Origin of the sequence: Ralstonia sp. AU12-08, from assembly GCF_000442475.1 — a bacterium.
In the GTDB taxonomy this organism is placed as follows: Bacteria; Pseudomonadota; Gammaproteobacteria; order Burkholderiales; family Burkholderiaceae; genus Ralstonia; species Ralstonia insidiosa.
Map to the genome: position 1 here is coordinate 1 of NZ_ASZV01000009.1, position 55,858 is coordinate 55,858.

Genomic DNA, 55,858 nt, shown 5'->3' on the forward strand with positions numbered 1-55,858 from the left:
TGGCTTGTTGTTTCATTTGCGTTCTCCTTGATTGACCAGGTGTCATTGACGGGGGAGGGCGTGATTGCCCTGCCTTTACCGTGCGGCGCGCTGCGGCAATGCGCAAACGCGTTCCGTGCAACTTGGTCGCCGCACTGACAGATTCCTGATACGGAGAACGAAAAAATTTTTCTGAAGGTGAGAAACGGCGTTGCCGTTGAAAAAAGGCGGCCTTGAATCGGCCATCTTATGCGATTGCGCTGACCGCAGCCGGAGGCCGCTCGAGCAATGCGATGTCGTCGACTTGTCTCTTCAGAGGCAAGCGACGACTGAGTACTCCGCATGTCTGGTGGCAGTGAACGCCGTCTCCTACGCATACCGGGCGGCAGGAGTCGCGCTGGACAGGTGCGAGAACATCGCCTGCCGCGCGGCTTCATAGGCATCCCACTCTTCGCGGGGCTGCAATGACGGGATCGTCACCAGTTCACGCTGGTCAAATCCGACCAAGGCGGCGTCGACCATATCAGTTGCCGACATGACGATTTCCTTGGGCAGGTTTTCCAGCGGAAGGCCGCCGATCTGCCAGAAATCGGTGGCGGTGGCACCAGGTAGCACAGCTTGCACCTGCACGCCCTTGTCTGCGAGTTCATGGTGCAACGACTGGCTGAAGGCAAGCACAAACGCTTTGCTGCCGCCGTAGACGCCGTTGAGCTGTTCCGGCCGGATGGCGACGATGGACGCGATATTGATGAGGGCGCCCTTGCCGCGTGCGACAAAGCCTGGCACAGCGGCGTACGTCAGCCGCGTGAGCGCGGTCACGTTCAAGTCGATCATCCGCGTCATTGCATCGACATCGCTGTCGAGCAGCGGCGTGTGCGTCCCCACGCCCGCGTTGTTGACGAGCAGGGTGATGCTTGCGTCTTGCTTGAGCTTGGTCTCGACGGCCGCTAGCGCTGTGCGGTTGTTGAGGTCGGCATCGACAATCTCGACACTGCGCTGCGTGTCATTGGTGATGCGATCGGCCAGTGCGGCCAGGCGGTCGCGGTTGCGTGCGACCAGGATCAGGTCGTAGCCCCGGCGGGCGAGGCGGTCTGCGTAGACGGCACCGATGCCCGACGATGCGCCAGTGATCAGGGCCGTACCTTGATGTGCTTGGGTCATGACGTCACTCCGTTATGAAGCGGGTTGATGAATGCGTGAATGCATTCTGGCTTCGATTGGTCATGGCTGAAATGACGTATATAGTCATGATTCAGGACACGGCTTGACGGAGGACGGATATGCACCGAATCGGCTTTCTGATCAGCGATGGCTTTCAGATCATGGCGCTGGCTAGCCAGTCCGTGTTCGAGTACGCCAACATGACGGCCGGTGAGCCGTTCTATGTACTTGGCAACTTCTCTGTCAGCGGCGCAGAGGTGCGCTCGTCGCTCGGGTTCTCGGTCGGCACGCGAAGTTTGCGCGGCAGGGGCGATGTCGACACGTGGATGGTCGCTGGCGTCAATGACCCGGTCAGTTCACCAGCCCCTGCCGAAGTCGTCTCGTTTCTGCGCAAGGGTGCCAGCCGTGCCAGGCGTATTGCGGGCATTTGCACCGGCGCCTTCGTGCTGGCGGAGGCGGGTTTGCTGGCGCAGCGTCGCGCCACCACGCATTGGGCGTACGGGCGGGAAATGCAGAGGCGTTTTCCAGACATCCACCTTGAGGAAGACCGCATCTACATCGTCGACGGCCCGATCTGGACGTCTGCCGGCATGACGGCTGGCCTGGATCTGGCGCTGGCGATGGTGGAGAAGGATCTGGGCGCGGACATGGCCCGCTCTGTGGCGCACAAGCTGGTCATGCATCAGCGCCGGGCGGGCGGTCAGTCGCAGCATTCTGAAATGCTCGATCTCGCGCCAAAGTCGGATCGGATCCAGAATGCACTGAACTATGCGCGTCGGAATTTGCACCGTTCTCTGACCGTGGAAGAACTGGCCGAGACCGTGCATTTGAGCCCGCGCCAATTCAGTCGCGTGTTTGCGCTGGAAACGGGGCAGTCGCCCGCCAAGGCGATCGAGGGGCTGCGGCTGGAGGCCGCTCGGCTGATGGTCGAGCAAGGCCGGCATCCGCTGGATGTCATTGCCAGGGAAACCGGCTTCCGAGATCGCCGCCATATGCGTGAGGCGTTCATGCGTGGATTTGGCCGTCCACCTCAGGCGGTGCGGCGCGATGCGCGCACGGGGGACTGAGGTCATGTCATCGGCCCGGTCAGTCTGCGCGCCAGACGTTACCGCGCGGACCAGCTACGCAGGCGCTCAATCAGCCAGCGACCCGCAGGCCCAGGCGGCGATGCCGTCGGATAGACCGCCGACATCTCTATGGCAAATCCGCCAGGCGGCACTTCATCAATCTTCACTTCAACTAGGCGACTCGGCTCAAGATCGGCTTGAACGGCGTGCAAGGGCATGCCACCCGAGTCTTTTTGGGTTTGTATCGCCTGACGTTGTTTATTTTCGCGCCAGCGGTATCTGCAGGTTGGTCGGCCGGTTCTGCTCGGTGTCGAACCCGCGTCCGTCAACGTTGCGCGCACCCCAGAACAACAGGCCGTGCGCCAGGTACACCAGGTCGTACTCCATGAAGTGCTTTCCCGCAGCCAACCCAAAAGGCGCGAAGCTCTTGCCGAAGATGCTCTGCGTCTGACCTGACTCCCACTTGGCATAGCCCTGCGCAGCGATCTGGTTGAGCACATCTGCAAAGCCTGGCTGAAGGGGCGTCACCTCGTACGCCTCGTCTGCAATGAAATCCACCTTCTGCGCACCCGGGGCGATCGGGTGCGCCCCCTGCCAGAACATATGCCCCCGGATGAAGATGCGGGCCAGCGGTACCTGACCATACGGATCGACAAAGTTGGTGACGGCCAGCTCGAATCTGTCGCCCGGCAGCACGGTGAAGTCTCGCCGCAGGTAGAACGGTTTGAGCGTGCCGTCCGGGTTCTTCTGCGCGCTTGGGCGTACCTCGGGGGCGATGCTCATCCAGTTGCCGAGCAATGCGCTGCGGATGTCTTCGAGAGTCATGGCGGTTCTTCCTTTCTCAACAGATGGCGTGGCGAATGAAGATGGCATCACGTGGATCTATGACGATTGTCATAGTTGAATTCACTATGATGGTCTTCATAGTCCTTGTCAACCCAGGAAAGAATGGAGGTGCCCGATCATGGCGGGTGAGATGCGAGAGCGCATGGTGGAGGGGGCGATGGGCCTGCTGGCACAACGGGGCCTGCACGCGACGTCGTTCTCGGAAGTACTGGCAGCCACGGGGGCGCCGCGCGGTTCGCTGTACCACCATTTCCCGGGCGGCAAGGACGAGTTGATGGCTGCCGCAGTCGACCGCGCAGGCGCTGTGCTGGTTGACGCGCTGGAAAGCACGGCTGGCATGCCGGTTGACGCCGTGGTCGAGCGCTTTCTCGCCATCTGGCGTTTCGTGCTGACCCAGTCGCAGTGCGAATCGGGGTGCGCCGTGCTGGCCGTGACTGTGGCAACGGATTCCGCCGAGTTGTTGTCGCACGCGACCACGGTTTTCCGCGCCTGGCGTGAGCGCCTGGCGCAGTTGCTGCGGCGGAGTGGGTTACCGGCAGCCGCGGCCAAGCGCTTTGCCACCGTCATGATCGCCTCGGTAGAGGGGGCGGTTGTTCTCAGCCGGGCGGAGCGGAGCCTTGAGCCCTTCGAGATCGTGGCCACGCAGTTGATGGAGCAGGCGCATACCATGGTGGTGGCCAAGTCGAAAGGCTGAGGTGCGGCCTGCGTATCTAGCGTCGGGGCAGTCTATCCAGGCCGTGCACCCGAGCGCGTCTTCTGTCGTAGAACAACCTAACAAGACAAACAGATGACTGTCTTCATTGCAGTGCCCGCACCATCCGGCAACAGACCAGGCATGTCGTCTGGCACGAGGGGCAACGGAGGCATTCGGCGCCAGCGATTCCCGCTACGCAACGCCCTGATGTCGACCGCACTTGCGCTGGGGTTGCTGCAGGCGGCTGGACTGGCCGCTGCCTCGACCGGCCAGGCCACCACCTGCGAAACCTGGGTAGGTGACTTTGCCACCAAGCAGGGAGCCCCCGCATTTTTCCGGATCGAGTACAACGACAAAGGCTTTGTTGCGCACACCAAACAGGCAGACGGCCGTTGGAGTGCAGAGACCGTCGAATTGGTGGACGTGACCCACAAGCCGGAGTTGGAGATCGCCTTTGCTCACGGTTGCGTACTGGCTGGCGCGGGAGCGCTGCTGATCGAAGCCCCGAAGGGCACGGCCTACCAGGCCACGTCGATCACCGGGCGCAACTTCAGCACGTATCACATGGGTACGGATGCGCTGATGCTGGTCATGCAGGGCTTCCAGGTCGACGGGCGCGATCTTTATCGTGTGGCGGCCGAAGGCGCGTCGCCGGCACCGCTGCCGCCACTGCCTAAGGCGATCCCGGGCAAAGAGGCGTCGAGTTTCGTTTGCCCAGGTATGCGCCCGTCGGCCATCACCCAGGCCGCCTTCGATGCTTTGCCTGCCGACTACCGCAAACGCTTCGACGGACTGGAGGCCATTCGGCAAGCCGAGGTGGTCTGCGGCCAGCGCCTCGACAATCTGCTCAGCCTTGACACGTTCACCAGCGTTGATTTGCACGCGGACCGCGCAGCCACGCTCGCGGAGGCGAAGATCCTGCTCAAGGCGGAGGAGGTGCCCCGCGACGAGGCAGGCAAAGACACATGGTGGCCGGCCGCACGCCACTGGTTGATGCGCAACACGCCGCTGTTCGATACCGACCCGCCTGTGCCGCTTCAGGCCGAGTATTTCGCCGCATTCAACGAAGGCATCCTGCCGCGTCTGCCCAAGGCCCCGGCTGACGATGCCCAGAACGTGAAGGATGTGGTTCGGTACACGCTGGCCATGCCGCAGGCGCAGGCGACCTACGCGCTCGCCGGGTTGCAAGCACTGGGCGCGTTGGATGCCCAGGTATCCGGTGGCACGGTTGCCCATGCTGTGTTGCCGTGGGCACTCGAGCCGCAGGTTGCCGACGCCGTATTCGAGACAATTTTCAAGGCCGCCAAGGTGCAGCCGCGCGACGCTGTCACGCTGTTCTTTTCGGTCATCGACACGAAGAACGCGGTGGGTGTGAACCGCCTGCTCAAGCATGGTTTTGATTCGCGTGATGCGAAGGTGCTGTTGCGCGCGCGTGGGCAGCCAGCGCTCTATGCGACCTTGCTGGACGCCGCATTTCAACGTGCCACGCCTGCCGGAGGCAAGCTGCCGGCAGACGTAGTGGATCCGCTGGTTCAAGCTGAACTGCGCAATGGCAAGACGATCGACTGGAACGCCGTCGAGCCGCTGCTCAAGCATGGCGGGGACGTGTCTCGCAGCTTTATCACGGGTGTGGAGCGTGACAATGCGTCGCTTGCCTTCTTTGCCCGCAGTGCACCAGACAAGTTCCTGGACATGCTCAACCACGGCTTGCGCGTTGACTTGCCGTATCCGGTTGGCGGCAATGCGCTGCTGACCCGCTATCTGCGGCTGAACATTGCCTGGATGCCGGAGGGGCCGAGGCCCGATGTGGTTGAAGCCATGCTCAAGCGCTACAACAATGCCGCAACCGGCAAGCCATGTACCGACTGTGCGTACGACCCGCTGGGCATTGCACTCGGTAATCAAGGCCCCAACAGCGTTGCGGTGCTCAAGGTGCTGCTGCGCTATGGTGTCGACCCCAACGTGCTCGACACCAAAGGGTTTCCTGCGTTCACCTACGCGATCATGGATGACCGTGTCGACATGCTCGACGCCATGATGCAGGGCCCCAAGGCGCTCAATCTGAAGCTGACCGATCCCAATGGTTTCAGCTTGCTGGCGCTGGCGCGCTGTTACGACGCCAGCAAAGCGGCGGACTGGCTAAGCCAGCATGGCGCGGGCCAGCCGGATCAGGGCTACGCCGCCTGTCGCGAAGGCCTTGCTGCGCAACGCAAGAAGGGCTGATCGCCGGAATGCAACCCGCTTGGGTTGGCAGAGGTCGGTGCACACGTGCAAGACACCTCTGCCAGCGCGTCTGTACTCAGTTTTTGTGGCTGCCGAATCGACGCCCTTGGTCGAACAGCGTTGCGACAGCAACCATCAGACCAGAGCAGACCAGGATCACAACGACACCACCTGTGGCATGCGTTGTCGATTGGGCAACCATCGACAGCGCCCACAGTGGTGCCAGCCCGCCCGCCAGGGCGGTGCCGATCTCGCGGCCTGAACCGACGCCAGTCGAACGGTTCTGCACGGGAAACTGGCGGCTCAGGAAAGACCCCTGCGGTGCGAACATCATCGGTGCCAGAACGCCGGTGCCAATGACCATGGCCCAGTAGATCGCCGTGCTGGCACCCGTGCCCAGCAGCGAGAGGAAGGGATAGGCAAACAGCGCCGACAGCATGCCGCCCACCATCAGCACCTTCTTGCTGCTGAACTTGTCGCACATCCAGCCGAAGAACGGCACCGTGACAATGGCGACCAAGCTGGCCAACGTCACCGACAGCGATGTCACGCTGGCAGATACGCCCTTGAACTGCGTGAGGTAAGCCAGAGAGAACGTCTTGAAGATGTAGCTGATGGCGTTGTATCCAACGGCGATAAAGAACACCACGCCAAGGCCCTTGAGATGCGAGGTCAGCAGATCGCGAAGGGGCTTTTCCTGACGATTGGTCTCTTCAAAAGAGGCGTATTCCGGGGTTTCGGGCAGGCTCTTGCGCACCCACATCCCGACCAGCACCAGGACAAAGCTCAGGAGGAAAGGAATACGCCATCCACCCGCGAGCAGGAATTGATCGCCAGCCATTGTGAGCAGGTAGACGGTCAGCGACGAAAGCAGCAGGCCCAGATTCAAGCCCAACGCCGGCCACGATCCTTGGCGGCCCTTGCGGTTCTCTGCGGCGTGTTCGTATGAGGTGACGGCGGCGCCGGCCAGCTCGGCTCCGGCGCCCAAGCCCTGAACAATGCGGATCAGCACCAGCAGCAGCGGCGCCCAGAAGCCGATAGAGGCATAGGTTGGAATCAGGCCGATGGCCGTCGTGCACAGTCCCATCAGGCAGAACGTGACGAACAGCATCTTCTTGCGACCGTATTTGTCACCGAAGTAGCCGAAGAACACGCCACCCACCGGCCGGGCGACAAAGCCGATTGCAAAGGTGGCGAATGCTTGCAGCGTGGCGTTTGTCGGGTTGGAGGTATCAAAGAAGATCTTGCTGAAGACGATCGACGCCATCGTGGCGTACAGATAAAAGTCGTACCACTCCAGCATGGAGCCAACGATCGTGGCTGCCGCAACTTTCCTCAGTCGTGTCTTGCTGTCATCAGGAGTTTCAGGGCGCAGTGCTTGCATTGTGTCTCTGTTTTTAGTGTGTGTTTTTATCATTCCGGGCGGAATGGATCTGTCGTTGCCTGTCTTGTCGACGGACAGCCTCAGGGGGCCGCTCAGGCGCGGCGGCGCACGATGTGCTGTGGCCCAAGCTCGGCGCAGCGCGTTACACCCAACATGGCCAGGTTACGGTCGACTTCATCACGCAGCAGGCCGATGGCGTGGGCCACGCCGGCCTCCCCCGCCACGGCAGCGGCGTAGTTGAAAGGGCGGCCCACGAGGACCATGCGTGCACCCAGCGCCAAGGCTTTGAGCACATCTGAGCCGCGCCGGAATCCGCTATCGATGAGCACCGGGTAATCGGGGCCCACGGCGGCCACCACGGCTTCAAGAACGCGCATGGGCGAGGCCGCGCCGTCGAGTTGCCGGCCGCCGTGGTTGGACAGCACGATGCCATCGGCGCCCACGCGTCGGGCTTCCAGTGCATCCTCCACGCTGAGCAGGCCCTTGACCACCAGCGGCCCCTTCCAGCGGCGGCGAATGGCTTCAATGTGGCGCCAGGTCAGATGGTCGCGCGCCGAAAAATCGCGCAGCACGGTGGACGACATGATGGGCGCCCCGCGTGTGGCGAACGAGTTCTCGAAATGCGGCATGCCGTGGCGCAGCAGCGTGCGCAGGAAGGTGCCTGCCACCCAGCCCGGCCGCACCATGCCGTCCCAGGCCAGGCGAAGGCTCGGGCGCAGCGGGGTGGAAAAGCCGGTGCGGATGTTGTTCTCCCGGTTGGCCGAGATGGGGATGTCCACCGTCACCATCAGCGTGCTGAAGCCGGCGCGCTCCACGCGGTCGATCAGCGCGTCGATACGCGCCTGGTCGCCCGGTATGTAAGCCTGGAACCAGGTGGCCGGGCTTTCGCGCGCCACCTCTTCCATGGGGATCAACGATGTCCCGCTCATGATCGACACGATGCCCGCCCGTTGCGCCGCGCGTGCCAGGACCAGATCGCCGCGGTAGGTCGTGAGCGCATTGATACCCATTGGCGCAATGCCGAACGGGCTGCTGTAGCACTGGCCGAACAGCTCCACCGCCTGCGAGCGCTTCGAGACATCGCGCAGCACCCGGGTCGAGAACGCGTAGTCGTCAAACACCGCCCGGTTGTCGCGCAGCGAGGCGTTGTCCTCGGCGGCGCCGGCGATATAGCCAAAGATGGGCCGGGGCAGGCGCCGACGCGCTGCAGCTTCGAAGTCGTGCAGCGACAGCATGTTGCGCAGCGCGGCGGGCAGGGTGACGGATGAGGGTTCAGCGTAGGAAGCCATGGGGGAATGCGGTTCACTCCAAGAAGCTGCGACACTGTAGGGCGATGGTTTTGCGAATTAAAGCGAAATATTTAGAATGACTATGTTCGCTTTTATGAAACGAAATCACGATGCCTCAACCGTCGATCAAGCAGCTCGAAGCCTTCTGGTGGGCCGCAACCTGCGCCAATTTCGCCACGGCGGCCGAGCGCGTGCACCTGTCGGTGTCATCGCTGTCCAAGCGCATTGCTGAACTTGAAGCCACGCTGGGCCAGTCGCTGTTCGACCGCAGCGGCCACCGCGCTGCACTCACCGAGGCGGGCGAGCGCCTGCTGCCCGCCGCGCTGGGTGTGCTCAATGCCATGGCGGCACTCGGCCAGACGCTGGATGCACGGGCCGAACTCACGGGTCACTGCCGCTTTGGGGTGGGTGATCTTTCAGCGCTGACCTGGTTGCCCGCCTTTGTGGCGGCAGCGCGGCAGGCACATCCGCAACTGGGGTTGGAGCCCTATGTGGACGTGGGAGGCGTGTTGGAGCGCCGCCTGGCCGACGGCGAACTGGACTTTGCGGTGATTGCGGGCCGATCCTCGCGCAGTGAACTGCTGTCGCAGCCCGTGGGCGCTGCGCACTTTGCCTGGGCCGCCGCGCCCAGCCTGCCGGGCGCGGGCCGCCTGGGTGCGGTGGCGCTTCTGCAACGCCACCCGCTGGTCACGCTGCCTGCCGGAGCGGGCACCACACGGCTGCTGGATGATTGGTTGCTGGCCAACTGTGCGACGGTGCAAGAGCGCATCGTATGCAACAGCTGGGGCGCTGTGGCGGGCATGCTGCGGCAAGGCGTGGGGGTGGGTTTTCTGCCTGCGTACTGGGTGCGTGCGCTGAACTTGCGCGCGGTGGGTGCACGCACGCCGCTGGCACCGTTGCATTACGCCTTCCAGTGGCGGCGCGGAGACGCCCGCGCGCTGATCGCGGCCATGCAGCCATTGGCACAGGCCCAGGTGGATTTTTCCGTTGCCCCCGCATTTGCTGGGGCGATGAGCCTGTGACGCGCTAAAGGCGCCTGCAACTTGCCAGCGCAAGCGCTATCCACGCCCAGGTGCATACGCTTAAAGCGATGCCCGCTCCAGAAACTTCCTGATCTCACGAGAGTAAGCGCCAGGATGCGAGAACCGGAACATGTGGCCGGTGCGCGGCATGACGACTTCCTGCGCGCCCTTGATGCCGTTCAGGAGGAGCCCCGCGGCTTCTTTGCCGATCAGCTTGTCTTCCTCGGGCGTCAGGATCAGCGTGGGGACGTTGATCTTCTTCAACTGGGCCGTATAGTCCGCTGTCTCGATCGAGCGGATGCGGTTGACGTAGGCTTTGTGGGGCGTCTCCTTGATGAAGAAGGCGCGACTCTTTCCAGTAGACCAAGGAATCTCCCCCTCCTTGTCAAAGGTCGAAGCCAACTGCGCTGCATGGAACCGAAGGGTCGTCTGCCGGTAAAACGGCCCGGGAAAGAAGGGTGCAAGCCCCGCCAGCGTCTTGAGCAAGGGCGATGTGATCGGGCTCTTGGCAAAACCACCGGAGATCACCAGGCCCTGAAGGCCTTTCGGCTGCCGCGTCGCCACCGCGATTGAGGAGACCGCGCCGTATGAGTCGCCAACCAGCACGTAGCGCTCGAGGTCCTTCACCTGGTCAAGGATGAAGTCGGCCAATCTTTCCAGTTCGCGCACGTCGTCCGGCAAACGTAAGGTGCGCATGGCGCGACCCTGCAAGCCGCTCAACTGGTCAAGCTGCCACGGGGCCCCGGCAAAGCAAGGGATCATGACCAAGGTGGGCTCTGCTTTCATGGGGGGACTCCTGGTGGGGCTGAATCAACGATGCCCCAACTCTAGGAGGACCGCGGCAATCGATCCAATGGCATCGACACAGCATGTCGATGCACGAGATGCATGGTCCGTCGCCCCCGCCCGCAGCAAGCCCCTGCCGATGTTCAGCCCGCGATCATCATGTTCGTCAACCACGCAACGGCGGGCTCGTTGGCGCGCCCTCGGGCTCGAATCACGAGTACCTCCCAGGTGGGGAGTGCCAAGGGCAATTCAAAAAGGCTCAGCTGCGCGGTCTCCTGCATTTGCAATGCGATTCGCTCGGCAACCACGGCAATCGACTGTGAGGCGCCGACCATGAACGGAACCGCCAGAAAGCTCGGGCAGGTGACGGTCACCTTGCGGCTACGGCCGAGACTCTCCAGCGCATCGTCGACGGCGCCCCGTGTATCGCCGCGCGGCGACACCAGAATGTGGGGCAGTCGAGCGAAGTCATCCAGATCCATGTGCAGCTTCTTGCCGCGCTTGATCAGAGCCGGGTGGCCCTTGCGCGCGATGCCGATGAAGCGTTCCTTATGGACCAGCTGGCAATCAAAGCGCTGTGGGATCTCGGCGAAGGAGCCCGACCCCAGCACGATGTCGAGTTCGCCGGCGTCCAGCATGCGCAGCGCGGATTCGCTATCGGCTGGCCTGAGCTTCAGCACGGCGTCTGGCGCGGCGGCCTGGATCTTGGCCAGAGCAGGGGCGATGACGGTCAGTACGGCGTGATCGGTGGCTGCCACCGAGAGCGTCGCCTGCAAACGGCCTGGATCGAACGGGCCGCGCGGGCTGGCCACGAGCCTGATCGACTCCAGCACCGCCGCCACTCTCGGCATCAACTCCACGGTCAGCGGCGTCGGCTCGATCCCGCGGGGGTTACGAATGAAAAGCGGATCATCAAAGGCTGTGCGCAGCCGCGATAGGGCGTGGCTGGTTGCGGATTGGGACAAATGCAATCTTTCTGCCGCGCGGCCGACGTGCCTTTCGGCCCAAAGCGCCTCAAGCACGACCAGCAGGTTGAGATCGAAACGCGTCAGATCCAGGGGCTTCATGCTGTGTTCGCCTCGTTGTTCATCACTTGAAGCACGGAGCGTTTGTGCGGCCTTTTTTTGGGCATCAAAGTCATCGGGATCTTGGAGGGGGGATCGGCGGCACCCGGCGTAACCGGCGTCACGATAGCTGGAGCACCTCGCAACGCGCAGCACAGATCCGAAAAATTCAGTCTGTCAGACAGGGGGCTTATAACTTATTGATTTATAAGGGATCGTTTTGCTCAGGGAAAGCGCGATAAGTCTGTCGGGCCCCAGCAGTTGGGCTCCGCGGCACCTCCAGATGCGGTGTCTTTTGGCCCCTTGAAATTTCCGCGTGCCTCCCTATTTTAGGTTTCGTCAATGCAGTCGCGGTTCTCGCGCTGCGTGTTTCGATTTGTTTGTCAGTGGCCTGCCACGGATGGATGAACTGGAGCGCGTAGTTCGGTTCAGTCTCCGTGCAGGCTCGCCTTTAGGAGCCAGCTATGAGCGATCTGTTTTTTGGCACCGATCTGCTGGGCGAATTTGACCGCCTGCAACGGCAGATGGCCAGCCTCTTTGCGGGGGGACCCGCAAGCCTGCGCGCAACGCGCATCGGCACCTTCCCTCCTGTCAACATTGGCAGCACCGACGACGCCGTCGTCATCGTCGCATTTGCTCCGGGGCTCGATCCCGCGCAAATCGATGTCTCGATCGACAAGGGGCTGCTGAGCATCAGTGGTGAGCGCAAGCGGCCCGATATCGAGCTTACGGAGGACACGCGCGTCTACGCCGACGAGCGCTTCGTGGGCCCCTTCCGCCGCGTGATCGAACTGCCACAGGACGTCGACCCGGAGAAAGTCAATGCTCGTTATGTCAACGGCTGTCTAACGATCACTGTCGGCAAGTCTGAGGCGTCAAAGCCTCGCCAGATCACCGTGCAAGGCTGAGCCACGCCTTGCAGACCAAAGACGGAGCACATCATGAATGAGACAACCCAATTGACCACGCAATCGCAGCCGGGCAATGCGGCTGCTTCACGGCGGCAGGCGGAACAGGGCGCTACGAGGCAGACACCGCTGGCGCCACCAGTCGACATCTTTGAGAACAAGCAGGGGATTCTTGTGTATGCCGATCTGCCAGGCGTACCGCGCGAGAAGCTGGATATTCGGGTACAAGACGGCACGCTCACGATCGATGCGGAACTGATGGTGCCCACACCGCCCGGTCTGCGTTTGCAGCATGGCGAAGTCCGGCACCCGCATTTCTCGCGCACCTTTGTGCTCAGCCCCGACTTTGATGCGTCGCGCATCGATGCTCAACTGCGCGACGGTGTGCTCAAGCTGACGATTCCGCGCCGCGACGAAGCCAAGCCACGGCGGATCGAGGTCCACGTCGGCTGAGCCGATCACGCGCCGTGGTTTTTTTTTCAGAAGCGGGCGCGTTCGCGCCTGCTCTTGATTCCATGCGCCGGTTATGCCGGTGTTGCTGGGGGAGCACCCCTGGTGGCCAGTGCGTCACCTGGGCGGGCCGCGCAAGGCAGTCAGCGCGTGCTGCGTCATGATCAGCAATGCAATGGCAACGGTGTTGCGCGGCCAGAACGCACGTGCCGCAACTGGTCATTGGTCCTGCGAAATAACAACTCAAATCTGACTCAACTGCACTGAGTCACCGCGTTTTGCGCTTCATTTCGTTGACGATATCGGTTGTACAGCGTTTCATAGTGAGTACACGGCACTGCTAGGAGATGAGTGTGCAGCACGAAGACAACGCAACGCCCCGGTATCGCAGCGGAACCGCCGCCCGCATGGCCAAGATGCCTGTATCCACGCTCCGCGTGTGGGAACAGCGCTACGGCGTGATCTCGCCGGCTAAGTCGGAGTCCGGACAGCGGTTGTATTCCGGGGAGGACGTCAAACGGCTCACGCTCCTGAGGTCTCTTGTGAATCAGGGGCACGCCATCGGTGCGATCGCGCATGCTGCCAGCGCCGAGCTTGAGCAACTGCTCGAAACATCCAGCGCGGCTGAAGCGCCTCAGCCACCCCAAGCCCACGCAGTCATTTCGCTTGCCGTCTGCGGCTCACTATTGGCGGAGCGCGTGCGGCGCAGGAAAGGCACCCTTGCGTCGCTGGGTCTCGATCCGATTACCGAGCTGCCAGCCATCGACGGACAGACGCCGCTGGAGCCACCGCCGCACACAGACGCATTGATTGTGGAAGCCGCGTCGTTGCAGCCCGAAACGGCCGAAGCCATACTGGCTGCGGCACGCAGCTCGGGCGCCAGCGCCGTTGGCGTGATCTATAGCTTCGGCACGGTGCGCTCCACCGACATGCTTCGTGCTGCAGGCGTGCGGCTGTATCGAGAGCCAAACGCACATAGCGAACTCGATCAGATCCTGCAGGAACTCTCGCAACTGGTGCGTGTGGACGCGGTCTACGCAAAGCTGCAGCCCTTGCGGCGTAACGCGCGCCGCTTTACGGACCGCCAGCTAGAGATTTTTGCCAACGCGTCGCAGACAATCGCTTGCGAATGCCCGCGCCACCTTGTTGCGCTGATCCGCCAGCTCGATGCATTCGAGCGCTTCAGCGATGGCTGCGCGGTGCGGTCTTCGCTCGACGAACAACTCCATCGGCACCTCGGCGATGTCGCCAACCGCGCCCGGCTGATGCTTGAAGACGCGATGGAGTTCGCCATTCGCGCGGAAACGATGCATCCACCTGCGAGTTAGCTACGTATACGTTGCTCAGGAGCCCACCTGAGCCGCCATGGGTGGTAAGTGCGCCGCCCACTTTCGGAGGCAATTCAATGAAGCTCACTTTAGACCCGCCCGGACTTGCCGGGGCGGTAGGTAGCGTGCCGCTCTCTGTCCGGATCCGGGAGCGATTGATGAGCGCCGGCCATCGCTTTCATGCGAACGACAACATCGCCGCCTACCTGCGCGATGGCGAGCTCGATCTTCTCCAGGCAGAAGTTGAGGAGCGTCTGCAAGCAGTGCTGCGCGCGCTCGTCATCGACGTGGAGCAGGACCACAACACCCGGGAAACCGCTCGCCGTGTGGCCAAGATGTTCGTGCGAGAGGTCTTTGCGGGGCGCTATGTCGCGGCGCCTGAGGTGACGGCGTTCCCGAATGTGGAGCGGCTCAATGAACTGATGGTTGTGGGGCCGCTGCGGGTGCGCAGCGCATGCTCGCACCATCTGTGTCCGGTGATGGGGCGCGCGTGGGTCGGCGTCATGCCCAGTCAAGATTCGCAGCTGATCGGGCTGTCCAAGTACGCACGGCTGATCGACTGGGTCATGAGCCGCCCGCAGATCCAGGAAGAGGCCATCAAACAGATTGCCGACTTGCTGGAAGAGCGGATGGCGCCCGATGGTCTGGCTGTGGTTCTGGAGGCAGAACACTACTGCATGCACTGGCGCGGCACGAAAGACGACCAATCGCGCATGGTCAGCAGCGTGATGCGCGGCGTGTTTCTGACAGACCCGAACCTGCGGCGCGAATTTCTTGCGCTGCTGCCCGGCCGTAGCCAGGGGTGAGTATTCAACGACGCAAAGAGGCTCCCTTGAAGATTCACCCTTTTCCTGCGCAGCCCCTTGCGGTCATTGGCCGCATCCATTGGCGGGCCCGTCGCCCGCGGATCAAGGGCGTGCCGTTCTTGCGCCGCGATGCTCGCGACAAGTCGTCTCTGGAGAACTTCCGATGACCGCCACGCAGTCCCTTGCCTGGGTACCGTCCCATGTTCCCGCCGCAGGGCGTCTTTTCGTGGCGCTGGCCGGTCGGTTGCGGCACGGCTTCTTCCACCTTGTCACGCCCGACGGCGAGATGCACATCGGTAACGCCGGCTCGCCGCTGGTCGCCGATCTGCGCATCCTGGACTGGCGTGCCTGTGCACGCATCTTGCGAAGCGGCGATGTGGGTTTTGCCGAGGCCTATCGCGACGGATGGATCGATTCGGGCAACCTGACGAGTCTGCTGCGTTTAGCGATCGTCAACGCCGCCACGCTAGACCAAGCAATCTTCGGGAATGCGCTTGCGCGCTCGCTCCTGCGCCTGCGCCACCTCCTGCGCAGGAACAGCCGCCGTGGCAGTCGCCGCAATATCCACTTGCATTACGACCTGGGTAACGATTTCTATCGGCTCTGGCTGGACGAGGGCATGGCGTACTCGTCGGCGTGGTTCAACGGCAACGTACACGGCAGTCTGGCCGATGCGCAGACTGCCAAGTATCAGCGCGCATGCGATCTGCTGAGGGTCGGGCCGGGTATGGATGTGCTTGAGATCGGTTGCGGCTGGGGCGGTCTCATGGAGATGGCCTGTGGGCGGGGCGCGCGTGTGCATGGCATCACGCTGTCAGAAGAGCAGCGCCGCTACACGGCAGCGCGCCTTGCTGGTGAGCCGCAGGCCCGCGTCGAGCTGCGCGATTACCGTGATCTTGATGCCGCGTACGACGCCATCGCCTCGATCGAGATGTTCGAGGCGGTGGGCGAGTCCTACTGGGCAACCTATTTTCAGACGCTGGCGCGCTGTCTACGCCATGGCGGTCGGGCCTTGGTACAGAGCATCACCATTGATGCGGCGCATTTCGAGCGCTACCGCTCCGGCACCGATTTCATTCAGCAGTTCATCTTCCCGGGTGGCATGTTGCCCAGTCGCGAGCGCTTTATCCGCCTGGCGGAGCAGCACGGCATGCGTGTGATTGACCGGCTCGACTTTGGCGGCGATTACGCCGAGACGCTGCGCCGCTGGAGCCAACGTTTCGAAGCGCGTCTTGATGCCGTACGCTCGCTCGGCTTTGACGACGCCTTCATCCGCATCTGGCGGCTGTACTTTGCCTATTGCGAGGCCGGCTTCGAAGAGGGGCGGATCGGCGTGTCGCAGTTCCTGCTCGAACGGGGGTGAGCATGTCGGTATTTGGTGTTGCCATCATTGCGCTGTTGTTTCTGATGGCCGTGTTCAGTGCCGTGTGGGCGTGGCAGTTGCCCAACGAGAACGCCGGCATGATCGACCCGGTGTGGGCATTTTCGCTCGGCGTGGTGGCATTGCTCTATGCGTGGCTCGGCACGGGCGCTGAACAGGCGCGCGTGCTGGTCGGCGTGGGCGGTGCGGTATGGGGATGCCGACTCGGTTGGCACTTGTGGCGCCGCAATTTCGGTAAGCCGGAAGACGCGCGCTATCGCAAGCTACGTGAGGAATGGGGCGCAGCGGCACCGAGGAAGATGTTTGGCTTCTTCCAGCTGCAGGCCGCGGTGTCGATGTTCCTCTCGATTGCGTTTGCCGTGCCGAGCTACCGGCCCGAATCGCCAAGCATGTTCGCCATGGCAGCTGCGGTGATGCTGTGGGGGATCGCGGTGGTCGGGGAAGCACTGGCCGACAGGCAGTTACGCAGGTTTTCCGCCGATCCGGCCCACCGTGGCAAGACGTGCCGAGTGGGGCTGTGGCGCTACTCACGGCATCCGAACTACTTTTTTGAATGCGTGCATTGGCTGGCGTATGTGCCGTTGGCGATTGGCGCGCCGGGAGCGTGGCTGACGCTGCTGCCACCGGTGGCGATGGCGTGGCTGCTCGTGAAGGTCTCGGGCGTCCCCATGCTGGAAGCCCACATGCGCGCCACGCGCGACGACTACGCCGAGTACGCGCGTACCACGAGCGTTCTGATCCCCTGGCCGCCACGCCATTGATGTGCAGACCCAAGGAGACCCCACATGACTGCGCTGTCGACACCCACCATCCCCCCGCGGGCCGCGGCCGAGCCGAGTGACGGCTGGCTCATCCAATGCTGCGAGCGCGGCTGGCTGCCCGATGGGCTGGTGTGCGCGGGCATGCGTGCGCTCATGCGCCAGCGCCTGCGCGACGAGGGTATTCATGACGGCGAGCTTCGATCACGGCGCTTCAACGCCCTGCTCGACGAACTGCAAAGCAGCCCTATCGCAATCGAGACTGATGCTGCAAACACGCAGCACTATGAACTGCCGCCGGCATTTTTCGAGGCGCATCTCGGGCCGGAACTGAAGTACTCATGCGCGCTGTACCCCACCGGCGGTGAAACGCTGGCCGAGGCAGAAGAGGCCATGTTCGCGTGCTATGCCAAACGGGCGGGTTTGGCAGATGGCCAGTGCATTCTCGATCTGGGCTGCGGCTGGGGCTCGCTGTCGCTGTGGATGGCCAAGTGCTATCCCAATGCGCGCATCGTGGCGCTGTCCAACTCGCAGGGCCAGCGCAATTGGATCGAAGCGCGCGCTGCGGAGCGTGGCCTGACCAACCTGAGCGTGCACACCGGAAACATCGTCGATTTCGAGTTTGCGGACATGCCAAAAGGTGGCCGATTTGACCGCGTCGTGTCGATCGAGATGTTCGAGCATATGAAAAACTACGGGCTGTTGCTTGGCAAGATTGCGCGCTGGATGCGCCCGGACGCCGTGCTGTTCGTGCACATCTTTGCGCACCGCACGCTGGCCTATCACTTCCAGGTGCAGGACGGCTCCGACTGGATGTCGAAGTATTTCTTCACCGGCGGGACCATGCCGTCGGAGGCGCTGCTGCTGCTCTTTCAGGATGACCTGCGTGTCACGAGGCAATGGTGGGTCAGCGGCACGCACTATGCGCGCACGGCAAACCATTGGCTGGCCAACCTCGATGCTGCCCGCAGCCGTTTGATGCCGGTGTTCGCACAGACCTATGGCGAGCGTGAAGCGGCGGTGTGGTTCCAGCGGTGGCGCATGTTCTACCTGGCGGTGTCGACGCTGTTTGGCTATGCCGGCGGCAACGAGTGGGGTGTCGCGCATTACCGGTTCGCCAAGCGTTAGGCGTTCATGGCAACTGGCCGGTTCCGTCGCTGCGCTGGCCTATCCATACCAGCACAGGCACCCACAGCGCCCAGCCGGCGGCCAGCACTGCCAAGGTGAGCGCCACATCCGGCATCTGTGCCGCCCCGAGGGCCGCGCCGGCGCGAAACGACAAGGGGCCGGCAACGGCGCCCAACACTGTTGCCAGCCACCACCGGCCACGCAACCAACGAAAGAGGACATTCAATTGGATCGCGAACAACACCCAAAGCGAAAGCAGCCATGGTGGCGCGAACCCGGCCCACAGCGTGCCGTGGGGATAGTCGATCAGTCCGGCGCGTATCAGCAACGTCTCCCAAGGCGCCGCAGCCACGACCACCCATAGCACCAACCGTAACTCTCTATTCGGCTCGCGGGCTAGCCACAGATGAAGCCCCAGCAGTATCGCGACGAAGGCGACGCCAACCCACGCGGCATCGCGCGCGGCGCTGAGCACGCAGACAAACCAGCCGGCTTGTCCGGCAATTGCATAAAGGAGGGCACGATGGGAACGCATGGTCAAAGTCAGGGCTCGCGCGTCCTGTTACGTTGGGCGGGCCACTTTTCGGTGGCCGCACTGCTGATTGCCTGTGCGGCGTGCTCGGGGCCTCCGCCGAATCCCAATCCGCGAGCCGCGGTGCCGCTGCAGACGGTGCCGGTTGATCTCCAGCGCTACATGGGCCGCTGGTATGTCATCGCGAATATCCCGTACTTTGGCGAGCGCGGCAACGTCGGCAGCTACGCCGAGTGGGCACTGCGGCCCGACGGCCGTATCGACGATGCCTATGTCTACCGCCCCGGCGGTTTCGATGCGCCCTTCAAGCGCATGCAGTTTGTGGATTCGGTGGTAGCGGGCAGCGGCGGTGGCGAGTGGCGCGTGCGATTGTTCTGGCCGATCTACGTTTCGCAACAGACGCTGTATGTCGACCCGGAATACCGGGTGACGCTCTTGGGCTATCCGGACAAGAGCCTCGGCTGGGTGTTCTCGCGTGACCCCGACATGAGCGATGCCGACTATCGCGCGGCACTCAACCGCTTCGAGGCGATGGGCTACGACACGTCGCGCTTCCGGCGCGTGCCGCAATTCCCGAGTCAGATTGGGCAACCAGGCTTTCAGTCGCCGGGGGACGACAACTAGCCGTATGCGCATCACTGTGACTCGCCCAGCAGATGGTGGCGCAGGGCAGGTGCCCGGGTGCCGGGGGCGAGCCAGATATCGAAGAAGGCGCGGGCAAAGGCGGGGTCGTTAACCTCGGTCGTCAGCTGCCCGTTGGCATAGAAGCGCGCACCGCGGTCCGGCAGGTAGACGCCGCACAGTGTGTCGCCGGGCTTCACGTCCACGAACGCGGGCATCATCGCCTCCTGCCATCGCGCCAAAGTGGCATCGGATGGCGGAGGCACCTGAATCCGCCGAATCTCATCAATGGCCGTTTTGATCAGGCGGGTCCTGGTGACAGGGCGTCGGTACGTGACTTCCAACGCGAAAGCGGCATCATAGCCAGCCGGAATTTTTGCACTCCAGAGCTGTGCGTCGTAGAAGCAGAATCCGAAGATGCAGAGTTCGCCCTTGCCCGAAAGTTCGGCTGGCGCCAGGGTGTCACGGCAAGCCGCAAAGGCATGAAAGCTTGTGGCTGCGCAGAGCGTGGCGACCACGGTTCTGATGGTCAGATGGCGTTTGGCAAACATATCGCAAAGGTGCATGCAATGAGTGGGTAGAGCGTCAAGCTGCTGCATTCTCGAGCGTGTTAGCGCGATCAACGTCTGACTTCACGTTTGCAGCGTTCAAAGGTCAAACCTTGCACTTGCATCCAGCTTGCCTGCGGATAGCAGGCATGTGTCTGGGCATGCAGACGCAGTTGCAGATGAATCTGATGCTGAGCGATGACTTCGTACTCTATTCAGTACTCAACGCGCGCGAGACATCTGCCGCGCAATTTTTCTGACGCAAAGCCATTTCAATCCAGCACAACCAGCGTTTGCGTTGCTGCGCGATCAAGCGATGCATCCACCGGCGAGTTCCTCACGTATATAGGTTGCTTCCACGTTGCGAAGCGCCACGATTGAGGTCAACAATGAAAAAGCATCAATTGACTGGGTTGTCTGGTGTTCTGCTTTCTCTCGCAATCTTGTCTGGCGGCTATGCTGCCGTAGCAGCGGCCGCCATGGGTGACGGCGAAGCGACCGTGATGGTGGGCGGGGCGCCGATGTATCCGTCCAAGAACATCGTTCAGAACGCTGTGAATTCGAAGGATCACACGACGCTCGTGGCCGCCGTGAAGGCGGGCGGGCTGGTCGATACGCTGTCCGGGCCGGGGCCGTTCACCGTGTTTGCACCAACCAACGAAGCGTTCGCGGCGCTGCCTGCCGGCACGGTCGACAACCTGCTGAAGCCCGAGAGCAAGTCGACCTTGGTCAAAGTGCTGACCTATCACGTCGTACCTGGCCGGCTCTCTGCGCAGGACCTCATGAAGGCAGTCTCGGATGGCGGTGGCAAAGCCACCCTCAAGACCGTTGAGGGGGATGCACTCACCGTCATGCAGAAGGGTAATAACCTGTTTGTCACTGACGACAAGGGCGGTGTCGCCACTGTGACGATCGGCAATGTGTACCAATCGAACGGCGTGATTCACGTTGTGGACAAGGTGCTCCTGCCGTAATCGGTCTCGTACAACGCGGGGGCATGTGCCCTCGCGCGTGTTCGAATGGTGATGAGAGGAACGGCATGCCATCCACACTTCGCTATGCTCAGGGCGTTCGTTGCGCGAGTGATGCGGTTGGTATACCTTTGTCGCATCCTGTTGCGGGCAACCGAGGCACGCGAAATCTTATGCACGTTGTCGGAGCATCTTTGCTCGAGTCCGAGGACTCAATATCTGCGCGCCAGAATGGTGGTCGGGAACATTTAGTTCAACTCCTCAAGCAGACCGCAGAAGGCAGCCGCCCAGCCTTTGCCGAGCTTTACACCCTCACGTCGCCCAAACTCTATTCGCTCGCGTACGGCATTCTTCGCAGCTCGGGGGAAGCGGAGGACGTGCTCCAGGAAATCTATGTCGCCATCTGGCAACGCGCCGATCAATTTGATCCTGGCCGAGGAACGGCTATGACGTGGCTGATTTCGCTGGCGAGAAACAAGGCGATCGATCGCCTTCGTCAGGCTCGCGAGACAGCAGGAGAAGAGACTGACTGGACGCACATCATCGACGAGCAAGCAACGCCGCCGGAGGCGGCGGGCATGACTCAGGAGCGCCGGCGTCTGGAGGGTTGTATTCAAAAGCTTGAAGCGCGGCAACGAGGCGTGATCGTCGAAGCGTTTTATACGGGCGCGAGCTACCCAGATCTCGCAGCGCGACTGAGCGTGCCAATCGGTACGATGAAGAGTTGGGTGCGGCGCAGTCTGCTGCAGTTGAAGACGTGCCTGGAGCAACAGCCATGACGCTCGATCGCGATCTGGATTGCGCCGAGTACGTTCTTGGGCTGTTGGACAGCCAGGAACGCAAGGCGCTTGAGCGTGCGCTGGATCGGGATGCTGCCTTGCGGGACTCTGTCAGTGCCTGGGAGTCGCGCCTGTCTCCCCTCGGAGAAGACGCCGTAGACATGGTGCCGCCTGCGCGCGTATGGAAGCGGATCCAGGCCGATCTAGGCCACGTTGATCACGCAGCAGCGCCCGCACCTGAGCCGCTGGTGCGGCGGATCTGGAACAGTATTGGGCTCTGGCGCACTGTGGCGCTCGCAACGAGCTTGGCGACGGTCACGGCTGTTGCGCTGAACCTTTCTCTGTTTTCATCGACCGCGACAGCGCCTGACGCGAAGCCGGCCTACATTGCAGCGGCCATCACCGACGAGAATGGCTTGCCACATTGGACAATGACGATCGACACGGCAAAGCGGGAGATTGTCGTGGTGCCGGCCGTTGCATTGCGGGTTGCCGAGAGCGCCTCGACGGAGCTCTGGTTGATTCCTGAGAATAGCAAGCCGATATCGTTGGGCGTGTTCGCGTCTGACCGATCGACGTCGATTCCGCTGTCGAGGGAAAACGCTGCAAAGCTCAATGCGCGTGCGATTCTCGCCGTCTCGCTGGAGCCGAAAGGCGGGTCTCCGACAGGGCAGGCCACCGGTCCCATCGTGGGCAAGGGCGCAATGCATGACACATAACGTGACTGGCATTGTCCCAGCAGCGATCGGATGAAGTCAGCGAAAGTGAAGGCCGGCAAATTTGCCGGCCTTTGCGTTATTGGCGGCAAAAAAACCTCCGACCCTTAGGACGGAGGTGTAACGCGAAGCCCCGGCGCGTTCAATGGAAATCAAAGGCGAGACGACATGTACTGCTCCCTGACTGCCAGCCCGGCGTATGGCAGGTTGCTGGCTGTGACGATCGCCAGGTAATCGGCGAATCGATACTGCAAACGTGCCGTTTGCAGAGGTGATGCGCTCAATACCGCCGGTGATGCATTACCCACTGTCGAGGTTGGTGCGCCGAGCGCGCTGCGCAGCGCATGAGTCGCGCCGTCCCAGGCGGCGGCGGTGTCGTTGGCGCTCATCCCGCGCCGGTAGACGTCTACACCGATGAGATGGCCACTTGGACCGAAGCTGAGCCACAACTCGCTGACGGGCGGGCCGGCAAGACCGAGCTTAGAGGCGTCAACGCCGCGGCAGCGAAGATACTGATAGCCGTGCGTGACGGCATCGCAGGCGATGCCCTTATCGTGTGCCCAGCGAGCGGCCTCATCCGCAGTCGTGCCATCCAGCACGAACCCGCCCGGGAGTGGTCGTGCAGGTGCCAACTGGTCTGCCCGCATATGCGCCAATCCGCTGGCACGTAGCGCGCTGACTTGCTCGGCCGTGGTGTCGTTGACGGGGCAGGGGACGCCAAGCATGGCGAGCACAGGGCGAGCTGCCTTCAAGTGCATTGCTCCAACGAGACCGATCGCGACCGTAAGCGCTGCAACGCTGAGCAAGGTGTACCGTTGCAGCGGGCGTCGCGGATTCATTGGCAGTTCTGGGCGGTATTCGGGCCCAGGTACTTAGGCATGGACGACACGATGGCCGATTTGAGACCCGTGAGGACGGGGGCCACACGGGAGATGTAGCCATCCGGAACGCCATCGGTCTTCATGACAGCGGCAGCATCGGTGATGAACTGGTCGAACACGCAGCCGGGAACGCCGACATCAGAATGCGCCGTGGCCATGTCGTCACACATGACCGTGGCACCGTCCGCGGCGACTTGTCCCGGATAGCTGAAGGGGCCACCAAACAGCGCCTTGAACTGGAGGTTGAGGCAAGCCTTGAGACGCCCCACCGTATCGTGTCCGGGCTGACCGAGGTTGGCGAAATACGGTGCTTCTTTGGGGTCTGCAAGCAACCCGGACACCGCGTCGTCGACCACCTTGGCAATGGCGGCCGGTGCGCTGGCGTCTCCGCCAAGTCCCGACCACATGTCGGCGTTCTGGGGGAATTGTGCTGTTGACGCCGTCGATGCCATCGATGCCATCGGCGTGGGTGTGTCGTCGCCACCTCCGCATGCACTCAGTGTTGCGGTCGTCAACGTTAGAACCAATAGCAGTGCTCGCTTCATGGATCAATCTCCTTTGGTCGGGTATCGATTGCGCACTGCGCGGCTTGCTTCCATCGCTACACAGCGCTGATCGCATATACGTCTGCCATGCGAGACTGGATGCAAAATAAATCGCGCACCTGAGAAGCGCTGGGTGGACGACGGTGCACGCGCAGGCGCGGTTGCATCCAACCACGCAGGCGGACCGTATATGCCAGACGACACAACGATTCCACGCGTACTTTCATGGTGATCCTGCTCAATTTCCGCCGTGCTGACTGGCCACGGCCTGACACCGGCGCACGTCTGAATGGGCGCAATACGCGCTGTCATGCCCTGGCATTGGAGCGCGCATGTCGATGACCCGCCTGACCCGTCGAGCATGGCTGGCTGCGGCACTATCAAGCCTGACCGGCTGCTCTGGCTTGGATGTTCTGAATGCGGTATCCAGGTCAGGCGCCAGTATTCCGACGCTGGGGTTGGCGTATGGCGATAACCCACGACAGAAGCTGGATGTCTACCGACCTGTTCAACCAGTGGTGGGGCCCACGCGTGCGATCGTGTTTTTTTACGGCGGGTCTTGGCGAGATGGCACACGCACGGACTACGCCTTTGTCGGCGAGGCGCTGGCGGCGATCGGTGCGATTGCTATGGTGGCCGACTATCGGCTGTATCCGGAAGTCAGCTATCCAGGCTTCCTGGAGGACTGTGCTGCTGCTACGGCCTTCGCGCGGCGCTGGCTCGCGCAGCAGGGCTACGCAGATGCACGCCTGTTCGTCGCAGGCCATAGCGCGGGTGCCTACAACGCGGCCATGCTGGCTACGGATTCGCGCTGGCTGGGGGCACAGGGGATCCGTACCGATTCGCTTTCTGGCTGGATCGGAATGGCAGGCCCGTATAACTTCTTACCGATCCAGACGGCTGACATACTGCCCGTGTTCAATCATCCGCACGAAACGCAAGACAGCCAGCCGTTGTTTCATGTGGATCAGCGTTGGCAGCCACCCGCGCTTTTACTTACCGGAGAGCATGATGCCTATGTTGACGTGCGACGCAACACGCTCTCCCTGGCCGAACGATTGATGAAGTATCGGCATCCGGTTGCGCTCAAGGTCTACCCGCGCCTGGATCACAAGACGCTGGTGGCAGCCCTCGCACCGCCTCTGCAATTTCTTGGGCCGGTACTGTCCGACGTGGCGGACTTCATCTCCAAAGCCTAACGCTTGGTGCGGGCGGCCCAGCGCGCTCATGATTTCTGCGGCACGAGCAACCTTCCCTGGCCGCCGTCCACGCCGATCTGCTGGCCAGTGATCCAGGAGGCGGCGGCGCTGAGCAGGAATTCCGCAAGCGCCGCAGTGTCGTCGCCTTGCCCGAGTCGGCCCAGTGGGTTGGCATTTGCAAGTCGCTCTGCAACTGTTGGGGAGCCGGTCAGGCGAGCTGACATGGCTGACGTGGTCAGCCCCGGATGAATGCAGTTGACGCGGATACCACGGTCCGCGTACGTCGCGGCCGCAGACTGCGCAAGCGCACCGACCGCTGCCTTTGCACTGGCAATGGCTTCATGGTTCGGAAAACCGGCCGTCGCGGCGACGGAACCAATCAACACCGCGCTCGCCCACGTCTTGTGAGCGATGACCTGCTGCACGAACAGGCGCAGCACATTCCACGCCGAGATGAAGTTGGTATCGAGTGCGTGCTGGAGTTCGTCATCCGACGTCAGGTGGAGCGGCCTGATGACTATGGACCCGACACAGTGCGCCAGTCCCTCGGGCGCACCGAACCGTGCAATACCGGCCTCGAGGGCAAGCTGTGTGCTATTCCGGTCGAGTGTGTCAGCGGGGCAAACCAAGACCTCCGGCGACGCAAGCGAAGCGGCAAGCGTCTCCAGTCTCTCCCGATTTCGCGCCGTCAGGACCAGTGGTGTTCCTGCGTGGTTCAATCGTCTCGCGAGGGCATTGCCGACAGCGCCGCTGGCGCCTGTAATCCACACAAATCCCATGGATGCTTCCTCACGCGTTCCGACCTCGATTCCCTCAAACCGCTTGCGACAGCGCGCGGTTCACCAGTCCTTCCTGACGCACAATTTCTGCCAGCGCGGTCTCGAGCAGTTGCACCGCGCGATTCGCGACGGTGCCAAGGCGGTGATGCAGCAGGGCATCAGCAGGCGACTGCGATCTGCACTCATCGCTGTAGCGTTGAAACGCGCTGAGTTGCAGTACAAGCTCGGCAAGATGCCGTGGGCATTCGCACTGAATGGCTGACGAAATATCTGCGAGAGTGGCAAGGGCTTTGTCGTCGAACCGGCGCATCGCGCGCGGCCCGGTGCCGGCATTCAGCATGTCTGCCTGTCGATGTGCTGTCGCCCAGTCAGCGAGTTCGGCGATCAGTTGTGCGGGCCTAGCCTGCGTGTCGGCTTGGCCGATGGCGCGCACTCCCGCAAGGCCCGCCAGTTCAATTGCGCGACGGGTGCCAAATGCGTAGACCACGCTAACCGCTTTTGCATGTAAGCCTTCTGCCAGTGCCACGATGCGTGCGACCGTCTCGACATGCAGGGAAGTGACGGAGGCAAACAGCGCATCCGCTGTCTTCCCGGTATCGGCGTATTGGGACGCTTCCTCGATGGAACCGGCACGCATGCAGATGCGCATGCTGCCAAACGCCGATCCTGCGCTCGGCATGTCTGCGGGGCCAACGACCAGGAGAGAGAGCGTCTCGGGCAACTCCGGCGGTGTGCTTTCCCGTGACAGCATGAGTGCTTTCAGTGCCTCCCAGTCGAGGCCGGCGATTGCGCTGATGGGGTGCCCTTGATCCACGAGGGTTTTGATCAACCGCAGCCGCTGCAAGTCGTCGTCTGAGTAGAGACGTTGACCTGAAGGGGTCTTTGGGGGGGAGACCACTGCGTATCGGCGTTCCCAGATCCGCAACGTGGCGGCGGGCATCCGTGCCAGACGTGCGGCTTCACCGCTTCGATAGCGACGTGGCTCCATTGAGGTGTTGTGCTTTCCCACGATCTCTCCTGATCACAGCATGAGGCTAGTGGCTGAATGCATCAGAAGACAAAACCTTTTGGCGCGATGAAATGTGTGGCTGGCACGTGAGTCGAGAATGCGTTGATATTGGTGGCCGAATTCTCGACCAGCAGGGCGCAGCAAACCCCTTGCTTCCCTATACTCCACGGCATCGTCACAGCAATGCCGAGCGTTGATGCCATCGGCCGAGTTCGTTTCATGAATCTGGGTGTCGCAATTCAAGGCGGCTGGCGCGGCCACGCATGCCCTCCTGGTGCCGAGGCGCAGGTGGCAGAGCCGTCCAGCAGACAAGGCAAAAGGTGAGATACATGCACGACGATCGCACCGCTTCTTGGATCAACCATCTGTTCAAACGCATGTGGTGTCTGTGGTGTCTGCGGAAACACCTGCCGCCGTCGACAGGGGTAACGCGAGGGCGCCGAGGGCGCTTGCAACTGCTGGGCGTGATGATGGCTTGCGCAGTCTTGGTGGCGGCCTGCGCTCCGATCAGTCCTCCTCAGGGCATCTACCCAGTCGCACCGTTCGATCTCCAGCGCTATGAGGGCCGATGGTACGAGCAGGCGCGGCTGGATCACGCGTTCGAGCGCGGCTTGACGGATGTTTCGGCAACGTACGAGTCGCAGCCTGACGGAAGCGTGCGCGTGGTGAACCGCGGCTTTGATCCCACCACCGGAATGTGGCGGCAAGCGATCGGCAGGGCCTTGTTCACCGGGGATCACGGCACCGGCTCTTTAAAGGTCTCGTTCTTCGGGCCCTTCTACGGCGGCTATCACGTGGCGGCACTCGATCCCGACTACCGTTGGGCGCTCGTGGTGGGGCCGGATCGCAGCTACTGCTGGATCCTGGCGCGCGACAAGCATCTTGATCCGGTGCAGCGCGAGTCAGTTGTTGCGCGGGCGCGCGGGCTCGGCATCGACACCGCGGCGCTGATCTGGGTGTCGCACGAACGTCAGGACCCAGTCCCAGCCAGATAAGTGGGTGTGCTGCGATGACGTTCACCGTGGTCTGGTTCAAGCGTGATCTGCGGGGGCATGACCATGCCGCGTTGCTCTATGCCCCAGCAGAAAAGTTTCGATGTCTGACCTCACGCATGCACAAGAAGCAGAACCTGCCGAGCAAACAGTGCCCTCAATGTGGTTTGCCCTTTGTCTGGCGCAAGAAGTGGGCGAAGACCTGGGACGGGGTCAAGTACTGTTCAGCACGATGCCGTCAGGCGCGCAGACGGGTTGCCGGTGAAGAGGGGGCGGCTTGAGTACGGTGCTGTTCTGGTTTCGCAGCGATCTGCGTCTGCACGATCAGCCTGCACTGCGTGCCGCATGCACGAGTGGCGCCCGGTACGTCGTGCCGGTGTACTGCCATGCGGACTACGATGAGCCGACCCCGTGGGGGTTCACTCGCGTCGGTCATCATCGCCGTGCAGTGCTGGCGGCGGCCCTGCGCGACGTGGATGGTCAGCTTGCCCGCCTGGGGAGCCGCTTGCTTCAATGCAGGGGGGCGGCCTCCACCACGCTTCCTGCGCTGGCACGCGCTGTAGGTGCCACCGCCGTGGTGTGCGAGGAGATCGCCGCCCCGCAAGAGCAGGCCGAGGTCGAGGCGGTGCGCAACGCCGGTTTGCGGGTCCATACCCTGTGGCAGAGCAGCCTGCTTGAGCCAGGTGACTTGCCGTGGGCCGTGCACGCCTTGCCAGGTACCTTCACACCCTTTCGCCAGGAGGTGGAGCGCTTAGGGGTTAAACCGCCTGTGCCCCTCAAGCTGCCAGCACGAATCCCGCCATGGCCTCCGGGCGTCGACGTCCCACCCAGCCTGTGTTGCAGTTTGGCCGCGGACAGCGTCAAGCGCAGCCCCCAGGATATGCGTTCGTCATTCCCTTACGGCACCCCTGCGTTTGACGGTGGTGAAACAGCCGGTCTGGCCCATCTGACGCAGTATTTGGCGCGCAAACTGCCGCACAGCTACAAGCGCACCAGAAACGCGCTGACCGGTGTCGACTACTCGAGCAAATGGTCACCGTGGCTTGCCACCGGCGCGTTGTCCGCGCGCAGGATCATGGCCGAGCTCCGGCAGTTCGAGGCAACGCATGGCGCCAACGAAGGCAGCTACTGGTTGTGGTTCGAGCTGCTGTGGCGGGACTACTTTCGCTTCCTGCATCTGCAGCACGGGCGTCGGCTGTACCGGGCACGTGGGCTGGTGGAGCACCCTAAGGTGCGACATAACGCCAAGGCGTTCGAGCGTTGGTGCCAGGCGTGCACGGGCGAACCACTGGTGGATGCTGCAATGCGTGAGCTACAGACGACGGGATACCTCAGCAACCGGCTGCGGCAAGTTGTGGCCAGTTATCTGGTTCACGAACTCGGGGGCGACTGGCGCGCGGGCGCGGCCTGGTTCGAAGCGCAACTGGTGGACTATGACGTCTACAACAACCAGGGCAACTGGCTGTACATCGCGGGTCGGGGGACTGATCCGCGGGGAGGGCGGCGCTTCAATATCCAGAAGCAGTTATCGCAATACGATGCAGAGGGGCAGTACCTTCGCCTCTGGGGGACACCGTGATGGATGGCGCCAAGACTGTGAGGCTGGTGCTTGGTGACCAGCTCAACCCACAGCACTCGTGGTTTGCTGAGGTGGATCGCGATGTGGTCTATGTGCTCATGGAGGTGCGTCAGGAAACGGACTACGTGCTGCACCATGCGCAAAAAATCCTCGCCATCTTTGCGGCCATGCGCGACTTCGCTCGTCACCTTCAGGCGCAAGGCCATCGGGTGCACTACCTGTCCATCGACGACGCGAGCAATACACAGTCGGTGACGGGCAACCTCGCTGCGTTAGCCCAGATATATGAAGCCATACGCGTGGAATGGCAGTCCGCCGACGAATGGCGGCTCGATGCTCAACTGCGCGCCTGGGCGGCCAATCAGAGCCTGACCACGCATGAAGCGGACACAGAACACTTCATGACGGGGCGGCATGATTTGGCAACGATGTTTGCGGGCCGCAAACAGTGGCTCATGGAACGATTTTATCGGGATATGCGCCGGCGCCATCATGTCTTGCTGGACGACAACGGCAATCCGGAAGGGGGACAGTGGAACTTCGATCACGACAATCGCAAGCCGTGGCGCGGCACGCCTAGCGAACCCGTTGACGCGCGTCCTAGCCATGACCACCGCGATTTGTGGGCCACGCTGGAGCGCAGTGGCGTGAAGAGCTTTGGCGACCCACAGGCCGCGCAGTTCCGCTGGCCCTTGAATCGCGCGGAGGCGCTGGCATGCCTGGAGGCGTTTGTCGTACAGACGCTGCCGCATTTTGGCGATTTTGAAGACGCGATGAGCAGCACCAGCCCGAGGCTGTTCCATTCGCTCCTGTCGTTCGCCTTGAACGTGAAGATGCTCAGTCCGCGCGAGGTGATCGTTCGGGTGGAAGCCGCGTATCGGGAAGGTAGAGCACCGCTATCTGCTGTCGAGGGTTTCATACGCCAGATCCTTGGCTGGCGCGAATACGTGCGCGGTATCTACTGGGCGCACATGCCCGGATATGAATCCTGCAACGCGCTTGATCATCAGGCGCCGTTGCCATCGTGGTTCTGGAGCGGTAATACGCAGATGCGTTGCCTGCAGCTGGCAATCGGTCAGTCTTTGCAAACGGCGCATGCGCATCACATTCAGCGCCTCATGGTGATTGGCAACTTCGCGTTGCTGGCAGGCATCGCGCCTGCCGAGGTGCACCGCTGGTACCTCGGTGTCTACATCGATGCCTTTGAGTGGGTGGAGCTGCCGAACACGGTTGGCATGAGCCAATGGGCCGACGGTGGACGCATCGCCACCAAGCCGTATGTGAGCAGTGCGGCCTATCTCTCGCGCATGAGCGATTACTGCAAGGGGTGCCACTACGACAGCAAGCAGCGCGTTGGTGAGCGAGCCTGCCCGTACAACGCTTTGTACTGGGATTTCTTCATGCGTCATGCAGCGGTATTCGACCGCAACCCGCGTCTTGCGATGGTGTATCGCCAACTCGCCAACATGCCGGCAGAGGCGCACGATGCACTGCGCACGCATGCCGCTAGCGTGCGCGCGCGGCTGGAAACGTTATAGAGCAACGCGCCAAGCCGGCTGACCCGATCCTCCCCTCAACATGACCCCTGAACAACCGTGCGTATATTGCTGACCGGCGGCACCGGCTTGATTGGGCAAGCGCTTTGCCATGATTGGAAGATGCAGGGCCATGAGCTCGTTGTCTGGAGCCGTACTCCGCAACGCGTGCCAGCGCTGTGCGCCGGCGCAAAGGGTGTTGCCGCGCTGCGTGAGCTGGATGGCGCCGAGCCGTTCGATGCGGTAATCAACCTGGCCGGCACACCCATTGCCGACCGCCCGTGGACCGCGCAGAGACGCAGGGTCCTATGGCGCAGCCGTATCGACCTTACACGTGAACTCGTGGATTGGCTTGGCCAGCGTGTGCGGCGGCCTCGCGTGTTGCTCTCGGCTTCCGCCATTGGCTGGTATGGAGACCGCGGGAACGCGCCCCTGGATGAGGACAGCCGCCCGGGCGAAGGTGACTTTGGCAGTCAGCTTTGCGTGGCGTGGGAGCAAGAAGCCCAGCGCGCCGAGCAGTTCGGCATGCGAGTCGTCCTACTGCGCACAGCCCCGGTGCTTGCCCGTCATGGCGGCATGCTGCCGAGGCTACGTCTGCCGTTCAGCATGGGGCTTGGCGGTCGCCTTGGTAGCGGCCGGCAATGGATGCCGTGGATTCATCTCGACGACGAGGTTGGCCTGATCGACTTCCTATTGCAGCGAGAAGACTGCCGGGGCGCATTCAACGCGTGTGCGCCGCACCTCGTCTGCAATACGGAGTTCGCTCAGACGCTGGCGCGGGCAATGAACCGCCCGATGCTCTTGTCCGTTCCCGCATGGGCGTTGCGAATCCTGCTGGGGGACATGTCGATCCTGTTTCTTGGGAGTCAGCGCGTTAAGCCCAGGCGAGCAATGGAAGCGGGCTACCGATTCCGCTTTCCCTACCTTGAAGGTGCACTGACTGACCTGTTTACGGTCATGAAAAGCGGCGGTGTCGGCGTGTCAGACGACGCTTCTCAATAGCGCGTGCGCCGCAATCTCTACCGCACACCGCAGGTTGCGTTTGTGCGGTGGTAACCCTGTTCGCGTGGGGCCGTGTACTCTTGCAGCCGGTGGCTCGCAGCCGCAGTACACGGGCCCGCGCCCACCTACCTCACCCCACCGAGCTCTCGTTCCGGGACGTGACGGCAACCGTGGTCGGCGAATCTGCGAGTGGCACAAAGCGGCGTGTTGTGCCGTCGAGCGCATCGATGCTGCCAGTTTCGATGTCATATACCCAGCCGTGCAGATTCATTCGGCCTTGCGCAAGCGCCAATGCAACCGAAGGATGTGTGCGCAGGTTTGCTAGCTGTGCGATGACGTTCTCGCGTACGAGTCCGTCAAGTTTGGCGCGAGGCGAGTCGAATTCATGCGCGGCGTTGATCGCCTTTGCGGCATCGGAATGCCTTAGCCAGTTGGCCACTGCTGGCAGATGATCGAGACAGGTGCAGCGCGAGATGGCCCCCATCGCACCGCAATCCGAATGGCCGCAAATGACGATGTCGCGCACACCGAGTACAGCGACCGCATACTCGACCGTAGCCGAAACCCCCCCTGGCTCCGGACCGTACGATGGCACGATGTTGCCGGCATTTCGGATCACGAAAAGCTCGCCCGGTTCGCGCTGCGTAAGCAGCTCAGGGACGACGCGGCTGTCAGAGCATGTCACGAACAGCGCCTTGGGGCTTTGTGATGTCGCCAGTTGCTTAAAAAGTTCGATGCGCTGCGGAAAAACGTCGCGCTGAAAGCGCAGGAAACCGTCAATAATGTCACGCATGGCGTTCTCCGAGTTTGGTGGTGAGATGCCGACATGACCATCGAGGACGTGTCACACCGGCGCAGCCGATATTGTCATTGATATTGCGTGGCGAGCCAATGCCATTGGCTGTGTGTGCCTTTAGCTCGATAGGCGCCAGACACGTCCCTCGGCGGTGACATATAGCGTTTCATCCGGTGTGGGAGGCGCTGTCCACAAGCCCGTGAATTCACCGAACGCTGGCAGTAGTGCGCAGCCCAACCCAAAGCGAAAGCACGGCAGTCGCAGCCGATCCCGCCCGCGGCCACTGATGACAACGCCCGGATGCACGTGTCCGGCGATCACGTAGTGGCCAGGCACCGCTTGCGGTTCGTGGCACAGCGCGAACGGCCCGACGATCCAGGGTTCTTCCACCACGTCGATGCGAAGGCTGGCTGGTGGGTCGCCCGCATGCCTATCGTGATTGCCGCGGACCAGCGTGCAGACAACGTCGGCATGCCGCTCACGCCAGTCGACCAGAGAGCCCACTGCAGCATGCGCTTCGCGCGCGTGCAGCAGATCGCCCAGCCACGCAATATGCATCACTGGCAGTCGTTCCAATATGGCGTCCAACCGTGCAATGGCCTGCGCCGTAGTGCCGGCGGGAACAGGCACACCGCGTGCGCGAAACGTCGCCGCTTTGCCGAAATGCGCATCCGCCACCATCAGCATGCGCTGCGCAGGCCACCACAGCGCACGCTCCGGCAGGAGCCACACGGTGTCACCTCCACACTGAATGACGAGATCCTGGCGCCCGGTCATAGCAACGGAAGCGGTTTGGATGCCTTGCGCGGTCGGCGGGTATGTCGCCGGCTGCGCTTGCCGGCATCATCCGCAGACGCGGTCATTCGTAGCGCGGCCTGCACGTCGGTGTCGATCACCGGCCGCTCTGCCGCGTCCGGATCGGTCGGCTCGGGTCCGGCGGCATGTTCGGCATCGGCCAGCATGCGGGCGAGGCGATCGGCCAGTTTCTCGGTGGATAGCTGCTCCCGAAAGCGCTCCACCATCAACGGAAAGGCAAATGGGGAAGGGTGCTTCAGCTCGCACACCTGCAGGCGCAGGCCGTGCATACGCACGAGGGTGGCTTCGATGCGATCGAGATCCAGCTCCTGGCGCAGCACTTCGGTTTCCGCCTGCGTGAGCAGGAGGTTGCCCGGGTCATGGCGCCGGAATACCTCATAGAACAGGCCGGAAGACGCCTGCAACTGGCGAGTGCTCTTGTGCGCGCCAGGGTACCCCTGAAACACCAGGCCGGAAACACGCGCAATCTCGCGAAAGCGACGTTGGACAAGCTCACCGGCATTGAGGCTGGCGAACACGTCCTGCATGAGCGTGTGCGTAGCAAACAGGTCACCGTTGGCGAGCAGCGCGGGCCAGTCAATGCGCGTGGCCGACAGGAGCTCGAGACCGTAGTCATTGAACGCTACGGAGAACGTGCTGGGCGCGCGGTTGGCCGCCCGCCAGGCAAGCAAGCTCGCCAGCCCCAGATGTGCATGCCGCCCGGCAAATGGATACAGGAAGAGGTGCCAGCCTTCGCGCGAATGCAGGGTTTCGGCCACGAGCGTGGCTGTGCTGGGCAGCGCAGACCAGCGCGCCTGCAGTTCGAGCAGCGGGCGCGCGGCTTCCATCTCGGGGCTCTCGAAGCGCCCGTGCGCGGCTGCATCCAATTGTGCGACCACGGCGTGCGCCAGCTCGGTAGAAAGCGGCATGCGGCCGCCGTTCCAGCGCGGCACCGCTGCGCGTTTGCCGCTGGCACGGCGCACATAGGCAGTCATGTCCTGCACGCGCACCAGTTCCAGCAGCCGGCCGGCGAACAGGAAGTTGTCGCCCGGGCGCAGTCGCGCGATGAACCCTTCCTCGATCGACCCCAACGCACTGCCACCGGCAGCGCGCCACCAGCGCACGTTCATGGTGGCATCGCTGACAATGGTGCCGATGCTCATCCGATGGCGCCGCGCGAGCCGCGCATCGGGCACGCGCCAGACGCCGTGCCCATCGGGGGTGACGCGGTGGTAGTCCGGATACGCCGTGAGCGAGTGGCCGCCCTGGCGTACGAAGTCGAGCGTCCATTGCCATTCGTCATCGCGCAGATCGCGGTAAGCCCATGCGCGGCGCACTTCCTGAAGCAACGCATCGGGCGCGAAGCCGCCGCCCAGCGCCACTGTCACCAGGTGCTGGACGAGCACGTCCAGTGGCTTGTGAGGCGACGTGCGGGCTTCAACACGGCCGGACATGGCCGCCGCGCGCGCGGCAGCTCCCTCCACGAGTTCCAGGCTATGCGTGGGTACCACGGTCACGCGCGAATGCCTGCCTGGCGCGTGGCCCGATCGTCCCGCCCGCTGCATCAGCCGCGCTACGCCCTTGGGGGAGCCGATCTGCAGCACGCGTTCAACGGGGAGGAAATCCACGCCCAAGTCCAGGCTCGATGTGCAGAACACGGCCTTGAGCAAGCCCTGCTTGAGCCCGGTCTCGACCCAGTCCCGCGTCGCACGATCCAATGAGCCATGATGCAGCGCGATCAACCCTGCCCATTCCGGTCGGGCATTGATGACTGCCTGATACCAAAGCTCTGCTTGCGACCGCGTGTTGAGAAACACCAATGCGGTGCGAGCGCTTTCCAACTCTTGGACCACATGCGGCAGCATTGCCATGCCCAGGTGGCCCGCCCAAGGAAACCGTCCCACGCCGTCAGGCAGCAACGTGTCGATTTCCATGCGCTTGGGCAGGTGGCCCTGAACCAGCGTGCCGGTGGAGGGCGCGCGGGCATCGCTCAGTGCATCCATGGCTTGTGCCAGATTGCCGAGCGTGGCCGACAGGCCCCACACGACCAGCTCGGGCGACCACGTTCGTAGGCGGGCCAGTGCAAGCTGCACCTGCACGCCGCGCTTGTTGCCCACCAGTTCGTGCCATTCATCGACGACCACCACGCGTACCGAGCCCAACGCATCACGCGCATCGGCACGCGTGAGCAGCAATGAGAGGCTTTCTGGCGTGGTGACCAGCGCGGTGGGCAAGCGACGCGACTGGGCCGCACGCTCGGCGCTGCTGGTGTCGCCGGTGCGCAGGCCCAATGTCCAGTGGGGTGCCAGTGCCTGTGCCGCATCCGTCAGTGCGCGCGTGGTGTCAGCGGCCAGCGCGCGCATGGGCGTGAGCCATAGCACCGACAGCGGCGGTGCCCCGCCACGCCCGCGCACCTGTGCCAGCCGCTGCAGCGTCCCCAACCAGACGGCATAGGTTTTGCCCGCGCCGGTGGTCGCGTGCAGCAGACCCGATTCACCGCGCGCCATGGCAGACCATACCTGGCGCTGGAACGGCATCGGCGTCCAGCCGCGCGCGGCAAACCACGCATCGAGGTCGGGCAGGGCGGGCTCGCTCATGGCGGGGGCAGCAGGCTTTCCAGCGTTTGCAGCGTATCCGCTTCTGCGACCGGCTTGTCGTGCCGCCAGCGCAGCATGCGCGGAAACCGCACCGCAATGCCGCTCTTGTGGCGGGCGCTGCGGGCAATGCCTTCAAAGCCGAGTTCGAATACCAGCGTCGGGGCCACACTGCGCACGGGGCCGAAGCTCTCCACCGTGGTTTTGCGGATGAGGGCGTCGACCTGACGGATCTCCGCATCGCTCAAGCCCGAGTACGCCTTGGCAAAGGGCACCAGTTTTCGCTCGGGCGCTTCAGGCGGGGCATCCCATACGGCAAAGGTGTAGTCGGTGAACAGACTGGCACGGCGCCCGTGGCCGCGCTGCGCGTAGATCAGCACCGCATCGACCGAGAACGGATCGATTTTCCACTTCCACCACACGCCCACGTCTTTGGTGCGGCCTACGCCGTAGCGTGCGTCGCGCCGTTTGAGCATCAGCCCCTCTACACCGAGATCACGCGAGGCTTCACGCTGGCGCGCAAGGTGCAACCAATCGTCCCCCTGCAGCAGTGGCGAGAGTTTCAGCGCCGGGTGGGCAAACTCGGCAATCACGCGTTCAAGTTGCGCGCGCCGCTCGCCTTGCGTCCGCTCACGCCAGTCCTGCCCCTGCCATTCGAGGAGGTCATAGGCCAGCAGTACGGCAGGCGCATCGCGCAACACCCGCGCGTTCAGCGTTTTTCGGCCGATGCGTTGCTGGAGCAGTGCAAACGGCTGCACGCGGCCTTCGCGCCAGACCACGATTTCGCCGTCGAGTACCGTACCCGCAGGCAAGGTGTCCGCCATGGTCGCCAGTTCCGGAAAGCGGTCCGTGATGAGCTCTTCGCCACGCGACCATACCCAGGTGTTGCTGGCGCGACGCACGAGTTGCGCGCGGATGCCATCCCATTTCCATTCGACCTGCCATTCGCTGGGCGGACCGAGCAGCGCGTCGAACGCCTCCAACGCCGCCTGCAACGGGTGCGCAAGAAAAAACGGGTACGGATGCCCGGCGTCGAGCGTATGGCCGTCGACGCTCGCATCGGCCAACAAGGCGCGGTAACGCTCGGCAGTGGGCGGCTGGCCGATGTCGGTATAGCCCATCAACCGCTGCGCCACATGCTTCGGGTCGGTGTCGCCAACTTCCGCCAACGCCCGTGTCACCAGCAGTTTCGATACACCCACCCGGAATGCACCGGTGATGAGCTTCATGAGCACCAGTCGGGCATGCAATGGCAGGCCCCGGCACAATGCGGCCAGGCGTGGGAGCACCAGTTCGGGCGCCTGGCCGCGCAGTGGCAGCAGTCTGGTTTCTACCCATTCGGCCAGGCTGGCGTCGTCTTCATGGTTGGGCTCCGGAAGCACCAGGGCGATGGTTTCAGCCAGATCGCCCACCGCTTGATAGCACTCGTCGAACAACCATGCTGGCAAGCCCGACGCAGTTTGGGCGAAGCTGGCCAGCACACGCACGGGCACAAGCTGTCGAGGTTTGCCTCCTGCCAAGAAGTACACCGCCCATGCGGCGTCAGCGTCCGGGGCAGTGCGCAGATACTTCATCAGTGCGGCGAGTTTGGCGTTGCTCGATGTGGTTGCATCGAGCTGCGCATAGAGATCGGCAAACGCTTTCATGGCCGAGGGTGTTCCAGCGGTTCTGATGACGCGGTAGCGTCGCGCGCTTCAGCTGCATCGTCCTCGTCGCCATATTCGGTGGCGAAGGCGCGGGCGTCCCGTCCGCCTTCACACAACCAGCGCACCATCGGCGCAACCTGCCCATGCGTAACGTAGACACGTCCGGCACCCGTGGCTTCAATGGCTTGCAGCAAGCCAGGCCAGTCAGCATGGTCCGACAGCACAATGCCCCGGTCGACACCGCGCCGCCGCCGTGCGCCGCGAAGCTGCATCCAGCCACTGGCAAAGGCATCTGCGTAGTCGCCAAACCTGCGCATCCACGGCGTGCGCTGCGCAGATGGTGGCGCCAGCACCAGGGCCCGACGCAGATCAGTACGATCCACCTCGGTCGCAAGCTGCGTCTGGGGTAGCGCAACGCCGGCTTCCCGATACGCCGCATCGATTTGCAGCATGGCACCGTGCGAAACAATCGGCCCGATACCGGCATCGAGTCCAGCAAGAATGCGTTGTGCCTTGCCAAACGCGTAGCAAAACACGACGCTGGTGCGGCCCGCCTCAGCATTGCTGTGCCACCAGGCATTGAGTTGCGCAAAGATTTCGGCCTGAGGCCGCCAGTGATAGATCGGCAGTCCGAAGGTGGATTCAGTGATAAAGGTGTCGCAGCGCACCGGTTCGAACGGTGCGCAGGTGCGATCTGCCTCGACTTTGTAGTCACCGGAAACCACCCAGACCGCATTGCCGTATTCCAGCCGGACCTGTGCTGACCCAAGAACATGCCCCGCCGGATGAAAGCTCACCCGGACACCGTTGTGGACGATGGACTCGCCATACGGCAGGGTTTGTAGAGGGAGATCGTCGCCCAGGCGAGCGCGCAGTACACCCGCGCCGGGTGCGGCGGCAAGATAGTGCTGATGGCCGATGCGGGCGTGGTCGCTATGCGCGTGCGTGATGATCGCGCGATCTACTGGTCTCCATGGGTCGATAAAGACATCACCTTGCGGACAGTACAAACCTTTAGATGTTGAGATGATCAAATCTGACGGGTGCATTTGCGCCGCAATGTGATGGCCCAGTGAGAGATGAATCTTCTGCGATTGCCCTGCGCAGTGGAGCAGGCGTGGTTCTATGGAACCGGTCGGCGCGCGTTCTTAATGAATGCACCAACGCATGGGGCCAGCTGAAACAGGACAGCGACGTCGGCGTCGCAACAACGACGTTCCCGGTAGGGTGGCTACCTGTTCTAGGTTACCGTGCCAACAATCGCCAAAACGTTCTCTGTTGCAGATTTTCTGACGCAAAACCAATACGCGTGAAACATGTGCATCGGTCATGAGGCGCTTATGGATCCTTTCGAGAGCTTGCGGTTCTTTCGTATGATCGTCGAGGTCAGAAGCTTCAGTTGGGCGGGGCACATGTTGGGGGGATTGCCGGCCGCCCTTGATCCAGTTGAGCCGTCCTGCCGCGCGGAGCAGGGCCTGGCGTTCGAGATGCAGCGGCTTTGCGGCAAGAGGCCACAAGCACCGCTGCCCTGGCTGGTGGCCTTCGTCTGCAGAATTGGCTGGCGTACGCGCGCTTTACGGTGTTCGGGTGCCACGTAGCGCACCTCGACAGACTTTCGTTGACGCGGTCCTCAGAACTTGTGGCGCATGCCGACAGCCACACCCACCATGCTGGTCTGGCCAGCACCCGGGTAGTAGCCGTTGACGAAGCCCACCGCTGAAGTATCGAAATTCAACCCGGCATTTCTGACATAGGCGGTCGTCAGGTAGACATCGGTGCGCTTCGAGAGGTTGTAGTCAGCGATGAAACTGATTTGCCAAGGGTTGGATTGACTCAATGGTTTTCCGGCCTTCGTCAGTTGCAGGCTCTTGACCTGGTCGTAGTCGTACTCCACCGTGAGCATGAGCGCAGACGTCACCTGGTAGTTGATGCCGGCCCACCACAAATCGTCCCGAATGAGCGTGGCGCTATTGGAGAAATCGGTCCGTCCCCAGCGGTACCCGGCAATCAACTTGGCTGGACCCACGAGGTAGCTCGCAGCGGCAGCAAGCTTCTTCGAGCTGCCGTAGCCGGTGTCCCCGAACGGTGCGAGCGATGGGTTGTAGGCGTCGTAGGCCAGCGCAGCACCGAACGCATTGCCTGCGTAATTCAGCCCCGCACCGTAACCGCTGTCGCGCTTGAACTGCCCTGGCACCTCACCCGCACCAAAGACGCCGTTGCCGAAAGACCAGTGGGCAATCGCGGTGACGCTACCAAACGTGCCGGTGTACTTGGCTGTGTTGTCTGACCGGAAGTTCAGCCCAGTCATGGCCACGACGGGCTCGTACTGGGTGGCATAGGCGGTTGGCGAAAAGTTGGCCAGCGTATCGAAGATCGCGGTGTACTGCCGACCGAAGGTGAACTTGCCGAACCCGGTGTCCAGGCCGACAAACGCTTGCCGGCCGAAGAGCCGACCGCCCTGCTGGAGCTTGCCGTCATCGACGCCGAAACCACTCTCCAGCACAAAGAGGGCTTTGTTTCCGCCGCTGAGATCGTCTTCTCCGCGCAACCCCCAGCGCGATCCGGAGAGCGCACCCGAACTCAACGCCACTCGGCTGGCAGCTGGCCCAGGATACCCCGCGCTCCCCGGTGCAATTGACGACATCTTGTTGACATACTCAATGTTGGTGTCGAGCACGCCGTAGAGCGTGACACTGGATTGCGCGAGCGCGGCACCTGCGCAGGTCGCCAGCGACACGGCGGCGATGGTTTTCAATTTCATGCTGTGTTGTCTCCTCGTTTTTTTAGGTGGCCGTTCTAAAGCAACTACTGGGTTTGCCTTCCGGTGACATCAAGAAAATGCCGATGCCACTGGCCCGGCCAGGAGCTCACTGAGCGTGGCGGAGTCCTCAAGGCTCTCCAGCTCCAGCAGACAAGTCTCGATGGCGCGCTGACGCGGTGCTGGCAGCAGGCCGTCCGTGAGCCGGCGGTATTTCGTTACCACCTGGTCACGGCGCATTGGCTGCAACGCAGACTTCGGTGCCGGTTGCTCGGCCTGCAGCGCGGTGCCGTCACGCAGATGGATACGCAGGCGGGTTCGGCCGCGACCCAGCGGGCCGGCGCTGTCGAACGCGCTGTCGTGGTGGGCGCGAATCCGTGGAATGAGCGCCCAGACATCGTCACGATCAATGCGCTCCGGAGCGAACTGCCGGACCATGGCTTCGCCATCGAGGAGGGCAACCGCAAGCGCATAGGCAATGTTCATCTGCGCCGCAATGGGCGTAATCGGCCGCTCGAGCTCCCACCAGCCGTGGTGATAGACGGCGTGAGACAGATCGACATCGATGCTGTCGATCTGATCGGGACGTAGCTGATGCTTGGCGATGAGATCAAACAGCGCATCGAGCCCCGAGTGCAATCCGCCCATGGCAGCGTGGGCCTTGAGCACGATGGTCGGCGTTTCCCAGTGTTCGCCAAGACCATGGGCGATCTGCGTGGCATCGGGCGCGTGCCCCTCACCAAAGGTTGAGAGGAAGCCGCCGTAATCACGCTCGAACACGCGCTGGATGCCGGTGTACCCGCTCGCCGCCAGGTGCGCTGCGTAGAGCCCGTTGCGTGCGGCAAAGCCGTGGTGCATGCGCTTGGACATCGCTTCGTATTGCGCCGCCATCAACCCCGCGGACTGCGTTGCGGCCAGTCCAAGCGCATCCTCAAATGCTGCGGCGTCCAGTTGGAGCAACACGCCGCTGGCGGCCGCGGACGCATGCGTGCCAAAGACAGCCCCCGAATGCCAGCCGCGCGAAAGCATCTGGCCGCCATGCAGCGCCAGGCCCACACGTGGCCCCACCTCGAATCCGGCAATCGCGGCGGCCAGCAGGCGCTCACCACTCACACCGCCCAGCTTTTCCGCCGTGGCCAGCAACGAGGGCAACACCAGGGATGCGCTGTGCAACGGTGCGAGCGGGTGGAAGTCATCCAGCTCGAAACCCTGGATGAAGGTGCCATTCAGCAACGCTGCGACAGGCGCCGTGGTCTTGCGGCCCCAGCCGATGACATTGCATGGCCCTTCGGCTTCCAGCCCAAGGACGGACTCGACGGCAATGCGCGACCACGGCAACTGTGCGCCGACCAGCGCGCAGCCGACGCCGTCCAGCAGCAGCAACCGTGCACGTTCGAGCACGGCCTCGGGCACCGTGCTCAGTGTGAAGTTGGCCAGCCATGTGGCGAGTTGCCCGGTCGGCCCTGTCGGGTCGCTGGCTTGGCGTGGAGCATGTTCGTTCATCTTGTTTTCCATGTGGTTCAAAACCGTTCGAAGACACCATTCAGGCGGCCTCGTGCCAGCACCGCCCCATCCAGGCGGTCGAGCACGTCCCGCAGCCGCGGCGGCTCGGAAAACAGCAGTGCTCGGTTCAGGGCCAGCAGTTGAAAGCTGTATCGATGTGGGCCGTGTCCGGGCAGGGCTCGCGGGCCCGCGTAGATCGCCTTGCCAAAGCTGTTGCGCCCCAGCGATGCGTAGGTGTTCGTTGCGGCATTCAGTGCGCTCTCAGGCAGCCCAACCGATGTCGGCCGGATGCCAGTGGCGACCAGGTGCACAAACGGCCGGGGCAGAGGCGCGTCGGCATCCTCGACGATCAGGATCAGTTCCTGGGTGCCGGGCGGGACGTTGTGCCATGAAAGGCCGGGCGATCGGTTTGCACCCACACCGTGGCCGGCATGCGCGATGGGAATCGACTGTCCTTCGCTGAAGCTCTCGCTGCGCAACTCCAGCAGCGCTGGTGCCGATGAGACGGCTGGGTGATACCAGGCCAGGCGGTCTTCACCGGCCCGCCGCCCTTTGAGCAAACGCCCCAAGACGCGGCCTAGCATGACTTGCCTCGCCCGTCGAACTGGACTCCCGAGAGATTCCACACCCACGGCCGACGCTCCCGATCTGCTGCCTGCCATGCGCGAATCAAGTCGTCTTCCAGCAGGGTGCCGCCCACTTCGTCCAGCCCTTGCAGGAGCATGTCTCTGCGCAACGCGTCGATCGCGAAGGTCCAGCTCCGGCCGTCGACCTCGATGACCTGGCGTTCAAGGTCGACTGTGAATGATTTGGCTTGACGCGCAAGCGTTGTCAGCTCGTTGACTTGTGCTTCGTCCAGCGTGAGCGGCAGGACGCCGTTCTGAAAGCAGTTGTTGTAGAAGATGCTCCCGAAGCTCGGGGCGATCACGCAGCGATACCCCATGGAGAGCAGGGCCCAGACGGCGCTTTCGCGCGAGGAGCCGCAACCGAAATTGGCGCCGCTGACAAGAATGGACGCGCCGTTGAATTCGGGTCGCGCCGGAAGAAACTCCGGATCAGGGGTGCCGTCGGCGAGGTACCGGATTGCCTCAAAGGCATACTGGCCCAGCTCGTTTTGGGGCACCGTGGTCAACCGTTCGATGCGGATGATGACGTCGGTGTCCAGGTTGGCGCGTGGCAACGGCGCCGCCAAACCGACGAGCGTTTTGAAGGGTTGCATGGTCAGAGGCTCCGGATATCGATCAGGGTGCCGGCGATGGCAGCGGCGGCGGCCATCGCAGGGCTTGCCAGGTGGGTGCGCGCGCCCGGCCCTTGGCGGCCAACGAAATTGCGGTTGGACGTAGAGACGGCTCGGGCACCGGGTGGAACGCGTTCGCCATTGGCGGCAACGCACATGCTGCAGCCCGGTTCACGCCATTCGAACCCGGCGTTCTTGAACACCACGTCGAGCCCTTCGGCCTCGGCAGCGCGTTTGACCAGCTCTGAGCCCGGGACCACCCAGGCCGTCACGCCGGGCGCCACCTTCTTGCCCCGGACCACACTGGCCGCATCACGCAGATCCGATAGGCGCGAATTGGCGCAGGACCCGATGAAGACCCAATCCACTGGCGTGCCCGCCAATGGCTGGCCTGCGTCCAACCCCATGTACTCCAGCGCAGTGCGCCACGCTTCTGCGCGCGCTGCGTCCCCAGCCGTTTCCGGGTCTGGGATGCGGGCATCGATCGACATGGCTTGATCTGGGCTTGTGCCCCACGTCACGGTTGGAGGCACCTCCTTTGCATCGCACTGCACTTCGCAATCGAACACGGCATCGGCATCGCTGGACAACGCGCGCCAGTCCTCCACGGCACGCTCGAACAACTCGCCTTGCGGTGCGAAGGGCCGATCGCGCAAGTAGGCGAACGTCGTGTCGTCCGGCGCGATCTGCGCGTATTTGGCACCCAGCTCGACGGCCAGATTGCACAGCGTCAGACGGCCTTCGATAGACATGTCCTCAATGGTCTGCCCCGCGAACTCCACGGCATACCCGACGCCCGCCGACGCGCCGAGCTTGGCGATCAGGTGCAGCGCGAGGTCCTTGGGTGTCACGCCCACCGGCAATTGGCCATCAACGCGCACGCGCATGCGTAGCGGCTTCTGCTGGCGCAACGTCTGGGTAGCGAGCACGTGCACGATCTCGGACGAGCCGATACCGAATGCCAGCGCACCCAGGCCGCCGTTGGTGCAGGTATGGCTATCACCGCACACCAGCGTGGTGCCGGGCAGGGCGATCCCCAGTTCGGGCGCCATGACGTGAACGATGCCCTGGCCGGGCTGCCCCAGATCGAACAAGCGGATGTGTCCGTTCTGGCTTCCCTGCTTCAGGCCGGCCCAGAGCATGCCGCCGAGGGGGTAGGTCTTCTCGGTGCGGCCCGGCGCGCTGGAGACCACGTGGTCCGGCGTTGCAAAGCACAGCTCCGGGCTATGCGGCGGCAGCGTTCGCTTGGCCAGCTCGCCGAGTGCGGGTGCCCCCGAAAGATCGTGCAGCAGGTGCCGATCGATATGCAGCAGAGCCCATCCGTCGCCCAGGTCCTTGATGACATGGGCATCCCATACTTTGTCGAAAAGCGTACGTCCCATGGCTCACCCTTGATGGTTTTGTTGGAAGCGTTGCCGCAGTGCGCTCCATTCGTCCGAGCCAAAGCGGCGGAAGAACTCAGCGACGCTCGCGTCGATCTTGAGCGGTGGCATCTGGCCGCTTTGGCGGACATCTCGCAGAACGGCATCACCCGCTTCCATGGTTGCCTTCAACAGCAGGCCAGGAAGGATGACCATGCGGTAGCCCAAGTCCTGCGCCTGGGCAAACGGCAGCAGCGGCGTGCGCCCCGCGGGCACCAGGTTGAGCAGGCAGGGACCCTTCACCTCGCGCGGAATGACCGCGACTTCCTCCAGCGTGCGAGGCGCTTCGACAAACGCCATATCCGCGCCCGCTTCAATGGCCAGATTGGCGCGCTCGATGGCCTCGTCGAGGCTGACGACGGCGCGTGCGTCGGTGCGGGCGATGATCGTGAAATCCGGATTGCGCCGCGCGGCGACAGCCGCCCGGATCTTGGCGATGTATTCATCGCGCTCGACGATCTCCTTGCCATCCAGATGGCCGCAGCGCTTGGAGAAAACCTGGTCTTCCAGATGGATGGCTGCAACGTTGCGCGCTTCGAACTCACGTACGGTGCGCGTGACATTCAGTTCATTGCCGTAGCCGGTGTCCGCATCGGCGATAAGGGGAATGTCTACCGAGCGCGCGATCACGGCGGCGTTGTCGACCATCTCACTCATGCCGAGCAGGCCGAAGTCGGGGAACCCGCGCGCTGCGGCGGTACCGGCGCCGGTCATGTAGACGGCAGCGAATCCTGCCTGCTGGATCAGGCGTGCGGTCAGTCCATCGTAAGCTCCTGGGGCGACCACGATTTCTGGCCGAGCGAGCAGTTGGCGTAATTGGGTTGCAGCGTTCATGGATAACTCCTGGCGTGGTTCTTGGAAGGCGGGCACTGGAAGTCCGCGCAGATGGTCGGGCCGGGTCGCATTACCGGCTGATGTCTTCGAGCGAGCGTCCTGCGGTACGGGGGCCGAGCAAGCCAATGCTCAAGGCGACGATCAGCATGCAGCCGACGATCAGTCCGACCGCACCGGGCACTCCGGCGTACTTCAGACAAGCGGCGATGAGGAACCCGCTCAACGCGCCAGAGACACGGCTGATCGAGTAGACAAAGCCGATCGCCATTGCCCGGCTGCGTGTCGGGTACAACTCGGCCTGGTACGCATGGAAACCCAGCGAGATCAAGGTTCCGCAGAGCGTCAGCAAAGCACCCGTGATGAGAATGGCGAGTCCGCTGTCGAGATTGATGAACATCACGCCGGCAACGGACATCACCAACGCTGCGGCCACAATCAGCCACTTGCGCTCGACACGGTCGGCAAAGCTCACCGCCAGCAGCGGGCCGAGCGGCGCCACAAACGAGACCATCAGCCCGTATTCCAGACTCGATGACAGCCCCACGCCGCGGTGCACCAGGAAGGTCGGCATCCAGTTTGAGAAGCCATAGAGGCCAATCGCCTGGGCGGCGTGGAAGATGACCAGCATCACGGTTCTGCGTCGGTACGGTGTTTGCCAGATCTCGCGGAAGGAGGCTCGCTCGCCCACCGCAACCGCACGCGGTGGCTGAGGAATCGGCAGGGAGCGGCCGCTCTGTTCAAGCGCTTTTGCCTCCATGCGTTCCACCACGGCGGTTGCTTGCTCCAATTGGCCATGGCTGGCCAACCAGCGCGGGCTTTCCGGCAGCCCCAGCCGCAGCAGCCAAACCAGCAATGCTCCGGCGCCGCCAAGCAGGATCACAACGCGCCAGCCTTCCAGGCCAAGTAGGTTGCGCGGCACGAGCAGCCATGCGACCAGTGCAACGGAAGGCACCGCGAGATAGGAGATCACCGTGCTCACCGCAAATGCCCGGCCGCGGATGCGCGCGGGCACCAGCTCACTCAGGTAGGCATCGATCGTGACGAGTTCGACGCCAAGGCCAATGCCGGTCATCAGCCGCCAGAAGTTGAGCCCCACCGCTTCGTGCTGGAACGCCATGCACACGGCCGACACCGAGTACCAGAGCAGCGCGACCGTGAACACGGAACGTCGCCCAAGCCGGTCAGCGACGGAGCCGAAGGCCAGCACGCCGATCAACAAGCCAAGAAATGTCGCCGCGATATAGCTCGCTGCGCCGTTGAAGGCAAAGAACCCCTCGGTGGTGGCGCTCAGCACGCCGCTCTTGATGATCCCTGGCAGCACATAGGCCGTGGAGAAGAGTTCGTAGAACTCAAAGTAGGCACCCAACGACAACAACAACACCAAGCTCCAGATGCTGCGCGTCGCCGGAAGGCGGTCGATGCGTGCGGCCAACTCGCCGGCAGTGAGGCGGGCGCTGGAGACCTGCGTCTCCCGCATTGCCGACAGCGTCTGATGGGTCATGGTGTCTCCGTGTATCGATGTGGCTATCCGGGTTGGGCCGTCACCACAGTTTATGTTGTCATGTCATTATGATGTGATACACATAACACCGCAAGGGAAAGTTCGGCTAAGCTCCGGCCGTCAAGGGAGATGCGCTAAAGATGACCTCAAATGTGAATTCAACTGCACTGAAACGTAGCCCGGGCACGTCTTTGCATCGCCAGATGTTCACCGTGCTGCGTGATCAGATCGTCCGCGGTCAGTACCGCTCGGGAACGATGCTTCCGAAGGAAGAAGAGCTGTGCGCGCTGTTTGACGTATCGCGCATCACAGTGCGGCGCGCGTTGGCCGATCTGGAAGCCGAAGGGCTGGTGGAAAAGCGGCAGGGGAAAGGCACGTTCGTCCGGCTTGAGCTACCCGCAATGCGCCCGATGGCAACGCTGGGGTTCATCGAATCGCTGCGACAGATTTCTGGCGATACCCAGGTGGAAGTGCTCAGCCTGGAGCACCCCGTGGCCGGTGGCGACATCGCGCAACTTCTGAACGTCGATGACGATTCGCGCCTGTTGCATGTCACGCGTTTGCGGCGAAAGGCTGCGGTGCCCGTGATGATCACGGAGGCCTGGGTGCCGGAGGCCTATATAGGCGAAGTCAATCAGGCTGACCTGGAAGCGCAACCGCTCTTTGAGTTGCTGATGCAGCGCGGTGTTCGGTTCGACCGCGTGGTGCAGGAATACACAGCCATCGCCGCGTCGCCGCTACAGGCCCGATTGCTCCAGGTGCCGCCGGGGCAGCCGCTCATGCGCATCAACCGATTGATCTATGACGAGCAGAAGCGGCCCGTTCAGTACCTGGCCGTCGTGATGTCGCCGGAGCGCAGCCGAATCCTCATGGATTTCGAGATCGGCGCTATGAATACGCTCGCGGCCGGAACCATCGTGCATGACGTAGCCACGTGATGACGCACCATTGCCCCATGTTCGGGCTTCGACCACCCGGACAAACACGTTCGTTGCGGCAAGGCGGTCCATGTTATGTGACTCCAATGCCTGGTCGTGCGAGAACAGGCATCGTCCAGCTTCAGTGAGCGTCGGCCGAAGGTGCGGCGGGCGGCACTACCTTGCGCATCAGCAATACCATCGGGGTGGCAATGGCGAAGCAGACGAGTATCACAAGGAATGCGTCGGAGAAGGTCAGCGTGTGTGCCTCTCTCATGACCAATGCCGACAATTGCTTGAGGGCTGCGGCGTCGGCGCCACTCATGTCATTGCCAAGCGCGACCGCGTTGGCGCTGATTGTCTGCAGCAGCGAAGCCATCGACTCGTTGCGAATATTCAGGTGCTCGGCCAGGCGCAGGAAGTGCAGGTTGGTGCGGTCATTGAGGATCGTGGCGCAAGCCGCGATACCGATGGCGCCACCGAGGTTGCGCATCAGATTGAACAGCCCTGAGGCGAGCTTCAATTTGGCGGGCGGCAAGCTGCCCAATGTGAGCGTGACGGTCGGGGCGACGGCGAATTGCTGCGCCATGCCGCGCAACGCTTGAGGCAGCATGAGCTCAGCGGCCCCCCAGTCATGCGTGATTGGCGCGAAATTCCACATCGAAACGGCAAACAGGCTGAGCCCAATCATTAGCAGCCAACGCAAATCCACGCGGTTTGCCAGGAACGCATAGAGCGGAATGGATGCCACCTGGAACAGGCCCGTCGAAAAGATCGCAAGCCCGATTTGCAAGGCGCTCAAGCCGCGCACCTGGCCCAGAAAGAGGGGCGTCAGGTAGATCGTTGCAAAGATGCCGATGCCGGTAACGAAGGAGAAGAAGCATCCCAGGGCGAAATTGCGGTCTTTGAGCGCGTGTAGATCGACGACCGGATTGGCATAGGTGAGCGATCGCCAGAGGAAAGCGATCCCTGCGAGGCCTGAAATCCATGCCGTCGCCAGGATGGTGTCGTCGCCGAACCAATCCCAGCGCGGGCCTTCTTCCAGCGTGTACTCCAGGCAGCCGAGAAATAGCGCCATGAGCACCATGCCCACATAGTCAGCGCCACGCAGCAGGGACCAGTCGGGTTTATCCACCTTCACCAGCATCGGCACCGCGATCGTGATGAAGATTCCAGGCACAAGGTTGATGAAGAACAACCAGTGCCACGAGAAGTTGTCGGTGATCCAGCCGCCGATGGTGGGGCCAAGGGTCGGAGCGAGGGAGGCGAGTCCGCCGATGATTGCCGCAGCCAATACACGCTGGCGCCCTGCGAAAAAGGCGAACGCCGTGGTGAACACCATCGGGATCATGGAGCCGCCCAGAAAGCCCTGCGCGGCCCGGAACGCAATCATGCTCTGAATGTTCCACGCGATGCCGCAGAGCAGGCTCGTAGCCGTAAAGCCCGCCGCCGACACCGCAAACAGCCAGCGCGTTGACATGACCCGAGCCAGCCAGCCGGACAGCGGGATGACGATGATCTCTGCGATGAGATAGGCGGTCTGCACCCAAACCGTTTCGTCGGCCCCGGCAGAGAGGCCGCCGCCAATGTCACGCAGCGATGCCGAAACGATCTGTATGTCGAGCAGGGCAATGAACATCCCCACGCACATCGTCGCGAACGCGAAGACCTTGGTCGACATTGGCAATTCGCTGGGCAACACAAGGGCCGACGGGGGCGCACCCGTGGCGGTAGAGGCCGGGACGGTGGCTGCGGCGGCACTCATGATTTCACCTGTTCAACCGCATGCGTATCGATTTCAGCTTCTACGGACAGGCCAGGGCGAAGAACGCCGAGCTTGGCGTCTTCCGCGTCGAGGACGATGCGGACTGGCACGCGCTGAACAATCTTGGTGAAATTGCCGGTCGCGTTTTCCGGCGGCAGCACACTGAACTGCGCGCCAGTGGCGGGGGAAAGACTGTCAACGCGACCATGGAAGACCTTGCCCGGCAATACGTCGGCGACGATGGTGGCCCGCATCCCGGGCTTCATTTTTGCCAGTTGGCCTTCCTTGAAGTTCGCGTCGATCCAGAGGCCTTTGGAGGGCACGATCGACAGCAGTTGGCCGCCACCTGTGGCAAATGCGCCAACGCGTGCCCGCCGGTTCCCAATGGTGCCGTCAACCGGAGCCACGAGTTCCGTGTGGCCGAGGTTGATGCTGGCGAGGTCCCGCTCGGCAATGGCCTGGGCCAACGCGGCCCGGGCTTGCTGCTTTTGCGTGGCAATGACGTCCAGTTGGCGCTCGGCAGCCAGCACACCAGCCTTGGCCCTTTCACCATTGGCCACCGATTGCTTGTAGTCGGCATCGGCCTTCTGCGAACTCTGGATCGACACGGCCGATTTGGCGACCAGGTTGGCGTAACGCACTTGATCGTCGTGAGCTCGCACCGTATCTGCGTTGACCGCCGCTGCGGCAGCCTTGGCTTCCGCAATCGTTGCTAGCTGCAGACTCTGGCGCGCGTCCAGATTGGCGAGCAGTGCCTGCTGGGCCGCCACGGCCCCCTCTGCCTTCGCCAGTGCGGCGCGATAGTCGCGGTTGTCGATGCGTACCAACACATCGCCGGCATGGACTTGCTGGTTGTCGGTCACGGCAACCTCGGTGATATAGCCGGGTACTTTCGCGGCAATCAACGTCACGTCGCCGCCCACATAGGCGTCGTCAGTGCTCTGGACGAATCGCGCATCGGTCCACCAGTGATAGCCATAACCCAGAGCGACAAGCGCCGCTAGGGCAATGCCTCCGCGGATGAGCAGTGGTTTCCTGGCGCGCTTCGGTTTGACGGCCGGGGGCTCGGACGTGACGCGTTCGGCGGTTGCGGTGCTGGTCATGACATCTCTCCTGAGTCAAAGGTCTTCCGTCGCCGAAAGGGCGAGTTCGGTTGGGTGGGCATCTTCCGAATGCCGTTCAAGCTGAATGCGGAGTGCTTCGCTGGCGGCCGGTCCGGGTGCGAGACGGTGGTCGTCAATGGTGATGGGCTCGCGGGTGAGCGCATCGACGACGAGGGGCTGAACAACGCGTCCGGATGCGCGCTCCACGAGTTGGACCATCGCGCCCTCCGGCGAGAAATGCTGGTTGCCCCACGCAATCAGCATCAGCAGGACAGGCCGGAATTCACGACCGAGGTCGGTGAGGATGTATTCGGAGCGCGGAGGGTGATTGTTGTATTGGCGGCGGGCGAGCATGCCGTCGTGCACGAGCCTGTGCAAACGCTGAGCCAGCATGTTGGGCGCAATGCCCAGCCGCTTTTGGAAGTCGTCAAAGCGCGTTGTGCCGTAGAAGGCCTCTCTCAGGATCAGCACGGTCCAACTGTCACCAACGTGTCCCATGCCTCGTGCGATGGGGCAAAGCGTTCTTTTGTGTGATGTCCGGCGCATATATCGGTCCCAACCAAAAACAAGTTGCTATCACGATGAAAGTTAGTCTAGAGTAGTAACTATCATCATGCAAGCAAATAAGCGCGATGCCACTTTCATCGAAGGGACTCGTCATGGATCAGGAATCGTTTCCAACCTGGGGCACGCGCGTTATCGCTCGGCGTGCCGTTTCTTTCGCGGCGCTGGTGTTCATTGCGAGCGGTCTTGCCGCCTGCGCGGCGGGGCCGGATTACCGCAAGCCGGAGAGTGCAATGCCGGTTGCTTATCCGCATGCCGCGGCGCTGGAAACGTTGAACGCTTCGCGGCAACCGGTTTCGCTCGATACGTGGTGGGATGGCTTCAAGGATCCGGCGCTCACGAGGATCATCCAGCGTGCTCTGGATCAGAACCTTGACCTCGCCGCCTCGATTGCACGGGTCGACCAGGCACGCGCCGCCGCAGCGCACGCGGGGGCACAGTTGCTGCCCGAAGGCAGTGTGGGTGCCAACGTAAGCAAGCAGCGCCAGTCCACGCAAAGCGCGCTGGGCCGTCTTGCAAGCGCGCTACCGGGATACGACCGAGATAAGACGTCGTATTCGGTAGGGGGCAGTGCAAGTTGGGAGATCGACATTGCAGGCGGACTGAGGCGCGGTGCAGAAGCCGCCGATGCGGAACTGGAGGCGGCGGAAGCCGGCCACGTTGGCGTGCGGATCCTCGTTGCCGCCGAGGCTGCGGACGCCTATTTTCGTGTGCGTGGCGCTCAGGACCGGATCGCGATTGCACGCCAGCAGGAAACCACCAGCCGGCAACTTCTTGAATTGGTCCGTCTGCGCCTTGCAGATGGCATTGGCGCGGAACGTGAACGAGCGGAGGCGGAGGCCCAACTGGCCCAGACGCGCGTAACCATCCCGCCGCTCCAGATCGAATTGGAAACCCAACTCAACCGGCTCGACGTACTGATGGGGGCCCAGCCGGGGACGTACTCTGCGGAGCTCGATCAACCCGCCAATTCCATCGTTGTCCCGCAGATTGCTTTGGCGCAGGGGCCAGCCAATCTGCTGCAGCGTCGTCCAGACGTGATTGCCGCGGAGCGCAAGCTCGCCGCGTCTAACGCCAGAATCGGCGTCGCGACCGCTGAGTACTACCCGAAGTTGTCGCTCTCCGCGTTGCTCGGCTTCGAAAGTTTGTCCGCCGGCAAGCTGTTCACCGCACAGGCCTTCCAGCCGACAGGCGTGGCTGGCTTGCGTTGGAGGCTATTTGACTTCGGGCGTGTGGATGCCGAAGTGGCGCATGCCAGGGGCGCTTACGCAGAAGCGTTGGCCGACTATCGCAAGTCCATGCTGCGCGCTACCCAGGATGTCGAAGACGCGTTGATCTCACTCGCCCAGCTGGATGTACAAAGCCGCGAGCTCGCTACCGAGATCGACGCACATGCGCGTGCGCGGAACGCGTCTGAAGAGGCATACAAGGGCGGGGCGGTCAGCCTATATGAAGTGCTGGAACAGGATCGCCAGTTACTGGCTGCTCGCGATCAGCAAGCACGTGTGCGTACCGACAATGCCCGCGCCGCGGTGGCCGCCTTCCGTTCACTTGGTGGCGGATGGTCTTGATCCAGCAGGCCGCCGGTTGCGATGACTGTGCCGGCAAGGCGCTGCAAGCGCACTAGAGATCATGATGACGATCGAATCGACGACGTGGCGCGATCCGTCGGTGCAGACGGCACCTTCGCATGCAGACCGCGAGATATTGCTCTTAACGAATCGCTTGAAGAAAGCCTTGTGGCGCACGCTGGAGCTCGAACTGGAAAGAGAAAGCCTGAGCGTGCCGCAATGGCTGGTTCTGTCGGGACTGGCGCAGAACGAGGGTGGGACGTTGACCCATTTCTCGCGGTCGCTCGGTTATGACGCAGGTTCGCTGTCGCGTGTCATCCACCAACTCAGGCTTCGAAAGTTGGTCATGACCGACAGGGCTTCTCAAGACCGACGCAACGCGCTGCTGCAACTCAGCGATGCGGGCTTCGCGCTTTACCAAACGGTCGAATCCAGAACGGGTGGTCTGCCGCCGGTGCTGACCACGGCTTTGGGGCGCCGACGAATGATGGTCCTCGGAGGCTTGATGGAGCGGGCGATTGCCTTGCTGGAAGTCGATGCCATTCCATCGAAATCCGAGGTGCTTTCACCATGACCCGTTCATGTGCCGACGGTGGGGCGAACCTGGGTTCATCTAAACGCAATTCTTACGGCTTCAGCTAGGAGGACAGAAATCATGAACACGAGAGAAGTTGTGTTGTGCCATCCGGTCCGTACGGCCATCGGCGCATTCAATGGCGCACTGAAAGGCACGGCGGCAGTAGACCTGGGCGCTGTGGTGATCGCTGAATCGTTGCGGCGTTCAGGTGTTGATGCCGGCCTGATCGGCAGTGTCGTATTCGGTAACGTCATCCAAGCCGGCAACAAGATGAATCCGGCGCGCCAGGCGGCCATCGGAGCGGGCTTGCCGGTATCGGTACCCGCCATGACCGTCAATCGGGTGTGCGGATCCGGTGCCCAGGCCATCGCGACAGCCGCTGATGAAATCAGGCTCGGCTATTTTGACGCGGCCATCGCCGGGGGCATGGAGAACATGGACCGTGCGCCCTACCTGTTGCCATCCGGTCGTTGGGGCAATCGGATGGGGGATGCCGCACTCCACGACAGCGTGCTGCTGGACGGCTTGCTGGATGCATTCTCCGCAGAGCATTCCGGTTGGCATACGGAAGACCTGGTCACCCGCTACAAGCTGAGCCGAGAAGAGCAGGATCGTTGGGCGGAACGATCACAAAGCCGCTTTGCCCGCGCGCAGCAACAAGGTCGGTTTGTAGAGCAGATCGTTGAGGTGCCGGTGAAGGTGAAGAATGGTTCGGCTGCATTCAAGGTCGATGAGGCGAATCGGCCCGACACCACGCTTGAAGGGCTCGCTCGCTTGAAGCCGGCATTTCGCAAGGACGGCACCATCACCGCTGGCAATGCGCCGGGCATCAACAGTGGTGCGGCAGCCGTGCTGGTGGCAGAACGTGCATTTGCCGAGCGCCATGGCTTGGTACCGATGGCGCGGCTGACGGCTTATGGCGTGGGCGCCGTCGAGCCGGGCCTGTTTGGCCTGGGGCCCGTGCCCGCGGTACGCCAGGCATTGCAGCGTGCGCAGTGGACGCTGGGCGACGTCGAGCGCATCGAAATCAATGAGGCGTTCGCGGCCGTTCCGCTGGCGGTGGCTGCCGAACTCGGGTTGCCGCAGGACATCATCAATGTGGACGGCGGAGCCATCGCACATGGTCACCCCATCGGTGCGACCGGAGCCGTTCTGACAACGCGGCTTCTGTATTCGATGCGCGCAGACGGGATTCAACGCGGCATCGTGACCCTCTGCATTGGCGGTGGGCAAGGCATCGCGCTGGCGATTGAAACCCTTTGATGACTTGCGTTGCCGCTATTCGGCTAGCATAACAATAGTTACCTACCCAGAGAGTACGCCATGCAGAGAAAGACCTTCCGCGACATGCCATGCCCGATCGCACGCAGCCTGGAGCGGGTAGGCGAGTGGTGGAGCATTCTGATCCTGCGCGAAGCGTTTTATGGGGCGACGCGCTTCGATACGTTCCAGAAGAATCTGGATATCGCACCGAACATGCTGACACGTCGCCTCAATGGGCTGGTCGAAGAGGGGCTGCTGGAGCGTCGCCAGTATTCGGAGAAACCGCCGCGTTTCGAATACGTATTGACCGAATGCGGCCACGATTTCCAGCCTGTTCTGCTGTCCTTGCTGGCGTGGGGGAATAAGCATTTTGCGCCCGAAGGCATCAGTGCGCAGCTTGTGGACAGAGAAACACGAAAACGTGCGGAGCCTCTGCTTGTTGACGCCAAAAGTGGCAAGCCGCTGGACTTCGAGCGCTTTGTCATTGCCTCAGGCCCCGCTGCGCCCGAAGGCATGCGCCGCCGTCTGGCGGATGCTGCCGAGTATATGACGGCGGAGAGCGGCCACAAGGTGCAGGCGAGGGCCAAGCGTTGACGTGGTGTCAACGCACCACCGCCGTCTAGGCCGCGCACCTGCTTCCACGCGGGTGACGATTGTTCTTCATGCACGAGATTGACCGGGGCGATACCGCGCCGCTGGCGTTCTTTGCGCGTGGCATTGATCCGTAAAAATAAAGTCTGTCGGATATGGTGTTTCTAAATCATTGATTTTTAAAGAGTTGGCGTGCCCAAAAAAAAGGCGACAAGTCTGTCGGACCCCCTCAATTTGGCTCCGTGGCCCGTGCGAAATTTAGCAATAGTCTGTCGAGGCCAAGCATGACAAGCCTTTGCCGGGATCAAGAGTGCCGACCGGCCCGTACCAGCGATGAGGGGGCCCTTCGGGCCCGCCGGCAGCTTAGACGTTTCAGGCTGTACTGAGCTGTTCTTGCTGGGAGGCTCGAACGGTAGCTGCCACGAACACCGGCCATTGACCGGAGGTGCCCTCATCCAAC

54 protein-coding genes are annotated in these 55,858 nt (G+C 62.6%); 26 read left to right on the top strand and 28 right to left on the bottom strand.

Annotation, left to right across the window (positions count from 1 at the left end):
- Positions 1–348: 348 nt before the first annotated feature.
- Positions 349–1,140 (bottom strand): SDR family NAD(P)-dependent oxidoreductase, encoded by a 792-nt coding sequence (locus tag C404_RS36665; protein WP_021193734.1) that lies wholly within the window; start codon positions 1,138–1,140, stop codon positions 349–351.
- Between the two features lie 119 nt (positions 1,141–1,259).
- On the opposite strand from C404_RS36665, the gene C404_RS36670 reads away from it, so the two are divergent.
- Positions 1,260–2,207: a GlxA family transcriptional regulator gene (locus C404_RS36670; protein ID WP_021193735.1), complete on the top strand. Its 948-nt coding sequence runs from the start codon at positions 1,260–1,262 to the stop codon at positions 2,205–2,207.
- A gap of 258 nt (positions 2,208–2,465) precedes the next feature.
- On the opposite strand, the gene C404_RS36675 is transcribed toward C404_RS36670, so the two are convergent.
- Positions 2,466–3,032, bottom strand: coding sequence for a hypothetical protein (locus C404_RS36675; RefSeq protein WP_021193736.1), 567 nt, complete (start codon positions 3,030–3,032; stop codon positions 2,466–2,468).
- 139 nt (positions 3,033–3,171) lie between these two features.
- Between C404_RS36675 and C404_RS36680 the strand changes: the two genes are divergently transcribed.
- Entirely contained in the window at positions 3,172–3,747 is a 576-nt protein-coding gene (locus C404_RS36680) for a TetR/AcrR family transcriptional regulator (protein WP_031328988.1), read from the top strand.
- Between the two features lie 207 nt (positions 3,748–3,954).
- Positions 3,955–5,970: an ankyrin repeat domain-containing protein gene (locus tag C404_RS60430; protein WP_021193738.1), complete on the top strand. Its 2,016-nt coding sequence runs from the start codon at positions 3,955–3,957 to the stop codon at positions 5,968–5,970.
- Between the two features lie 76 nt (positions 5,971–6,046).
- Here C404_RS60430 and C404_RS36685 read toward each other — a convergent pair whose 3' ends face one another.
- Both C404_RS36685 and C404_RS36690 read right to left on the bottom strand, forming a co-directional pair.
- On the bottom strand, positions 6,047–7,354 hold the full coding sequence (locus C404_RS36685; protein WP_031328990.1) for an MFS transporter: 1,308 nt from the start codon (positions 7,352–7,354) through the stop codon (positions 6,047–6,049).
- 92 nt (positions 7,355–7,446) lie between these two features.
- Positions 7,447–8,643: an alpha-hydroxy acid oxidase gene (locus C404_RS36690; protein WP_021193740.1), complete on the bottom strand. Its 1,197-nt coding sequence runs from the start codon at positions 8,641–8,643 to the stop codon at positions 7,447–7,449.
- Positions 8,644–8,753: 110 nt separating this feature from the next.
- Between C404_RS36690 and C404_RS36695 the strand changes: the two genes are divergently transcribed.
- Entirely contained in the window at positions 8,754–9,665 is a 912-nt protein-coding gene (locus C404_RS36695; protein ID WP_021193741.1) for a LysR family transcriptional regulator, read from the top strand.
- A gap of 60 nt (positions 9,666–9,725) precedes the next feature.
- Here C404_RS36695 and C404_RS36700 read toward each other — a convergent pair whose 3' ends face one another.
- Both C404_RS36700 and C404_RS36705 read right to left on the bottom strand, forming a co-directional pair.
- Positions 9,726–10,451 (bottom strand): alpha/beta fold hydrolase, encoded by a 726-nt coding sequence (locus tag C404_RS36700; RefSeq protein WP_021193742.1) that lies wholly within the window; start codon positions 10,449–10,451, stop codon positions 9,726–9,728.
- Positions 10,452–10,594: 143 nt separating this feature from the next.
- The gene (locus C404_RS36705; RefSeq protein ID WP_021193743.1) at positions 10,595–11,518 is read right to left on the bottom strand and encodes a LysR family transcriptional regulator; all 924 of its coding nucleotides are present in this window, start codon (positions 11,516–11,518) and stop codon (positions 10,595–10,597) included.
- 461 nt (positions 11,519–11,979) lie between these two features.
- On the opposite strand from C404_RS36705, the gene C404_RS36710 reads away from it, so the two are divergent.
- The 7 genes from C404_RS36710 (at position 11,980) to C404_RS36740 (ending at position 18,274) form a co-directional block, all read left to right on the top strand.
- Complete coding sequence (locus C404_RS36710; RefSeq protein WP_021193744.1) at positions 11,980–12,423, top strand: Hsp20/alpha crystallin family protein; 444 nt, start codon at positions 11,980–11,982, stop codon at positions 12,421–12,423.
- Between the two features lie 33 nt (positions 12,424–12,456).
- Positions 12,457–12,876, top strand: a complete 420-nt coding sequence (locus tag C404_RS36715; protein WP_031328991.1) for an Hsp20/alpha crystallin family protein — start codon at positions 12,457–12,459, stop codon at positions 12,874–12,876.
- Positions 12,877–13,220: 344 nt separating this feature from the next.
- The gene (locus C404_RS36720) at positions 13,221–14,201 is read left to right on the top strand and encodes a MerR family transcriptional regulator (protein WP_031328993.1); all 981 of its coding nucleotides are present in this window, start codon (positions 13,221–13,223) and stop codon (positions 14,199–14,201) included.
- 77 nt (positions 14,202–14,278) lie between these two features.
- On the top strand, positions 14,279–15,007 hold the full coding sequence (gene folE, locus C404_RS36725) for a GTP cyclohydrolase I (RefSeq protein ID WP_031328994.1): 729 nt from the start codon (positions 14,279–14,281) through the stop codon (positions 15,005–15,007).
- A 163-nt stretch (positions 15,008–15,170) separates the two neighbouring features.
- On the top strand, positions 15,171–16,370 hold the full coding sequence (locus C404_RS36730; RefSeq protein ID WP_021193748.1) for an SAM-dependent methyltransferase: 1,200 nt from the start codon (positions 15,171–15,173) through the stop codon (positions 16,368–16,370).
- 2 nt (positions 16,371–16,372) lie between these two features.
- Entirely contained in the window at positions 16,373–17,149 is a 777-nt protein-coding gene (locus C404_RS36735; protein WP_021193749.1) for a DUF1295 domain-containing protein, read from the top strand.
- A 24-nt stretch (positions 17,150–17,173) separates the two neighbouring features.
- A complete protein-coding gene (locus C404_RS36740) occupies positions 17,174–18,274 on the top strand; it encodes an SAM-dependent methyltransferase (RefSeq protein ID WP_021193750.1) in 1,101 nt (366 codons plus the stop codon).
- Between the two features lie 4 nt (positions 18,275–18,278).
- On the opposite strand, the gene C404_RS36745 is transcribed toward C404_RS36740, so the two are convergent.
- Positions 18,279–18,809: a DUF2878 domain-containing protein gene (locus C404_RS36745; RefSeq protein WP_031328995.1), complete on the bottom strand. Its 531-nt coding sequence runs from the start codon at positions 18,807–18,809 to the stop codon at positions 18,279–18,281.
- Between C404_RS36745 and C404_RS36750 the strand changes: the two genes are divergently transcribed.
- The gene (locus C404_RS36750; RefSeq protein ID WP_021193752.1) at positions 18,798–19,430 is read left to right on the top strand and encodes a lipocalin family protein; all 633 of its coding nucleotides are present in this window, start codon (positions 18,798–18,800) and stop codon (positions 19,428–19,430) included. The two genes, C404_RS36745 and C404_RS36750, sit on opposite strands and share 12 nt — an antisense overlap.
- 11 nt (positions 19,431–19,441) lie before the next feature.
- Here C404_RS36750 and C404_RS36755 read toward each other — a convergent pair whose 3' ends face one another.
- A complete protein-coding gene (locus C404_RS36755; RefSeq protein WP_021193753.1) occupies positions 19,442–19,978 on the bottom strand; it encodes a chalcone isomerase family protein in 537 nt (178 codons plus the stop codon).
- 386 nt (positions 19,979–20,364) lie between these two features.
- On the opposite strand from C404_RS36755, the gene C404_RS36760 reads away from it, so the two are divergent.
- From C404_RS36760 to C404_RS36770, 3 genes are all read left to right on the top strand, one after another.
- Positions 20,365–20,949 carry a fasciclin domain-containing protein gene (locus tag C404_RS36760; RefSeq protein WP_031328996.1) on the top strand — a complete coding sequence of 195 codons (585 nt, stop codon included), beginning with the start codon at positions 20,365–20,367 and terminating at the stop codon, positions 20,947–20,949.
- Between the two features lie 65 nt (positions 20,950–21,014).
- Positions 21,015–21,725, top strand: coding sequence for a sigma-70 family RNA polymerase sigma factor (locus C404_RS36765; RefSeq protein WP_031328998.1), 711 nt, complete (start codon positions 21,015–21,017; stop codon positions 21,723–21,725).
- Positions 21,722–22,444: an anti-sigma factor gene (locus C404_RS36770; RefSeq protein ID WP_021193757.1), complete on the top strand. Its 723-nt coding sequence runs from the start codon at positions 21,722–21,724 to the stop codon at positions 22,442–22,444. Before C404_RS36765 ends, C404_RS36770 begins: the two co-directional genes overlap by 4 nt.
- Before the next feature lie 149 nt (positions 22,445–22,593).
- Here C404_RS36770 and C404_RS36775 read toward each other — a convergent pair whose 3' ends face one another.
- Complete coding sequence (locus tag C404_RS36775; RefSeq protein ID WP_021193758.1) at positions 22,594–23,199, bottom strand: hypothetical protein; 606 nt, start codon at positions 23,197–23,199, stop codon at positions 22,594–22,596.
- Positions 23,200–23,276: 77 nt separating this feature from the next.
- A complete protein-coding gene (locus C404_RS36780; RefSeq protein ID WP_031329001.1) occupies positions 23,277–23,867 on the bottom strand; it encodes a hypothetical protein in 591 nt (196 codons plus the stop codon).
- A 338-nt stretch (positions 23,868–24,205) separates the two neighbouring features.
- On the opposite strand from C404_RS36780, the gene C404_RS0129685 reads away from it, so the two are divergent.
- Positions 24,206–25,066 carry an alpha/beta hydrolase gene (locus tag C404_RS0129685; protein WP_031329002.1) on the top strand — a complete coding sequence of 287 codons (861 nt, stop codon included), beginning with the start codon at positions 24,206–24,208 and terminating at the stop codon, positions 25,064–25,066.
- Positions 25,067–25,092: 26 nt separating this feature from the next.
- Here the strand turns inward: C404_RS0129685 and C404_RS36785 are convergent, their stop codons facing one another.
- Genes C404_RS36785 through C404_RS60265 form a run of 3 tightly spaced genes read right to left on the bottom strand, consistent with a single transcriptional unit; the run spans position 25,093 to position 27,057 of the window.
- Positions 25,093–25,845, bottom strand: a complete 753-nt coding sequence (locus tag C404_RS36785; protein WP_021193761.1) for an SDR family NAD(P)-dependent oxidoreductase — start codon at positions 25,843–25,845, stop codon at positions 25,093–25,095.
- Between the two features lie 34 nt (positions 25,846–25,879).
- Positions 25,880–26,854: a MerR family transcriptional regulator gene (locus tag C404_RS36790; RefSeq protein WP_232317384.1), complete on the bottom strand. Its 975-nt coding sequence runs from the start codon at positions 26,852–26,854 to the stop codon at positions 25,880–25,882.
- 41 nt (positions 26,855–26,895) lie between these two features.
- The gene (locus tag C404_RS60265; RefSeq protein ID WP_156667262.1) at positions 26,896–27,057 is read right to left on the bottom strand and encodes a hypothetical protein; all 162 of its coding nucleotides are present in this window, start codon (positions 27,055–27,057) and stop codon (positions 26,896–26,898) included.
- Between the two features lie 264 nt (positions 27,058–27,321).
- On the opposite strand from C404_RS60265, the gene C404_RS36795 reads away from it, so the two are divergent.
- The 5 genes from C404_RS36795 to C404_RS36810 are packed head-to-tail and all read left to right on the top strand — an operon-like array spanning position 27,322 to position 31,962.
- Complete coding sequence (locus C404_RS36795; RefSeq protein ID WP_232317387.1) at positions 27,322–27,849, top strand: lipocalin family protein; 528 nt, start codon at positions 27,322–27,324, stop codon at positions 27,847–27,849.
- Between the two features lie 14 nt (positions 27,850–27,863).
- Entirely contained in the window at positions 27,864–28,127 is a 264-nt protein-coding gene (locus tag C404_RS60895; RefSeq protein WP_306303141.1) for a DUF2256 domain-containing protein, read from the top strand.
- Positions 28,124–29,425, top strand: coding sequence for a DASH family cryptochrome (locus tag C404_RS36800; RefSeq protein ID WP_021193764.1), 1,302 nt, complete (start codon positions 28,124–28,126; stop codon positions 29,423–29,425). Before C404_RS60895 ends, C404_RS36800 begins: the two co-directional genes overlap by 4 nt.
- Positions 29,425–30,963 (top strand): cryptochrome/photolyase family protein, encoded by a 1,539-nt coding sequence (locus C404_RS36805; protein ID WP_021193765.1) that lies wholly within the window; start codon positions 29,425–29,427, stop codon positions 30,961–30,963. Before C404_RS36800 ends, C404_RS36805 begins: the two co-directional genes overlap by 1 nt.
- 57 nt (positions 30,964–31,020) lie before the next feature.
- The gene (locus C404_RS36810; protein WP_049286139.1) at positions 31,021–31,962 is read left to right on the top strand and encodes a TIGR01777 family oxidoreductase; all 942 of its coding nucleotides are present in this window, start codon (positions 31,021–31,023) and stop codon (positions 31,960–31,962) included.
- A 130-nt stretch (positions 31,963–32,092) separates the two neighbouring features.
- Here the strand turns inward: C404_RS36810 and C404_RS36815 are convergent, their stop codons facing one another.
- From C404_RS36815 to C404_RS36870, 12 genes are all read right to left on the bottom strand, one after another.
- Positions 32,093–32,755, bottom strand: a complete 663-nt coding sequence (locus tag C404_RS36815; protein ID WP_021193767.1) for a carbonic anhydrase — start codon at positions 32,753–32,755, stop codon at positions 32,093–32,095.
- A 120-nt stretch (positions 32,756–32,875) separates the two neighbouring features.
- Positions 32,876–33,535: a ligase-associated DNA damage response endonuclease PdeM gene (pdeM, locus tag C404_RS36820; RefSeq protein ID WP_021193768.1), complete on the bottom strand. Its 660-nt coding sequence runs from the start codon at positions 33,533–33,535 to the stop codon at positions 32,876–32,878.
- Positions 33,532–36,150 carry a ligase-associated DNA damage response DEXH box helicase gene (locus C404_RS36825; RefSeq protein WP_021193769.1) on the bottom strand — a complete coding sequence of 873 codons (2,619 nt, stop codon included), beginning with the start codon at positions 36,148–36,150 and terminating at the stop codon, positions 33,532–33,534. The genes pdeM and C404_RS36825 overlap by 4 nt, the downstream gene beginning before the upstream one ends.
- On the bottom strand, positions 36,147–37,793 hold the full coding sequence (locus tag C404_RS36830; protein ID WP_021193770.1) for an ATP-dependent DNA ligase: 1,647 nt from the start codon (positions 37,791–37,793) through the stop codon (positions 36,147–36,149). The genes C404_RS36825 and C404_RS36830 overlap by 4 nt, the downstream gene beginning before the upstream one ends.
- Positions 37,790–38,842, bottom strand: a complete 1,053-nt coding sequence (locus tag C404_RS0129690) for a ligase-associated DNA damage response exonuclease (RefSeq protein WP_031329007.1) — start codon at positions 38,840–38,842, stop codon at positions 37,790–37,792. The genes C404_RS36830 and C404_RS0129690 overlap by 4 nt, the downstream gene beginning before the upstream one ends.
- Positions 38,843–39,423: 581 nt before the next feature.
- Entirely contained in the window at positions 39,424–40,554 is a 1,131-nt protein-coding gene (locus tag C404_RS36840) for a porin (RefSeq protein ID WP_021193773.1), read from the bottom strand.
- 69 nt (positions 40,555–40,623) lie between these two features.
- On the bottom strand, positions 40,624–42,054 hold the full coding sequence (locus tag C404_RS36845; RefSeq protein WP_031329009.1) for an MmgE/PrpD family protein: 1,431 nt from the start codon (positions 42,052–42,054) through the stop codon (positions 40,624–40,626).
- Between the two features lie 17 nt (positions 42,055–42,071).
- Positions 42,072–42,638, bottom strand: a complete 567-nt coding sequence (locus C404_RS36850; RefSeq protein ID WP_021193775.1) for a YbhB/YbcL family Raf kinase inhibitor-like protein — start codon at positions 42,636–42,638, stop codon at positions 42,072–42,074.
- Positions 42,632–43,273, bottom strand: a complete 642-nt coding sequence (leuD, locus tag C404_RS36855) for a 3-isopropylmalate dehydratase small subunit (RefSeq protein ID WP_021193776.1) — start codon at positions 43,271–43,273, stop codon at positions 42,632–42,634. The genes C404_RS36850 and leuD overlap by 7 nt, the downstream gene beginning before the upstream one ends.
- Positions 43,274–43,275: 2 nt before the next feature.
- Positions 43,276–44,673: a 3-isopropylmalate dehydratase large subunit gene (gene leuC, locus C404_RS36860; RefSeq protein ID WP_021193777.1), complete on the bottom strand. Its 1,398-nt coding sequence runs from the start codon at positions 44,671–44,673 to the stop codon at positions 43,276–43,278.
- A 3-nt stretch (positions 44,674–44,676) separates the two neighbouring features.
- Positions 44,677–45,546 carry an isocitrate lyase/PEP mutase family protein gene (locus tag C404_RS36865; protein ID WP_021193778.1) on the bottom strand — a complete coding sequence of 290 codons (870 nt, stop codon included), beginning with the start codon at positions 45,544–45,546 and terminating at the stop codon, positions 44,677–44,679.
- Positions 45,547–45,616: 70 nt separating this feature from the next.
- Positions 45,617–47,047: an MFS transporter gene (locus tag C404_RS36870; protein WP_021193779.1), complete on the bottom strand. Its 1,431-nt coding sequence runs from the start codon at positions 47,045–47,047 to the stop codon at positions 45,617–45,619.
- 203 nt (positions 47,048–47,250) lie between these two features.
- Here C404_RS36870 and C404_RS36875 point away from each other — a divergent pair, with 203 nt between their 5' ends.
- Positions 47,251–47,985 (top strand): GntR family transcriptional regulator, encoded by a 735-nt coding sequence (locus C404_RS36875; RefSeq protein WP_021193780.1) that lies wholly within the window; start codon positions 47,251–47,253, stop codon positions 47,983–47,985.
- 121 nt (positions 47,986–48,106) lie between these two features.
- On the opposite strand, the gene C404_RS36880 is transcribed toward C404_RS36875, so the two are convergent.
- From C404_RS36880 to C404_RS36890, 3 genes are read right to left on the bottom strand one after another with little or no spacing between them, the layout of a single operon-like run.
- The gene (locus C404_RS36880) at positions 48,107–49,729 is read right to left on the bottom strand and encodes a DHA2 family efflux MFS transporter permease subunit (RefSeq protein ID WP_021193781.1); all 1,623 of its coding nucleotides are present in this window, start codon (positions 49,727–49,729) and stop codon (positions 48,107–48,109) included.
- The gene (locus C404_RS36885) at positions 49,726–50,832 is read right to left on the bottom strand and encodes an HlyD family secretion protein (protein ID WP_021193782.1); all 1,107 of its coding nucleotides are present in this window, start codon (positions 50,830–50,832) and stop codon (positions 49,726–49,728) included. The genes C404_RS36880 and C404_RS36885 overlap by 4 nt, the downstream gene beginning before the upstream one ends.
- 15 nt (positions 50,833–50,847) lie before the next feature.
- On the bottom strand, positions 50,848–51,378 hold the full coding sequence (locus tag C404_RS36890; protein ID WP_031329012.1) for a winged helix-turn-helix transcriptional regulator: 531 nt from the start codon (positions 51,376–51,378) through the stop codon (positions 50,848–50,850).
- A 113-nt stretch (positions 51,379–51,491) separates the two neighbouring features.
- On the opposite strand from C404_RS36890, the gene C404_RS36895 reads away from it, so the two are divergent.
- The 4 genes from C404_RS36895 to C404_RS36905 all read left to right on the top strand — a co-directional run bounded on the left by C404_RS36895 (position 51,492) and on the right by C404_RS36905 (position 55,401).
- Positions 51,492–52,967 (top strand): efflux transporter outer membrane subunit, encoded by a 1,476-nt coding sequence (locus C404_RS36895; RefSeq protein WP_021193784.1) that lies wholly within the window; start codon positions 51,492–51,494, stop codon positions 52,965–52,967.
- Between the two features lie 61 nt (positions 52,968–53,028).
- Positions 53,029–53,541, top strand: coding sequence for a winged helix DNA-binding protein (locus C404_RS0129695; protein WP_021193785.1), 513 nt, complete (start codon positions 53,029–53,031; stop codon positions 53,539–53,541).
- Positions 53,542–53,622: 81 nt separating this feature from the next.
- Positions 53,623–54,807: a thiolase family protein gene (locus C404_RS36900; protein WP_021193786.1), complete on the top strand. Its 1,185-nt coding sequence runs from the start codon at positions 53,623–53,625 to the stop codon at positions 54,805–54,807.
- Between the two features lie 60 nt (positions 54,808–54,867).
- On the top strand, positions 54,868–55,401 hold the full coding sequence (locus C404_RS36905) for a winged helix-turn-helix transcriptional regulator (protein ID WP_031329014.1): 534 nt from the start codon (positions 54,868–54,870) through the stop codon (positions 55,399–55,401).
- Positions 55,402–55,858: the final 457 nt, after the last annotated feature.

Excerpts from the sequence above, each read along its gene's own strand:
- C404_RS36735 (WP_021193749.1), top strand. The coding sequence starts at position 16,373 with ATGTCGGTATTTGGTGTTGCCATCATTGCGCTGTTGTTTCTGATGGCC.
- C404_RS36705 (WP_021193743.1), bottom strand. The coding sequence starts at position 11,518 with ATGAAGCCCCTGGATCTGACGCGTTTCGATCTCAACCTGCTGGTCGTG.
- C404_RS36795 (WP_232317387.1), top strand. The coding sequence starts at position 27,322 with ATGATGGCTTGCGCAGTCTTGGTGGCGGCCTGCGCTCCGATCAGTCCT.
- C404_RS36690 (WP_021193740.1), bottom strand. The coding sequence starts at position 8,643 with ATGGCTTCCTACGCTGAACCCTCATCCGTCACCCTGCCCGCCGCGCTG.
- C404_RS36850 (WP_021193775.1), bottom strand. The coding sequence starts at position 42,638 with ATGCTAGGCCGCGTCTTGGGGCGTTTGCTCAAAGGGCGGCGGGCCGGT.
- C404_RS36880 (WP_021193781.1), bottom strand. The coding sequence starts at position 49,729 with ATGAGTGCCGCCGCAGCCACCGTCCCGGCCTCTACCGCCACGGGTGCG.
- C404_RS36780 (WP_031329001.1), bottom strand. The coding sequence starts at position 23,867 with ATGAAGCGAGCACTGCTATTGGTTCTAACGTTGACGACCGCAACACTG.
- folE (WP_031328994.1), top strand. The coding sequence starts at position 14,279 with ATGAAGCTCACTTTAGACCCGCCCGGACTTGCCGGGGCGGTAGGTAGC.
- C404_RS36755 (WP_021193753.1), bottom strand. The coding sequence starts at position 19,978 with ATGTTTGCCAAACGCCATCTGACCATCAGAACCGTGGTCGCCACGCTC.
- C404_RS36710 (WP_021193744.1), top strand. The coding sequence starts at position 11,980 with ATGAGCGATCTGTTTTTTGGCACCGATCTGCTGGGCGAATTTGACCGC.
- C404_RS36740 (WP_021193750.1), top strand. The coding sequence starts at position 17,174 with ATGACTGCGCTGTCGACACCCACCATCCCCCCGCGGGCCGCGGCCGAG.
- C404_RS36815 (WP_021193767.1), bottom strand. The coding sequence starts at position 32,755 with ATGCGTGACATTATTGACGGTTTCCTGCGCTTTCAGCGCGACGTTTTT.
- C404_RS36675 (WP_021193736.1), bottom strand. The coding sequence starts at position 3,032 with ATGACTCTCGAAGACATCCGCAGCGCATTGCTCGGCAACTGGATGAGC.
- C404_RS36730 (WP_021193748.1), top strand. The coding sequence starts at position 15,171 with ATGACCGCCACGCAGTCCCTTGCCTGGGTACCGTCCCATGTTCCCGCC.
- C404_RS36775 (WP_021193758.1), bottom strand. The coding sequence starts at position 23,199 with ATGCACTTGAAGGCAGCTCGCCCTGTGCTCGCCATGCTTGGCGTCCCC.
- C404_RS36665 (WP_021193734.1), bottom strand. The coding sequence starts at position 1,140 with ATGACCCAAGCACATCAAGGTACGGCCCTGATCACTGGCGCATCGTCG.
- C404_RS36845 (WP_031329009.1), bottom strand. The coding sequence starts at position 42,054 with ATGAACGAACATGCTCCACGCCAAGCCAGCGACCCGACAGGGCCGACC.
- C404_RS36865 (WP_021193778.1), bottom strand. The coding sequence starts at position 45,546 with ATGAACGCTGCAACCCAATTACGCCAACTGCTCGCTCGGCCAGAAATC.
- C404_RS36760 (WP_031328996.1), top strand. The coding sequence starts at position 20,365 with ATGAAAAAGCATCAATTGACTGGGTTGTCTGGTGTTCTGCTTTCTCTC.
- C404_RS60895 (WP_306303141.1), top strand. The coding sequence starts at position 27,864 with ATGACGTTCACCGTGGTCTGGTTCAAGCGTGATCTGCGGGGGCATGAC.
- C404_RS36825 (WP_021193769.1), bottom strand. The coding sequence starts at position 36,150 with ATGAGCGAGCCCGCCCTGCCCGACCTCGATGCGTGGTTTGCCGCGCGC.
- C404_RS36695 (WP_021193741.1), top strand. The coding sequence starts at position 8,754 with ATGCCTCAACCGTCGATCAAGCAGCTCGAAGCCTTCTGGTGGGCCGCA.
- C404_RS36745 (WP_031328995.1), bottom strand. The coding sequence starts at position 18,809 with ATGCGTTCCCATCGTGCCCTCCTTTATGCAATTGCCGGACAAGCCGGC.
- leuC (WP_021193777.1), bottom strand. The coding sequence starts at position 44,673 with ATGGGACGTACGCTTTTCGACAAAGTATGGGATGCCCATGTCATCAAG.
- C404_RS36785 (WP_021193761.1), bottom strand. The coding sequence starts at position 25,845 with ATGGGATTTGTGTGGATTACAGGCGCCAGCGGCGCTGTCGGCAATGCC.
- C404_RS36750 (WP_021193752.1), top strand. The coding sequence starts at position 18,798 with ATGGGAACGCATGGTCAAAGTCAGGGCTCGCGCGTCCTGTTACGTTGG.
- C404_RS36905 (WP_031329014.1), top strand. The coding sequence starts at position 54,868 with ATGCAGAGAAAGACCTTCCGCGACATGCCATGCCCGATCGCACGCAGC.
- C404_RS36680 (WP_031328988.1), top strand. The coding sequence starts at position 3,172 with ATGGCGGGTGAGATGCGAGAGCGCATGGTGGAGGGGGCGATGGGCCTG.
- C404_RS36720 (WP_031328993.1), top strand. The coding sequence starts at position 13,221 with ATGAGTGTGCAGCACGAAGACAACGCAACGCCCCGGTATCGCAGCGGA.
- C404_RS0129685 (WP_031329002.1), top strand. The coding sequence starts at position 24,206 with ATGACCCGCCTGACCCGTCGAGCATGGCTGGCTGCGGCACTATCAAGC.
- C404_RS36805 (WP_021193765.1), top strand. The coding sequence starts at position 29,425 with ATGGATGGCGCCAAGACTGTGAGGCTGGTGCTTGGTGACCAGCTCAAC.
- C404_RS36830 (WP_021193770.1), bottom strand. The coding sequence starts at position 37,793 with ATGAAAGCGTTTGCCGATCTCTATGCGCAGCTCGATGCAACCACATCG.
- C404_RS36700 (WP_021193742.1), bottom strand. The coding sequence starts at position 10,451 with ATGAAAGCAGAGCCCACCTTGGTCATGATCCCTTGCTTTGCCGGGGCC.
- C404_RS0129690 (WP_031329007.1), bottom strand. The coding sequence starts at position 38,842 with ATGCACCCGTCAGATTTGATCATCTCAACATCTAAAGGTTTGTACTGT.
- C404_RS36890 (WP_031329012.1), bottom strand. The coding sequence starts at position 51,378 with ATGCGCCGGACATCACACAAAAGAACGCTTTGCCCCATCGCACGAGGC.
- C404_RS36670 (WP_021193735.1), top strand. The coding sequence starts at position 1,260 with ATGCACCGAATCGGCTTTCTGATCAGCGATGGCTTTCAGATCATGGCG.
- C404_RS36895 (WP_021193784.1), top strand. The coding sequence starts at position 51,492 with ATGGATCAGGAATCGTTTCCAACCTGGGGCACGCGCGTTATCGCTCGG.
- C404_RS36870 (WP_021193779.1), bottom strand. The coding sequence starts at position 47,047 with ATGACCCATCAGACGCTGTCGGCAATGCGGGAGACGCAGGTCTCCAGC.
- C404_RS36765 (WP_031328998.1), top strand. The coding sequence starts at position 21,015 with ATGCCATCCACACTTCGCTATGCTCAGGGCGTTCGTTGCGCGAGTGAT.
- C404_RS36715 (WP_031328991.1), top strand. The coding sequence starts at position 12,457 with ATGAATGAGACAACCCAATTGACCACGCAATCGCAGCCGGGCAATGCG.
- leuD (WP_021193776.1), bottom strand. The coding sequence starts at position 43,273 with ATGCAACCCTTCAAAACGCTCGTCGGTTTGGCGGCGCCGTTGCCACGC.
- C404_RS36875 (WP_021193780.1), top strand. The coding sequence starts at position 47,251 with ATGTTCACCGTGCTGCGTGATCAGATCGTCCGCGGTCAGTACCGCTCG.
- C404_RS0129695 (WP_021193785.1), top strand. The coding sequence starts at position 53,029 with ATGATGACGATCGAATCGACGACGTGGCGCGATCCGTCGGTGCAGACG.
- C404_RS36685 (WP_031328990.1), bottom strand. The coding sequence starts at position 7,354 with ATGCAAGCACTGCGCCCTGAAACTCCTGATGACAGCAAGACACGACTG.
- C404_RS36770 (WP_021193757.1), top strand. The coding sequence starts at position 21,722 with ATGACGCTCGATCGCGATCTGGATTGCGCCGAGTACGTTCTTGGGCTG.
- C404_RS36840 (WP_021193773.1), bottom strand. The coding sequence starts at position 40,554 with ATGAAATTGAAAACCATCGCCGCCGTGTCGCTGGCGACCTGCGCAGGT.
- C404_RS36885 (WP_021193782.1), bottom strand. The coding sequence starts at position 50,832 with ATGACCAGCACCGCAACCGCCGAACGCGTCACGTCCGAGCCCCCGGCC.
- C404_RS60430 (WP_021193738.1), top strand. The coding sequence starts at position 3,955 with ATGTCGACCGCACTTGCGCTGGGGTTGCTGCAGGCGGCTGGACTGGCC.
- C404_RS60265 (WP_156667262.1), bottom strand. The coding sequence starts at position 27,057 with ATGGCATCAACGCTCGGCATTGCTGTGACGATGCCGTGGAGTATAGGG.
- pdeM (WP_021193768.1), bottom strand. The coding sequence starts at position 33,535 with ATGACCGGGCGCCAGGATCTCGTCATTCAGTGTGGAGGTGACACCGTG.
- C404_RS36900 (WP_021193786.1), top strand. The coding sequence starts at position 53,623 with ATGAACACGAGAGAAGTTGTGTTGTGCCATCCGGTCCGTACGGCCATC.